Genomic DNA, 57,313 nt, shown 5'->3' with positions numbered 1-57,313 from the left:
GATCGCTACCGGGCTCGCGTTCGACGGGATCGGGATGCTCGCCGGCCTCGGGGCGGCGGTGTGCTTCTCGGTCTACTTCCTCGTCGGCGAGTACGGCGTGCACGACTCCGACCCGGTCCGCGTGATGCTGTGGGCGTTCGTGTTCGCGGGGCTCGCGATGAACCTCGTCGCGCCCGTGTGGAACCTCTCCGGCGTCGGGCTCGGCGCCGACGCCGACCTGCTCGGCGCGCTGTCCGGGATCACGGTGCCGCTGTGGGCCGTGCTCGCCTGGATCGTCGTGCTCGGGTCGCTGACGCCGTTCTTCCTCGAGCTCGCGGCGCTGCAGCACCTCCCGGCGACCGTGGTCACGATGGTCGCGACGCTCGAGCCCGTGGGAGCAGCGGCGCTCGGGTGGGTGTGGTTCGGGGAGTCGCTCGATGCGCTCCAGGTGTTCGGTGGTCTGCTGGTGATCGTCGGCATCCTGATCGCGCAGACCGCACGACCCGCGCCGACCCCCGCCGTACCCGAGGTCGGCGGCTGATCGCGACCTGCTTGGATGGTGCGCATGAGGTTCGTGCTCGCCTGGCTCTGCAACGCCGTCGCGATCGCCGTCGCGGCCTGGATCTTCAGCGGGATCCGGATCGGCACCAACGCCCAGGACGGGTGGGAGAAGACGGGCGCGCTGCTCATCGTCGCCGCCGTGTTCACCGCCGTGAACCTGACCGTGGGCCGCATCCTCAAGCTCGTCTCGATCCCGTTCATCGTGCTCACCCTCGGGATCCTGCTCGTCGTCATCAACGCGCTGCTGCTGCTCTTCACCGCGTGGATCACCGAGGCGCTGCCGGTCGAGTTCATCGTGAACGGCTTCTGGGTCGCGCTCTGGGGCTCGATCGTCATCTCGCTCGTGAACATGGCTCTGAAGCTCTTCGTCGACGTGGACTGAGCGGTCCGCACCGCCACCGAAGGCGGACGTGAGTCTCGACGTCTCGGTGGATCTCGACATTGCCGTGGCTGGAGCGACGGGAATGTCGAGACACGCGGGAATGTCGAGAGGCTCGTCAGCCCCACACCACCGCGCCCGCTCATGCGGTACGACCGCACCCAGACCCTGCCGTACGACGCGCGCCGGGACCCCGAACGGTCCGGTCCGCACGCGACCGCCCCGTACGGTGATCGCATGACGACGACCGACGGGCCGCTGCGGATCGCTCTGATCTGCCTCGGCAACATCTGCCGATCCCCCATGGCCGACGTGGTGCTCGAGGCGAAGCTCGCGGACGCCGGTCTCGCCGACGCGGTCGAGGTCGGATCCGGCGGCACCGGCGACTGGCACGTCGGCGAGCCGATGGACGAACGTGCCGCGCGGGAGCTCAGCGCCCACGGGTACGACCCGAGCCGCCACCGCGCTCGTACGATCCGGCCCGACTGGTTCCAGGACCACGACCTGATCCTGACCATGGACCGGAGCAACTACGACGACGTCGTGGCCCTGGCACCGACGGACGCGGACCGTACGAAGGTGCGGATGTTCCGCTCGTTCGACCCGGACGCGGGACCGACCGACGACGAGGTGCCCGATCCCTGGTACGGCGGTCCGGCCGGCTTCGAGCAGGTGCTCCGGATGGTCGAGCGCACGACGGACGCGATCGTGGAGTCGACCGCCGCGCTGCGCGACGAACGCCGCGGCTGACCACGTCGGCGCGATCCGCGGGCGTACCGCCGCGACGCCCGAGCGGGCCGCCGCGATCCTGTGTAACGTCGCCCCATGGCACGGATGGCGGGGATCGCGGCGAAGGCCGAGGCGCTGCTCGACGCCAGCGTCGTCGCCACCACACCGGTCGCGGGCGGCGACACCAACACGGCGACCCGCCTGCGCCTGACCGACGGCCGCAGTGCCGTGATGAAGACCCGCCCGAACCCGCCGGCCGGCTTCTACGCCTTCGAGGCGGACGGCCTCCGCTGGCTGTCCGTGCCCGGTGGGGCGGCCGTCCCTGAGGTCCTGGGGGTCTCCGAGGACTGCATCATCGTGACCTGGGCGGAGCCCGGCAAGGCCACGCAGGACTCCGCCGAGGCGTTCGGGCGCGCGCTCGCCGTCACCCACGCCGCCGGCGCCGAGTCGTTCGGTCACACCGGTGACGGATGGATCGGCCTCGCGCCGCTGCCTGCGGGCACCGCCGACACGTGGCCCGAGTTCTATGCGACGCGGCGCGTCCTCCCGTACCTCAAGGTCGCGGTCGACCGCGGGGCCGTCACGCCCGAGCAGGCCCGCCCGATCGAGGACGTCGCCGCGTCGATCACCGACCTGGCCGGCCCTGCGGAGCCGCCGGCACGGATCCACGGTGACCTCTGGTCGGGCAACGTGGTGTGGGGCACCGACGACACGGTCCACCTGATCGACCCGGCCGCCCAGGGCGGTCACCGCGAGACCGACCTCGCGATGCTCGCGCTGTTCGGCGTGCAGCACCTCCAGCGGATCCTCGACGCCTACGACGAGGCGGCGCCGCTCGCCGACGGGTGGCAGGACCGGGTCGCGCTCCACCAGCTGCACCCGCTGCTGGTGCACGCGGCACTGTTCGGCGGAGGGTACGGCGCCCGGGCCGCGATGGCCGCCGAGCAGCTGCTGTCCGGGCCCGCCGCCGCTGCATCCTGAGGCGATCCGTGGGAGATCTTCAGGTTCTTGTCAGCCCGTTGCTGGCAGGCTAGGCCCATGCGCATCCTCGTGGTGGACGACGACCGGGCCGTACGCGACTCGCTGCGGCGGTCCCTGGAGTTCAACGGCTACTCCGTCGACGTCGCCGCCGACGGTGCCGAGGCCCTCGCCCGGGTCCCGCTGGTGGATCCCGACGCGGTCGTGATGGACGTCATGATGCCGCGCCTGGACGGCCTCGAGGCGACGCGCGCGCTGCGCGCCGCCGGCAACCAGGTCCCGATCCTCGTCCTCACCGCCCGCGACGCCGTCGGCGACCGCGTCGACGGACTCGATGCCGGCGCGGACGACTACGTCACCAAGCCGTTCGCGCTCGAGGAGCTGCTCGCCCGGCTGCGCGCCCTCCTGCGCCGTGCCGAGCGCAGCCGGCGGCTCGAGGACGACGAGGAGGTCGTCCTCACCTTCGCCGACCTGACGATGAACACCGCGACCCGCGAGGTCACCCGGGGCGACCGCTCGATCTCGCTGACCCGGACCGAGTTCGCTCTGCTCGAGCTGTTCATGGAGCGTCCGAAGCGCGTCCTCGAACGCTCGTTCATCCTCGAGGAGGTCTGGGGATTCGATTTCCCCACCACCGCGAACTCCCTCGAGGTCTACGTCGGGTACGTCCGCCGCAAGCTCGAGTCCGAGGGCGAGCCGCGTCTGCTGCACACCGTGCGCGGTGTCGGCTACGTGCTGCGTGAGTCGGCGCCGTGACGCAGTCGACGGCACCCGAGACCGGTGTCGCGGAGCCGCGTGACCCCGTGACGCCGAAGCCGAAGGTGCCGTTGCACCGCCGGCTCTCGCTCGCGGCCCGGATCTCGCTGCTGACGACCGTCGCCGTCGGCGTCGTGCTGGCCTTCGTGAGCGCGATCGTGTTCGTCAGCGTCCGAGCGGAGTTCGAGTCGAGCCTCGACGAGAACCTCCTGCGGCGCGCCGGGTCGGCGGTCGAGGCCGGGATCGCGACCGAGCTGGTCATCCGCGGGCTGCCGCCGTCGGCGCTCGTCGCCGCCGACGTCAAGCTCGCCGTCATCCAGAACGGCCGCGTCTACCCCGAGCCGGTCGCATTCGTCGGGCCGGCGGAGCAGGCCGTCGCCCAGGGAGCCGGCTCGTCCTCGTTCCGGACGGTCGAGCTCGACGGCACCCCGTACCGCGTGGTCAGCGTGAGCGCCGGCGCCGACTCCGCCCTGGTCATCGCGCAGTCGATGTCGAGCATGCAGTCCGCGCTCGACCGGCTCCAGGCGATCCTGTGGGGCGTGAGCATCTTCGGCGTGCTCGTCGCCGGTCTGCTCGGCTCGGTCGTCGCCTCGAGCGGCCTGCGGCCCGTCCGACGGCTCACGTACGCGGTCGAGCAGGTGGCGGTGACCGAGCAGCTCAGGCCGATCGAGGTCCGCGGCAGCGACGACCTGGCCCGACTCACGATCGCGTACAACCAGATGATGGCCGCGCTCAGCGCCTCCCAGGACCGGCAGCGGCAGCTCGTCGCCGACGCCGGCCACGAGCTGCGGACCCCGCTGACCAGCCTCAAGACCAACATCGAGCTGCTCGGGCAGGCCGAGACGCGTGGCGGGATGGCGCCGGAGGCGCGGCGCGAGCTGATCGACGACGTACGCGCCCAGCTCGACGAGCTGACCACCCTCGTCGGCGACCTCGTCGAGCTCGCCCGCGACAGCGCGCCGCCGTCGGCCGAGCCGCTCGACCTCGCCGAGGTCGTCGCGACGGCGGTGGAGCGCGTCCAGCGGCGTGCGCCCGGCCTGGAGTTCGACGTGCGGACCGAGCCCTGGACCATGGTCGGGGAGTGGGGCTCCATCGAGCGCGCGGTGACGAACCTGCTCGACAACGCCGCCAAGTGGTCGCCGCCGCTCGACGTCGTCACGGTCCGCCTGCACGACGGCGTGCTGACCGTCGCGGACAACGGGCCCGGGATCAGCGACGAGGACCTTCCGCACGTCTTCGACCGGTTCTACCGCTCCCGCGAGGCCCGCCGGATGCCCGGCTCGGGCCTGGGACTCGCGATCGTGGCGCAGGCCGCCACCCGCCACCACGGCGAGGTGAGCGCGGCTCGCGGGTCGTCGGGCGGCACCGTGATGCGGCTCCGCCTGCCCGGAAGGCTCGGCGCTCCCGACGAGATCGAGGACGCCGACGCGTCGGCGTGACCGCTGCAGCATCTGCGCGAGCTCCTAGCGAGGTCTCAGCGACCTCTCAGAGCTGCGCGGCATGCTAGCACCTATGAGCGACGATCCCACCACCCCTGATCCGCACGACCCGGCGGGTGCCGACCCGCAGCCGCCGGCACCCGCGGAGGACGTGACCGCGGAGCAGCCCGCTGCCTCCGCCGAGCCCGACGCACCCGAGCAGTCGGCCGCACCCGAGGCACCCGAGCAGCCCGCCGCACCCGCGTCCGGATCCGGGTCGTCCTCCTCCACGCCGACCGACGCGTACGACCGGGACGCGGGCTACGCCCAGCACGACCCGTACGCCTCCCAGTCCGGCTACGGGCAGTCCGGCTACGGGCAGTCCGGCTATGGGCAGTCCGGCTACGGCCAGTCCCCCTACGACCAGTCCGGCTACGGGTCGCAGTCGGGCTACGGGCAGGCGGACCCGTACGGGCAGGCGTACCCTTACGGGTCGCAGGCCCAGCACGGGTCGTACTACGGCCAGCAGCACGACCCGTACGGACAGCAGCCCGGATACGGCCAGCACGACCCGTACGGCGGCCAGAGCCACGCGTACGGCACCTCGTCGCAGCACGGCTCGACCCAGACCGCCACCGCGGTCGCGGAGCCCGGCCCGTACACCCACCAGTACGGCGAGAGCCCGCGCAACGGCGAGGCGACGCAGGCGCTCCCCTTCGGACAGCCGACCGCGACGAAATCCTCGAAGTCGCGCAAGGGCGTCGGCGCCCTGGTCCTCACCGGCGCCCTCGTCGTGGGGCTGGTCGGCGGGGTCGGCGGCGCTGCGGTGTACGACGCGGTCGCCGACGACGCGAGCGCGAGCTCGGTCTCGTCCCTCGACGCGTCACCCGCCTCGAGCGCGGAGATCCCCGACAGCGCCGTCGAAGCGGTCTCGCAGAAGGTGCTGCCGTCGACCGTGCAGCTCAACGTGCGCGGCTCGGCCGAGAGCGGCTCGGGGACCGGCATCATCATCTCGAGCGACGGCGAGATCCTCACGAACAACCACGTCGTCGAGGCGGCAGCCGACGGCGGCGACATCACGATCTCGTTCAGCGACGGCTCCATCGCCCGCGCCGAGATCGTCGGCCGCGACCCGGTCACCGACCTCGCCGTGGTCAAGGCCGAGGGCAAGTCCGGCCTCCAGCCCGCCACGCTGGGCAGCTCGTCGGACCTCAAGGTCGGTCAGCAGGTCGTGGCCATCGGGTCCCCGTACGGGCTGGAGTCGACGGTGACGACCGGGATCGTGTCCGCACTGAACCGGCCGGTCCAGGCCGGCGACACCGCCGAGACGAGTAACATCTTCCCGGCGATCCAGACCGACGCCGCGATCAACCCCGGCAACTCCGGCGGCCCGCTGGTCGATCTCAACGGGTCCGTGATCGGGATCAACTCCGCGATCCGGACGAGCAACTCGGGCGAGTCGGGTTCGATCGGCCTCGGGTTCGCGATCCCGGTCGACCTGGCGAAGAACGTCGCCTCGCAGCTCGTCACCGGCGAGACCGTCGAGCACGCCCGGATCGGCGTGTCTGTCAGTGACGCGGTCGAGTCCGACGGCATCACCACGATCGGCGCCGAGGTCAAGGAGGTCACCCCGGACAGCGCCGCCGCCGCGGCCGGCCTGGAAGCGGGCGACATCATCATCCGCGTCGACGACCAGGCGATCGCCTCGTCGGACGCCCTGGTCGCGACGGTCCGCGGCTACCAGCCCGGCGACGAGGTGACGCTGACCTACACCCGCAACGGCGAGCAGGCGGAGACGACCGTCACGCTCGACTCCGACGGCGGTTCGCTCGGCTCCTGAGCCTCCGCGCGGCCCCTCCCACCCGACCGTGGTGCGGGCAGCTCGGGAAGGAATCCACCCCCGGTTCCGACTCGAGCTGCCCCCATCGCGGTCGCGGTGCGTCAGGGGTCCGGAGCAGCCGGCCGACCTCAGCCCAGGAGGTCGGCGACGAGGTCACCGATGATGCGGTCCCCGTGCTGGGTGAGGATCGACTCCGCGTGGAACTGGATCCCCCGGTAGCCCGGCCCTGCCAGCGTGTGCACGTCACCGGTCGCGGAGTCGGTCTCGACGCTCACGCCCGGCGGCAGACCACCGTCCGGCACCCGCGCCACGAACGTGTTGTAGAAGCCGACCGTCTCCGTCGCCCCGAGCAGCGGGAGCACGCTCTGCGTCCCCTGGAACACGATGTCCTTGTACGCGAGGTCGAGCCCGACCCGGCCGGCGAGCACCTGGTGACCGAGGCAGACCGCGAGGAAGGGGCGCTGCTCCTCCAGCAGGTCGTCCACCACGCGCCGTACGGTCGCGATCTTCGCGTCGCCGAGGTCGCGCGGGTCGCCGGGTCCGGGACCGACGAGGACGAGGTCGTAGCCGGCGAACGCGGCCGGCCCCTCGTAGTCGCCCCAGCGCAGCACGTCCGAGGCGATCCCGAGCACCCCGAGGACGTGCGCCACCATGTTGACGAAGTCGTCGGCGTTGTCGACGATCAGCGCACGCTTCCCGGCGAGCGAGGCCCGCGGCGCGGTCCCCGCCTGGTCGGACAGCCAGAACTGGCTCAGCCGCTGGTTGCGCGAGCCGAGCGCGATCAGCACCTCGTCGTCGTGCGCGAACGCGTCGAAGCCGTCGGCGGCGGGCGGTGCCGCGTCGACCAGCCCGAACGCGCTCAGGATGCCCGCCGCCTTCGCGTGCGTCTCCTGCGTCTCGGAGTCGGGGTCGGAGTCGCGCACCAGGGTCGCCCCGGCGGTGACCGAGAGGGTGCCGTCGAGGTCGATGTCGGCGGTGCGGATCAGGATCGGCGAGTCCGCCGTCGGGCGACCCTCGGCGTCGCGTCCAAGCATCGCGGCCGCCGCCGCGTAGTAGCCGCGGCCCCGGGTCTCGTACTTCTCGATCAGCCGGCACGCGTTCTCCACCGGGCTGCCGGTGACGGTCGCCGCGAACATCGAGTCGCGCAGCACCTCCCGTACGTCGCGGTGCGTCCGCCCGGCGAGGAGGTACTCGGTGTGGACGAGGTGCGTCATCGGCTTGAGGTACGGACCGAGCACGAGCCCGCCCTCGTGGCAGATGTCGCACATCATCTTGAGCTCCTCGTCGACGACCATGAAGAGCTCGTAGATCTCCTTCTCGTCGTCGAGGAACCGCAGCAGCTCGCGCTTGCGGTCGGCCTGCGTCTCCAGGCCGCGCAGCCGGAAGGTCCCGGAGATCGGGTTCATCCGGACCTGCCCGGCGTCGACGCTCACGTGCCGCTCCGGGCTCGCGCCGATCAGGTAGCGGTCGCCGGTGAAGACCAGGAACGTCCAGTGCGCGCCGCGCTCGCGCTCGAGCAGTCGTCGCAGCACGGTCAGGGCCTTCGCCGCGCCCCAGTCGGCCACCTTCGCCCGGTACGTCCGACCGATCACGAGGTTCGCGCCCTCGCCCTGCCCGATCTCGCCGTCGATCACGGTGCGAACCAGGTCGGCGTACGTCGCGTCGTCGGTCTCGAACCCGCCACGGTCGGTGAAGGCGACCTCGTCGTCCGGAAGGATCTCCAGCAGCTCGTCGAGCCCGATCTCGACCGACGTCTGCGCCTCGATCACCGACAGCGGGGTGCCGTCGTCGTGCGCCGCGAAACCGCGCTCGCGGACCTGGCGGAACGGCACGAGGACCAGGCTGTCGATCACGGGGCCTTCGGGCACGCCGTCGGCCAGCGGCACGTCGAGCAGCGACTCCAGGTCGGTCCGTGTCCCACCGATCAGGCGGACGCGGTCGGAGTCGCGCACGCGGACGAGCGCGTACGCCGGGTGGGCCAGGAGGTCGTCCAGAACGGTCATCGTCGTCCTTCTCGTCGGTGCGGCCGACGACGGGACCTCCCGGACGCGGCCGATGCAGGCGGGTCCGGGGTCAGCACGAGACGCCACCTAGCGGTGGCGCCACCAGAGGTCGCGGCGTGCTGTCATGGCGGTGATCGTAACGCACCGGGGCGAGTGAGAGATCCATCGCATTCTGGTATCACTCTCGGTATCATCGATCCCCTGCCGATGACACTGCGACTGAGCGACGAGGACATGCAGCGCCTCCGCGCGCGTGCGGAAGCAGAGGGGACGTCGATGCAGGACGTCGCGCAGCGCGCGATCGCGCAGTTCCTCGACGGAGCAACCCGTGCATCGCTGATCGAGGCTGCGCTCGCCGACACGCTCGAGCGCTACCCCGAGACGCTGCGACGGCTCGGCGAGTGACCGTCTTCCTCACCGTCGAGGAGGCGCTGGCGGTCGCCCGCTCGGTGATCGGCGCACCGCCCGAGGTGCGCGACCTCGGGCTGGTCGAGTCCGCGGTCGCGCGGCCACGCGCCTCAGCATTCGGCGCCGACGCCTATGCGACGCTCGACGAGAAGGCAGCCGCGCTCCTCCAGTCGATCGTCCGGGACCGCCCGCTGGTCGACGGCAACGAGCGGATGGGCTTCGGCTGCACGGCTGTCTTCCTCCACATCAACGGACACCCGCTCGAGCTCGACCAGGACACCGCGTACGACCTCGTGATCGCCGTCGCGACGGGGGGACTGGCGGAGGTCGCCGACATCGCCGCCGCGCTGCGCGGGTGGCGGACCGGTGAGCCGTCGGACTGACGGCGCCGCTCAGCCCGCCGGAGCGGTGAGCGTCGGCTCGCCGAGGTCGAACGCCACGTACTCCTCGACGTCGATCCGCCCACCGGGCTGGAAGTTCACCGGCTGGAGCCCGACCGGCCGACCGTCGCGGAACGTCACCAGCGACGCCTGTGCCGTCCGCCGCAGCTTGCTGCCGAGCGCGAAGGAGAACGCAGCACCGCCCGTGGTGCCGTTGGTGAACGTGACCGTCCTGCGGCCGTTCTCGGCGGTGAGCGTCGTCGGACCCTGCTGCACGTGCATGTGCCCCGCCAGCACGAGATCGACGCACCCCGACTCGGCGACCTGCTGACCAGTCGTCGGGCTGTGCACGACCACGGTGCTCACGTCCGCACCCTCCTCGCACGCGATCTCGACGAGCTCGGCCCCCTGCTCCTCGATCGTGGTCTCGCCCGTCGCGACCTCGGCGGTGTAGCCCGAGCTGCGCGGGTCGTTGAACCCGAGGAACCGGATCCCGGCGACCTCTTCGGGCTCCCCGTCGAGCACCGTGAAGCCCTCGTCGGCGAGCTGGGCGGCGACGAACGGGCCGTGGTCGTGGTTGCCCGCGACGGCGACCTTGTCGTAGTCGCGGAACTGGTTCGCGAGCGAGCGGACGCTGAAGCTCTCCCAGTCGCCGCCGCTGGAGGTGTCGTCGCCGGCATCGATCAGCAGCGTCGCGCCCACTTCGTCCCCGAGCGCCCGCACCACCGGGTCCATCCCGACGTTGTCGTGCCGGTCGGTGACGAACACCGCGACCGTCTCGCCCTCCTCCGGCTGCCTGAGCGCCGGCGCGATCTCGGCGACGGTGTCCTCGAGCTCGCCGTAGAACGTCACCGACTTGTCGTACGTGGTGATCGCCGACTGCACGATCGCCTGGCTCGCGTCGGTCGCACTGCCGGTCGTGATCTCGATGTCCTCGAGTCCGAGGTCGTCGGGGATGTCGGGATAGACCTCGGTGATCGAACGCCAGCGCGGTGTCGCGGTGGTCTCCTCGTCGGGCTCGGGCCAGGTCAGCAGGACCACGGCGAGCGCGATGGCCAGCGCGAACGCCACCGTCGTGCGCAACGGACCGTGCCCGACGCGGTGGCGCCTCCCGGCCCGCCGGGCCCGTGCGAGGATCTCGCGTCGACGGCGCTGACCGACGACCACCCACAGTGCCGCCACGACGATCGCTGCGAGCACACCGGCGCCCAGCCCACGCAGCGCCGACGAGATCGCCATGTCGCGCACCTCGACCGCGATCCGCTCGATCTCGGCGTCCGGCTGCGACGCGATCACGGCGTCACGGGCGACGAGCTGGTTCAGGCTGTCGGCGTCGGTGTCGCCGACGTCGAGGTTGACGCCCAGGCCGAACGGCTGGTCCACGGGCATCCGCAGGCTCGGCAGGACGGACCCGAAGTCGACCGTCGCGTGCTCGTCGAACGTCGGCGTCACGACGGCGGTGTGCGCGCCGACCACGACCGTACGGCTGGCGCCGGTGAAGGTCATCAGCGCGACCGGGACGGCGACCGCGAGCGTGATCGCGACCAGGACCAGGACCTGCCACGGGCGTGGCCTGCGAGCGCGCGGCGGCTCGGGCGCCGCATCGGGGGTGGTGGTGGGCACCCCTCCAGTGTGGCGCGGTGGTCCGACCATCGCGGATCGCCACACGGTGTGACGCGCCGTGCAAATACTGGTCACACGTCCAAGACATCTGCCAAAGTGGTCTGGATCACAGACCGTCTCGGGACGCCGACCCGGAGGACACGATGATCCGACCGCACCGGACAACCCGGCCGCACGCCACCACCGCGCCACCCCGTACGCCCCGATCGCGCCGTCGCGCGACCCGCCGCGGGCTGAGCGCGCTCGGCCTCCTCGCGGCAGCCCTGCTCGTCGTGGCGGGCCTGGGCGCGCCCGCAGGTGCAGCAGGAGCGTGGTGGGAGCCGACCGACCCGCAGACGCCGGACTCCGAGGTGAACGCCACCGGCGCGCCCTTCACGGGCACGATCGAGGACGGCTCGGTGCGCGGGTTCATCGACGCGCACACCCACATGTTCTCGAACGAGGGCTTCGGCGGGAACGTCGTCTGCGGAGCGCCGTTCAGCGACGCCGGGATCGCCGACGCGATGTCGGACTGCCCGCACCACCGGATCTCCCTGATCGAGAACCTCACCAACCCCGCCATGGGCGGCGACGTCCTCGCGACGCACGACACGACCGGCTGGCCGACCTTCGGCGACTGGCCGACGTTCCAGTCGTTCACCCACCAGCAGATGTACTACCGCTGGGTCGAGCGGGCCTGGCGCGGCGGTCAGCGGATCATGGTCAACGACCTCGTCTCCAACACCGGCCTGTGCAAGATCCAGGGCCTGGTCGGCGGCGCGAACTCCGCGCCCTGCGACGACATGGACGCCGTTCGGCGCGAGGCCGCCGCGACGTACGCGATGCAGGACTTCGTCGACGCCCGCTACGGCGGCGAAGGGAAGGGCTGGTTCCGGGTCGTCACCACGCCGGGGCAGGCGCGCGACGTCGTCGAGCAGGGCAAGCTCGCGGTGGTGCTCGGCGTCGAGGTGTCCGAGCCGTTCGGCTGCAAGCAGGTGCTCGGGGTCGCGCAGTGCTCGAGGGCCGACATCGACCGTGGCCTCGACGAGCTGGCGTCCCTCGGCGTCAGCAGCATGTTCCTCTGCCACAAGTTCGACAACGCCCTGTGCGGCGTGCGCTACGACGAGGGCACGACCGGCGTGATCGTGAACCTCGGGCAGTTCATCACGACCGGCACCTGGTGGAACCCGAAGACCTGCAAGCCCGGCCAGGTCCCGGACAACCTCGTCGCCGGCGGCGTCCTGCCCGCCGAGCTGTCGTTCCCCGGACTGCCGTCGGTCCTTCCGGTCTACCCGACCGGTCCGCACTGCAACCCCCAAGGCCTGAGCGCGCTCGGTGAGTACGCACTGCGCGGCATGATGAAGCGCAACATGATGGTCGAGGTCGACCACATGAGCGCCAAGGCCGCCGGCCGCGCGCTCGACATCATGGACGCGGCCGGGTATCCGGGCGTGCTGTCCAGCCACAGCTGGTTGGACGACGCCTTCATGGACCGGCTGTACGGCCTGGGCGGTTTCGCGACGCAGTACGGGCACGGCGCGACGCAGTTCGTCTCCGACTGGCAGGCGACGCGCGACGTCCGCGACGCCTACGACGTCGGCTACGGGTTCGGGATGGACATGAACGGGTTCGGCGGGACTCCTCCTCCGCCGGCGGACGCGGCGCGGATCTCGTACCCGTTCACGTCGTTCGACGGCGGCACGGTGCTCGACCGCCAGGTCACCGGTGAGCGCGTGTGGGACTACAACGGCGAGGGCGTCTCCCACTACGGCCAGGTCCCCGACTGGGTCGAGAGCCTGCGGATCCTCGGCGGCGACGAGCTGATCGACGACCTCGCGGCCGGCGCCGAGTCGTACCTGCGGACCTGGGGCGCCACGGCCGACTACGCGCCCGGCGCGAACCTGGCGCTGCGGGCCCCGGCGAGCGCGAGCTCGTACGAGTGGTCGCTGTTCACCAGCTACAAGCCGGGGCGCGCGGTCGACGGCGACACCGACACCCGGTGGGCGAGCCGGTGGAGCGACGACCAGTGGCTCGCGGTCGACCTCGGCGGGCCGCGCTCGGTCGCGAAGGTGACGATCGCGTGGGAGGACGCCTACGCCTCGCGGTACGCGGTGCAGGTCTCCCAGGACGGGTCGAGCTGGACGACGATGAAGACGGTCGACGGTGACGGCGGGCTCGACACGGTGTCGTTCCCCGCGACCTCGGCACGCTTCGTGCGGATGAAGGGGATCGACCGAGGGACCGGGTACGGCTACTCGATCCGGGAGCTCGGCGTCTTCTCCTGAGTGGGAGCCGCGCGAGGCTGCGCGGGGTGGCGGTCTTCCCAGCCAACTGGGGAGACCGTCACCTGGCTCCGATGGTTTCCCGCGCCCGGTGCAGGCCTTCCCAGCCGGCTACGGAGACTGACAGCGCGCGGTCCGGAGTCAGTCGGTGAGCCGGTCGAGCCAGCGGCGGCTGGACCCCACGGTCAGCAGGAGCTGGGTCGCGCGGGTCAGCACGACGTACAGCGTCCGCCAGCCCGCCGGCGACTCCTCGACGATCTGGTCCGGCTCGACGACGAGGACGGCATCGAACTCCAGACCCTTCGTGTCGAGTCCGTCCAGCACCCGCAGGCGTCCCAGGTCCTCGCGCTCCTCGGCCAGCCACGCCGCGACCTCGTCACGGCGGTCCGCCGGCACGACCACCGCGATCGACCCCTCGACCCGGTCGGCGAGGTCGCGCACCCCGCTGCGCACGGCTCCGGCGACGCCGTCGGCCGGGACCTCCTCGTGGACCGGCTCGACACCCGTGCGACGGACCGCGTCGGGTGTGTCCGCGTCGGGGATCATCGCGCTCGCGACCTCGGCCGCGAAGTCGTAGATCTCTGCGGAGTTGCGGTAGTTCGTCGACAGCCGGAACGTGTGCTCGGGCTTGCCGTCGAGCGCCTTCGCGCGCGCCTGCGCAGCCTCGTCGGCGTGCGGCCAGGACGACTGCGCCGGGTCGCCGACGATGGTCCAGCTCGCGTACTTCCCGCGCCGCCCGAGCATCCGCCACTGCATCGGCGAGAGGTCCTGCGCCTCGTCGACGAGCACGTGGGCGTACGAGTCGTCCTCGATGGAGGTGGTCGCACGCACCTTGCGCCTCTCCGACTCCTCCCGCTCGAACGACATCAGCTGCTTCACGTCGTACGGGTCGTCGTCGCCGTCGTCCTCGGGCACCTCGCCGAGCAGGTAGCGCAGCTCGTCGATCAGCGGAACGTCCTCGACGCTCGGGATCCCGGCGTCGGCGCCGTGCCACGACGCGAGCAGCGCGTCGATCTCCTCGGCCGACAGGAGGTCCCCGGCGTACGCACTCAGCACGGCGGGATCGGCGAGCGACTCCCAGACCGCGACCGGGTCGAGCGGCGGCCACCACGCGGCGGCGAAGTCGAGGAACCGATCGTCGTTCGTGAGCACCTTGTCGAACTCGTCGCGCGACTTCTCCAGCGCTCGATCACCCGAGACCTGCGACCACAGCGTGTCGAGGAGCGCCTCCTCGACCCTGCCGTACGCACGGTTGCGCGGCTGCCCGCTCAGCAGGCGGCGCCGCAGCGCGTCGAGCGCCGCGCCGTCGAGGCGGAGGACGTCGTCGCGGTAGAAGTAGCGCAGCTCGCGCGGCTCACCGGGCTGCGCGGCCCGCGCGGCCCGCGACAGCAGCGTGGCCATCCGAGCCGAGCCCTTGACCGCCGCGGCGGCCGGAGCGTCGTGGCGGTCGGCGGACACGCCGTCGACGACCTCACCGAGCGAGCGCAGCGTCACCGAGGTCTCGCCGAGGCTCGGGAGCACCCGCTCGATGTAGCCCATGAACACCCCGGACGGTCCGACGACGAGCACGCCGCCGGACTCGAAGCGGCGGCGGTCGACGTACAGCAGGTAGGCGGCGCGGTGCAGCGCGACGACGGTCTTGCCGGTGCCGGGGCCGCCGCCGATGATCGTGGCCCCGCGCATCGGGGCGCGGATCGCCTCGTCCTGCTCCTTCTGGATCGTCGCGACGACGGAGTGCATCGACGCGTCGCGGGCCCGGCTGAGGCTGGCCAGCAGCGCACCTTCGCCGACGACGACCATGTCCTCGGGGGCCTGGTCGGGATCGAGCAGCTCGTCCTCGACCCCGGTCACGGTCACGCCGCGGCTGCGCAGCACACGGCGGCGCACCACGCCGACCGGATCCTGCGCCGTGGCCTGGTAGAACAGCGACGCCGCGGGCGCGCGCCAGTCGACCAGCAGGACCTCGCGCTCGGCATCACGCACGCCGATCCGGCCGACGTACCGCTTCTCGCCCCCGGCCAGGTCGAGCCGACCGAAGACCAGTCCCTCGTGCGCGGCGTTCAGGGCGGCGAGCCGCTTGGAGGCCTGGTAGACCATCGCGTCGCGCTCGACCAGGCCGCCCTCGTGGCCCACGTGCCCACGCGCGTACCCCTCGCGCGCCAGCGACTGCGCCGCCTTCGTCGACTCCTCGAGCCGGTCGTAGACGACGTCGACGTACGCCTGTTCGTCGGCGAGCTCGCGCTGCTCGACCGACGGCGACGTGCTTGGTTCCAACCCTGGCTCCTCGAATCCGAGACTTCGAACAGAACTCCCAAGTCTATCCGGGGTCCCCCGCATTCCCACGCGCAGTGGCACTCGGGATTCGCGCGCGTGCCATCCTCGGCGCATGGCGATCCTCACCGACACCGAGCTGCTCGCCGGCCTGCGCGCCCGCGACGCCGTCCGCTGGATGCGCGACGCGGCCCTCGCCCACCACCGCGGCGAGCTCGTCGGCCCGCCCCGCGTCTCGGCTCCGCTCGGCGACGGCGCCCTCGTCGTGACCGCCGGGGCCCTGCGCGGCCGGTGGTACGGCTACCGCAGCCGTGCGGGCCTCGCGCCGGGCGGCGACGAGATCACGGTCGTGCAGGAGCACGGTTCCGGTCGGGTGCTCGCCCTCGCCGCGGGACGCGAGCTCGGACCCCGCCGTACGGGCGCGATCGGCGGTGCCGCGGCCGACGCACTCGCGCGTCCCGACGCCTCCGTCCTCGCGCTGGTCGGAGCGGGCACGCAGGCGTGGACGCAGCTGTGGGCGGTCGCGGCCGTACGCGACCTGCGCGAGGTGCGGGTGCACGTACGGACGCCCGAGCGGCGGGATGCGTTCGCGCGGCGGGCGCGGGAGGTGCTCGGGATCGAGGTGACGGGGTTCGCCGACGCGCGTACCGCGGTGGACGGTGCGGACCTGGTCGTGTGCGCGACGACGAGCACGACCCCGGTCGTCGAGCGCGACTGGCTCGCCCCCGGCGCGTACCTCGCGACGCTCGGGCCCAAGCAGCCGGGCGCCGCGGAGGTGGAGGTGGGGACCCTCGCGGCCTGCGACGCCGTCGTCACCGACTCACCGGCGCAGCTGCTGGACGGTTCGCCGACCAGCAACGTCGTCGGTACGGAGGTGGCCGGTGCGGTCGTCGCGCTCGGGGCCGTGATCGCGGGCGACGCCCAGGCCCGCCGCACGGACGCCGACGTGGTCGCGTTCTCCTCGGTCGGTCTCGCCGGCACCGAGCCGTACCTGCTCGCGCGCTACGCCGGCGTCGCCTGAGCCAGACCCGCTCGCGAGTCGTCCCTGGCGGGGTCGCGAGTCGTCCCTGGTGGGGTCGCGAGTCGTCCCTGGCGGGGTCGCGAGTCGCGGGGGGCTGCCGACGCGGCCGTGGAAACGATTCGATCACGGTTGCTGTCACCATCTATCCGGGGAAACAGACCATTGAGTACGGTCACGGTCCCTGCTGAGTCGCCCCGCGACCCGACCCCCGAGGAACCTGTGCTTCGTGCGTTCATCCCTGCCCTGGCGCTCGCGCTCGTGCCGTTGACAGCAGCCGTCCCACCGGCTGCCGCTGCCGACGAACCCGAGACGATCGTCGTGACCCCTGGCGCGACCGAGGTGTCGTTCACCTTCACGGTGGAGGAGGTGCCCGAGGAAGCGATCCTGGTCGTCCACGGCACCGGCGGCTTCGTCGTCCAGCGTCCGCTCACCGATCTCGTCGTCGGCGAGAACACCGTCGTGTGGGACGCCTCCGGCACGCCGGACGGCGACTACCGCGCGAACCTGCTGATCGACAGCGAGCCGGTGTCCACCGAGCCGCTCGACGCGATGGTGCGCGTGAACCTCGTCGGCCCCACCGTCACGGCACCGCGCCTCTCGCGGACGTCGATCTTCCCTGCCCGTGACGGCTACCGCGACAAGGTGGTGATCCGCTCCTCCTGGCCGACCAGCGAGACGCCGCTCACCACCGACCGGGTCGAGGTGCTCAACCGCTACGGCACCGTCGTCTGGCGCTCGACGTCGCGCCCCGCGACCTGGTCGGGTCGCGGGACCGGCGGCCGTACGCTGACGCCCGGCACCTTCCGCGTGCGCGCCGTGGCCGTCGACGCCGACGGTCTGCGTACGGTCAGCGCGGCCCGCAGGATCACGCTGTCGCCGAAGAAGCTGGTGACGGTGCGCGTGGCGCAGAAGGTGAAGCCCAGGCGCTTCATGCTGAAGAACACCTTCACCGGCAAGTGCGGCAAGGTCATCACGCCCGCGCGTCGCGGCAAGGTGTGGCGCGGATCGGTCAGCCTGTCGAGCAACCACAAGTGCACGCGTCGCGGAGCCAAGTCGGTCGTGGAGACCGACTACGGCATCACCTACGGCGACGCCGTCCTCACGCGCCTCGTCTTCAAGGTTCACAGCAAGGGCCATCGCAAGCGGAGCGACCGCGCTGTTGCGTTCACCCTGCGCGACAAGAACGGCTCGATCACCGGCACGCACTACCGCCGGCTCGGGTCCGCGAAGAAGTGGCGCACGATCGCGAGGCTCGAGGGAAGCGGACTGAAGCGCCACGTCATCGGCAAGAGCTACTACTGGGGTGTCGGCACGCTGGACGGTGCTCGCCACGACGTGCGGCGGTTCAAGGTGGTGTCGTACCAGAAGGTGCTGATCGACCCGCGCAAGCGGTCGTTCCCGTCGGCAGGAACGCCCGCCCGTACGGCCTCCGTGGGCGGCGCCTCGGTCCTGCGCTGACCGACCCCCGTACGGCCCGGGGTCAGCGGACGTCGACGTCGTCCGGGACCTCGGGCCAGCGCGGGGTGCGCTTCGGCAGGTCGGCCGGGACGCGACCCGGGTACTGCGCGGGACGCTTCTCGAGGAACGACGCGACACCCTCGGCGACGTCCGGGCCGCCGGCGAGCGTCCACACGGCCTCGGTGTCGATCGCGTGGGCGTACCACGGGCTCGACGCACCGGACATCGTCCACAGCAGCGCACGCGACGTCGCGACGGCGACCGGGGCGGTGTTCGCGACGATCTCGCGTGCGATGTCGAGGGCCGTCTCGAGCACCGCGGCGTCGTCGACGACGTGGTTGAGCAGACCGGCCTGGTGCGCCTCGTCCGCGCCGAACAGCCGGCCGGTGGCGATCCACTCCATCGCCTTCGGAACCCCGACGATCCGCGGCAGGAACCACGACGAGGCCGCCTCGGTCGGCAACCCGCGTCGCGCGAAGACCAGCCCGAACCGCGCGCTGCGTCCAGCCACCCGGATGTCCGCCGGCAGCGTCATCGTCACACCGACGCCGACCGCACTCCCGTTGAACGCGACGATCACCGGCTTCGTCGAGCGGGCCATGCGCAACGCGACGTAGCCGCCGCCGTCGCGCGGTACGCCGTCGACGGTGCCGATCCGGTCGAGGTACTCCTGCGTCGCCGGCGAGGGGTCGGAGGTGTCGAAACCCTCGTCCAGATCGGCCCCGGCGCAGAACACCTCGCCCTCCCCGGTGACGACGACCGCCCGTACCGCGTCGTCGGCGTCGGACTCGTCGAATGCCGCGGCGAGCTCGAGGCACATCCGCTGGGAGAAGCTGTTGCGCTTCTGGGGTCGCGTGAACGTGATCGTCGCGATGCCGCCGGCGGCGTCGTAGCGCAACGTGCTGAACTCCGGCACGGGACTTCCTTCCCTCGGCTGACGTGACCGTACCGGCTCGCCTTCTGACAGCGACCCCGGGCCTCGCTACATTGACGAATCTCGCCGACCCCGCGGCGAGACACCCCCGAGGAGTCGAACCAGCATGGCCAAGACCGCTCGCAAGGCATCGACCCGCCAGGTCGTGACCGTGATCGTCGTCGTGTGGCTGGTGATCGGAGCACTCGCGGCCGCCCAGCGCGGCTACTTCAAGGGCTCGGACGCGAACTGCGCCAAGATCAGCACGATCGCCGTGACCGTCATCGCCGGCCCCCTCAACTACGTCGGCGCGAACCCGAAGATCGACTGCAACATCGAGCCCAGCCAGTAGTCGAGCCCAGCCAGTAGTCGCCGGCAGCGGCGACGGCCGCGTCGCTCCCCGCGTCCGACCGGTCGCGGGGAGCGACGCCGATCAGCCGCGCTTCTTGCGCTCGAGGAACGCCAGCATCGCTGCGCGGGCCTCGTCGGAGGAGAACAGCACCGCCGACTGCTCCGCGACCGTCTCCCCGAGGCGGTCGATCCGGTCGACCAGGTCGGCGTTGAGCAATGCCTTGGTCTCGCGCAGACCCTGCGGGTACGCCTGGCGAAGGCCGGTCAGCACCGTCTCGACGGCACCGTCGAGCGCGTCCGGAGCGACCGCCTCGGTCACCAGCCCGTACGCGACCGCCGCGTCGGCGTCGAACGTCTCGCCGGTGAGGAACGTCCGCGATGCGGCGCGCGCGTTCATCCGCGGCACGGTCGTCAGGGAGATCACCGCCGGTGCGAGCGCGAGCCGGACCTCGGTGAACGCGAAGGTCACCGTGTCCGCGGCGACCACCACGTCCGCGGCCCCGACGAGACCGAGCCCGCCGGCGCGGACCGGTCCGTGCAGCCGGACCACGACCGGCTTCGGCAGCGTCGCGATCAGGCGCTGGAGCGCGACCAGGCCGCGCGCACCCTCGACCATGCCGCCCCCGGCCGCCTCCGACAGGTCGGCGCCCGAGCAGAACACCGGCCCGGCGGCGGCGAGCACGACCGCGAGCACGTCGGGGTCGGCCGCAGCGTCCTCCAAGCGCGCGGTCAGCTCGGTCACCAGCTGCGCCGACAGCGCGTTGCGGTTGTGCTGGCTGTCGAGCGTGATCGTCGCGATCTGGTCCGCGACGTCGAGATGGACGAGGTCAGTCATGCGGTCGGTCCTTCCGGGTGACGGCCCCGTCCCCGATTCGTCGAGTTGCGGCGCGAATGCCGCGTCGGGATCTCTCCGGAACTCGACAAATCGTGGACGGGACGGGTGGGTCAGTACGACTTGGGGAGGCCGAGCGAGAACTGGGCGATGAAGTTCAGCACCATCTCCCGGCTCACCGGCGCGATCCGCGACAACCGTGACCCGGCGAGCATCTGCACCAGCCCGTACTCCTCCGCGAGCCCGTTCCCGCCGTGGGTCTGGATCGCACGGTCGACCGCGTCGCAGGCGACCTCGCCCGCCGCGTACTTCGCCATGTTGGCGGCCTCGCCGGCCGCCATGTGGTCTCCCGCGGCATACAGCGCAGCGGCCTTCTGCGTCATCAGACGCGCCATCTCGATCTCGATGTGCGTCTGCGCCAGCGGGTGCGCGATCGCCTGGTGCGCCCCGATCGGCGCCTTCCAGACCTGCCGGGTCTTCGCGTACTCGACCGCCGTCTCGAGCGCGAGCCGCGCCGTCCCGGTCGCGAACGACGCCGCCATGATCCGCTCCGGGTTCAGGCCCGCGAACAGCTGCTCGATCCCGGCGTCCTCCGACCCGACCAGCGCGTCGGACGGCAGCGTCACGTCGTCGAAGAACAGCGTGAACTGCTTCTCCGGGCTGACGATGCCCATCGGGATCTCGCGGTACGTGAAGCCCTCGGTGTCGGTCGGCACGAGGAACAGCGCCGGCTTCAGGCTGCCGGTCCGGTGATCCTCGGTCCGCGCGACGACGAGCACATGGCTGGCCTCGTCGACGCCGGAGATGTACGTCTTCTGCCCCGACAGGCGCCAGTCGCCGGACTCGGTGCGGTACGCGGTGGTCACGATCTTGTGCGAGTTCGACCCGGCGTCGGGCTCGGTGATCGAGAACGCGAACGTGCTCGACCCGTCCGCGAGCCCGGGCAGCCAGCGCTGCTTCTGCTCGTCGGTCCCGTACTGCGCGATGATCGTGCCGACGATCGCCGGCGAGACCACCATCAGCAGGAGCGGGCAGCCGGCCGCGGCCAGCTCCTCGCACACCGCCGCGAGGTCGCCGATCTCGCCCCCGCCGCCGCCGTACTCCTCAGGAATCGCCACTCCGAGGTAGCCGAGCTTGCCGGCCTCGGCCCACAGCTCGGTCGTCTTGCGACCCTCGCGATGCGCCTCGAGGAAGTAGTCGCGGCCGTACTTGCGGCCGAGGTCGGCCACGGCCTTGCGCAGCTCGCGCCGCTCCTCGGACTCGCTGAACGCGGTCGTGGTCTGACTCATGCGTCGTCTCCTTCGTCGGCATCGGGCTGGTCGGTGGCGGGCTCGGTGTCGGGTTCGGTGTCGGGCTCGGTGATCACGGCGAGGACCGCCCCGGACTCGACCTGGGAGCCCGCGGTCGCTGCGAGCTCGGACACGACACCGTCGGTCGGTGCCGTGATCGTGTGCTGCATCTTCATCGCCTCGAGGACGACCACGACCTCACCTGCGGCGATCCGCTGCCCCGCCTCGACGGCGACCGAGACGACCGCGGCCGGCATCGGTGCGAGCAGCGAGCCCGCAGCCACCTGGTCGGCCGGGTCGACGAACCGGGGCACGACCTGCAGGCTGAGGCTCCCCGCGGGCCCGTCCACATCGACCGTCTCGGCGCCGGCCGTGGCGCCGCTCCGGACCACGCCGTACGCCGTCGCGACGCCGTCACGCACCAGCACGACGCGGTCGGGCGCGACCGTCTCCGCGACCAGGCCACCGTCGGCGGGACGGAGCCGACCTCGCTCGGACACGTACGCGACCGTGAGCTCGTCGTCATCCACACCGAACGTCACCGTGTGCGGCTGCGAGGCGACGTTGCGGTAGCCCGCGGGGATCCGCGCGAGCACCGGGGCCTGCGCGGCGACGGCGGCCGCGCGTGCGAGCGCGGCCGCCGTCGCGTACGCGACCCGCGACTCGGAGGCGATGCGGGGCGCCGCCCAGTCGTCGAGCCGGTCGCCGAGCAGGAGGGTGCTCAGCGACACCGGGTCGGCGAACGCAGGTGCGCCGAGGATGCCGTCGAGCAGGTCGAGGTTGGTGGTGACGCCGTGCAGGCGGCTGCGCCGCAACGCACCGCGCAGCATCCGGATCGCGGCGTTGCGGTCGGGCGCCCAGGCGACGACCTTCGCGAGCATCGCGTCGTAGTGGATCCCGACGTCGGTGCCGGCCTCGACACCGGAGTCGAGCCTGAGGCCGTACGCATCCAGCGAGCCGAACCGCGCCCGTACGCCGGGCACCTCGAACGCCCGGACCGTGCCGGTCTGCGGCGCGAAGTCGTCGGCGGGGTCCTCGGCGTACAGCCGGACCTCGATCGCGTGACCGCGCGGCGCCGGAGGTTCGGCGACCCCGGCGGCGTCGGCGAGCGTACGGCCCTCCGCGACCGCGATCTGGAGCGCGACCAGGTCCAGCCCGGTGACGGCCTCGGTGACCGGGTGCTCGACCTGGAGCCGGGTGTTCATCTCGAGGAAGGAGATCCGCGCACCGGCGTCGCCGCCCTTCTCGCTCTGCCGCTCCTCGCTGTGCCGTTGGTCCACGAGGAACTCGACCGTGCCCGCGCCGGTGTAGCCGACCTGCTTGACGATCCCGCGCGCCGCGTCGTGCAGCGCGGTCCGGGTCGCGTCCGACAGACCGGGCGCGGGCGCTTCCTCGACGACCTTCTGGTGGCGCCGCTGCAACGAGCAGTCGCGGTCGCCGACCACCCAGCACGTGCCGTGCTCGTCGGCGACCACCTGCACCTCGACGTGCCGCGCGTGCTCGAGGTAGTGCTCGACGAACACGGTGGCGTCCCCGAACGCGGACGCCGCTTCCGACCCGGCCTGCTCGAGCGCGCCCGGCAGGTCTGCGAGGTCGCGGACGACGCGCATCCCGCGTCCACCGCCTCCCGACGACGCCTTCACGACGACGGGCAGGTCGTCCGCAGTCACGTCCGCCGGGTCGAGCATCCCGCCGACCGGGCCGCCGGCCGCGGCCATCAGCTCCTTCGCGCGGACCTTCGAGCCCATCGCCTCGATCGCGTCCGGGCTCGGCCCGATCCACGTGAGCCCGGCGTCACGGACCGCGGCGGCGAACGACGCGTTCTCGGACAGGAACCCGTACCCGGGGTGGATCGCGTCCGCGCCCGCGGTCCGCGCGGCGGCGATCACGAGGTCGGCCCGCAGGTACGTGTCGGCGGGCGCCGCGCCCGGCAGCCGGACGGAGGTGTCGGCGTCGCGGACGAACGGCGCGTCCGCGTCGGCGTCGGAGTGCACCGCGACCGTCGCGATCCCCAGCGCGCGGCACGTCGCGAACACGCGCCGGGCGATCTCCCCTCGGTTCGCGACCAGCACCGTCCCGATCATCCTGCGCTCCTCTCTCGTCGTCCGTCCCGCCCCGTGCGCCCGCGATTCGACGGGTTTCCCACCGAATCGGGGTGCGCAATGCGTGGAGGACGCGTCGAATCGGGGGCGCGATGAGCGGTCACAGCCGGAACACCCCGTAGCCCTGGGCGCCCTCGATCGGAGCGGTGGCGATCGCGGACAGGCAGATCCCGAGCACCGTGCGGGTGTCGCGCGGGTCGATCACGCCGTCGTCGTAGAGCATCCCGGAGGTGAAGTACGCGAGCGACTGCTCCTCGATCTGCTTCTCCACGAACGCCCGCATCTGCGCGTCACCGTCCTCGTCGTACGGCTGTCCCTTCGCCTCCGCCGCCCCGCGCGCGACGATCGAGATCACGCCCGCGAGCTGCGCCGGGCCCATCACCGCCGACTTCGCGTTCGGCCAGCTGAACATGAACCGCGGGTCGTACGCCCGCCCGCTCATGCCGTAGTGGCCCGCGCCGTACGACGCGCCCATCACGACGCTGATGTGCGGCACGGTCGAGTTGGAGACCGCGTTGATCATCTGCGCGCCGTGCTTGATGATCCCGCCCTGCTCGTACTCCGCTCCGACCATGTAGCCGGTCGTGTTGTGCAGGAAGAGCAGCGGGGTGTCGATCTGGTTCGCGAGCTGGATGAACTGCGTCGCCTTCTGCGACTCCTCGCTGAACAGCACGCCCTGCGCGTTCGCGAGGATCCCGACCGGGTAGCCGTGCAGCTGGGCGAAGCCGGTCACCAGCGACGTGCCGTACAGCGGCTTGAACTCGTCGAACTCCGACCCGTCGGTGATCCGCGCGATCACCTCGCGCGGGTCGAACGGCGTCTTCAGGTCCGTCGGCACGATGTCGAGCAGGTCCTCGACGTCGGCCGTCGGCTCGTCGTACGCCGCGGCGGGGGCGGGTCCGTGCTTGCGCCAGTTGAGCCGGCGCGCGATCTGGCGGCCGAGGCGGATCGCGTCGCGCTCGTCGACCGCGAGGTAGTCCGCGAGGCCGGACGTGCGCGCATGCATCTCGGCGCCGCCGAGCGACTCGTCGTCGGACTCCTCGCCGGTCGCCATCTTGACCAGCGGCGGCCCGCCGAGGAAGACCTTCGCGCCCTCCTTGACCATCACGACGTAGTCGCTCATGCCGGGGACGTACGCTCCGCCGGCGGTCGAGTTGCCGAAGACCAGCGCAACGGTCGGGACGCGCGCGGCCGAGGCGCGGGTGATGTTGCGGAACGTCGCGCCGCCGGGGATGAAGATGTCCTTCTGGGTCGGCAGGTCGGCTCCGCCGGACTCGACGAGGTTGATCGTGGGGAGGCGGTTCTCGGCGGCGATCTGCGCGGCCCGCAGACCTTTCTTGACCGTCAGCGGGTTGGACGAGCCGCCCTTCACGGTGGGGTCGTTCGCGACGATCATGCACTCGACGCCCTCGACGACGCCGATCCCGGTGACGATCGAGCCACCCACCGGGAAGTCCGTGCCCCAGGCCGCGAGCGTCGACAGCTCGAGGAACGGGGCGCCCTCGTCGAGGAGGAGCTCGATCCGCTCCCGCGCGAGCAGCTTGCCGCGAGCATGGTGGCGCGCGACGTACTTCTCGCCGCCGCCGGCGAGCGCCTTGGCGTGCTGCTCGGCGAGGTCGTCGATCTTCGTCAGCATCGCTTCGCGATGAGTCGGCGGAGCGTCGCGATGAGTCGGCGCCCCGCCGGTCTCGGTGGCCGTGTCGGTCATCAGAATCCCATCACCTTCGCGATCAGGTCGTTCATCACTTCGGTCGCGCCGCCGCCGATGCCGAGGATCCGGGCGTCGCGGTAGTGCCGCTCGACCTCGGACTCGCGCATGTAGCCGATGCCGCCGTGGATCTGCACGGCCTCGTCGACGACGAAGTCGCAGGCGGCGACCGCGTCGTTCTTCGCGAGGGCAGCGTCGGCGGCGAGCCGGATCGGGTCGAGCGACGCACCGGCCTGGAGCGCGGCGGCACGCTCGACGACGCCGCGCGTGTACGTACGGGCGGTCTCGGTCGCGCGGTGCATCTCGACCAGCTTGTGCCGGATCACCTGCCGGCTCGCGAGCGGACGGCCGAACGTCTCCCGCTCCCGCGCGTACGCCACGGCGAGGTCGAGGCAGCGCTGCGCGGTGGCGTACGCCTGGACGGCGAGGCTGATCCGTTCGCTCACGAACTGCTGCATGATCAGCACGAAACCGGAGCCCTCGTCGCCGACGAGGTTCGCGGCCGGCACCCGGACGCCGTCGAACGCGAGCTCGGCGGTGTCGGAGCAGTGCCAGCCCATCTTGCGCAGCGGCCTCTGCACCGCGAACCCGGGCAGGCCCTTGTCGATCACGAGCAGGGAGATCCCGCCGTGGCCGTCGGCGCCGGTGCGGACGGCCGTCGTCACGAAGTCCGCGCGGACTCCGGAGGTGATGAAGGTCTTGCCCCCCGTCACGACGTACGCGTCGCCGTCGCGGACCGCGCGGGTCGACAGGCCCGCGACGTCGGACCCGCCGCCGGGCTCGGTGACGCCGAGCGAGCCGATCGTCTCCCCGGCCAGGGTCGGACGCACGTACCGGTCGATCAGCGCCGCGCTCCGCTCGGTCGGCGCAGCCGTGTGGGCGGCGACCAGGTGCGGCAGCGCGATCCCGTGGGTGAACAGGGCCGCGATCAGCCCGGACGAGCCGCCGGCGGTGATGACCGCCTCGGTCAGCACGGACACGTCGACGACGTCGCCGCCCTGGCCGCCGACGGACTCGGGGAACCCGACGCCGAGCAGCCCGGCCCCGGCCGTACGGCGGTGGAGGTCGCGCGGCACCTCGCCGGCGTCCTCCCAGGCGGCGAGATGCGGGACGATCTCCGCTCGGGTGAAGCGGGTCGCGGCGTCACGCAGCGCCGTACGCTCCGGGGTGGCCCACGCGTCGTAGGGAGCGGACACGGACGGTCCGTCGGTCGCGGACGGGGGTGCGGTCGCGGTCATGGCAGCAGTCCTTCCGGGATCAGGACATGGCGGGCACGCAGCCACTCGCCGAGCGCCTTGGCCTGCGGGTCGAAGCGGGTGGACGCGGCGACGCCCTCGCCCAGGAAGCCGTGCAGCACGATGTTGACCGCGCGCAGGTTCGGCAGCGGATGGATGTCGATCTCGAGCTTCGCCGCCTCGGGCAGGAGCGCGCGGACCACCACGTCGTCGAGCGCGTCGAGCAGCCACGCGTACGCGCCGTCGGGGTCGGGCACGTCGCTGCGGACCCAGACTCCGACGTTCGCGTCGCCACCCTTGTCGCCGCTGCGGGCGTACGCGAGGTCGCCGAGCGGGCGGGAGGTACGGGCCGGGTCTCGATCACTCGCTGCGCTCGCGCCTCGACCATCGGGTGGAACCGCGCCCTGCCCGGCGTCGGTATCGACCTCGCCCTTCCCGTCGTCGGTCGAGGCCGAACGGAGCGAGGATCGAGACCCGGAGCGGGCTCCCACGGGTGGGAGGGGCTCGGTCACGGTCGGGGGCGGGACGTCGATCGTCGACCCGTCGGTCAGCACGACGCGGTGCGGGACCAGGCTCTGCGGCACGAAGCCTGCGGTGTAGACGCCGTACGGGCTCGCGGCGCCGGGCGGGCGGGTGGCGGTGAACCCGGGGTACGAGGCGAGCGCGACCTCGACGGCCGCTCCGGAGAACGCACGGCCCACGGGGTCGGGCGAGGGCGCGCTCACGTGGCAGCGCAGCAGCGACGTCGCACGAGCCTGCGTGTCCGGGTCGGCGACGTCGGTCCGGTCGAGCTGCCACTCGACCGTCTCCGGCATCCCGGCCGGCGACGCGGCGAGCGCCGCCTCGATCTGCGCTCGCACGAGGGCGGCCTTCGCGTCGACGTCGAGGCCGGTCAGGACGAGCTCCACGGAGTTGCGGAACCCGCCGAAGGAGTTGAGGCAGACCTTGACGTCCGGCGGCGGAGGCGTGCCGCGGACCCCGCTGATCCCCACGCGGTCCGGGCCCTGCTGCTCGAGCTGCACGGTGTCGAGCCAGCTCACGACGTCCGGGCCGGCGTACGGGGCACCCGCGATCTCGTAGGTCAGCTGCGCGGTGACCGTGTCGACGGTGACCGCTCCCCCGGTGCCGTCGTGCTTCGTGATCACGCTCGAGCCGTCCGCAGCGACCTCGGCGATCGGGAATCCCGGGTGCAGCAGAGCGGCGGGATCGAGCGACGTGAACCCGGCGAAGTTGCCGCCCGTGGCCTGCGCGCCGCACTCGATCACGTGCCCCGCCACCACGGCGCCGGCGAGCGCGTCGTGGTCCTCGCGCGCCCACCCGTACGCATGGGCGGCGGGGCCGACGACCAGCGACGCGTCCGTGACCCGTCCGGTGACGACGATGTCGGCCCCCGCGTCGAGGGCGGCGGCGATGCCGAACGCGCCGAGGTAGGCGTTCGCGGTCAGCGGTGCGCTGCCGGAGCGACCGGCGAGGCCGAGCTCGTCGGCGCGCGCGCGAAGGTCGTCGCCCTCGACGTGCGCGACCGCGAGGTCCAGGCCCTGCTCGCCGACCAGCTCGCGCAGCCGGTCGGCGAGCCCGGCCGGGTTGAGCCCGCCGGCGTTCGCCACGATCCGCACCCCGCGCTCCTGCGCGAGCGCGAGGTTGGCGGACATCTGCTTCACGAAGGTCTTGGCGTAGCCGAGCGACGGGTCCTTCATCCGGTCGCGGCCGAGGATCAGCATCGTCAGCTCGGCCAGGTAGTCGCCGGTGAGGAAGTCGAGCTCGCCGTCGCTCAACATCTCCTCGACGGCCGAGAGCCGGTCGCCGTAGAAGCCCGAGGCGTTGCCGATCCGGATCACGAGACACCTCCGGCGGGGTCTCGATCCTCGCTCCGCTCGGCCTCGACCGACGGGGAGAAAGGCTCGGCCTCGACCGACGGCGAGAGGGGCACGGCGTCGACCCGCCCGGAGCGCGGCTTCGGGTCGGGGCCGGGCAGCCCCGCGAACGCCTGGACGATGTCGAGCCACTCGTCGGCAGCCGCGCCGTGCGCAGCCACGTCCACGTCGTCGCGGGTCCGGCGACGTGTCGCGAGCAGCGCGAAGTCGTACCCGTCGCCCGTGACCCGGTCCGGCGCGTCCTCGGGCCCCCAGGCCCAACGCTCCCCGCCGGGCCCGTGCAGCTCGACCCGTACGGGCGCGTCCGGCATCTCGCGGCCGCGCACGAGGTAGGCGAAGGCGCGCGTCCGGAAGCCGAGGTAGGCGACGTGCTCGGCGCGACGGTCGCGCGGGAGCTCGACGCCGAGCGCCTCGGCCACGTCGCGTCCGTGCGCCCAGGTCTCCATCAGCCGGGCTGTCGCCATCGACGCGGCACTCATCGGCGGGCCGAACCACGCGATCTTCGTCCCACGGGGGACGGCGCGCAGCGCGTCGGAGAGCCGGGCCCGCCCGTCGCGCCACGCGGACAGCAGCTCCTCGGCCGATCCGGCGGCGATGCGCTCGGCCTCGGCGTCGACGAACCCGGTCGGGTCGGAGGCGGCGCGCTTCATCAGGTCGCCGAACGCCTCTCCGCCCTCGATCGCGGCCAGGGAGGCCTCGTCGGTCCAGTGCAGGTGCGCGACCTGGTGGGCGACCGTCCATCCCGGCGCAGGAGTCGGGGACGACCACCCGGCGTCGTCGAGGCCGGCGACGACCGCGTCGAGCTGCTCACCCTCCGCGGCGAGGTCGGCGAGCAGGGGGGTCAGCACGTCGGGGTCGGTGGCGGCGTCGGTCATCAGCGCTCCAGCTCCTCGTCGAGGGTGATCGCCCACGTGTCCAGGATCGCGGTCCGTCGGGCGGTGTCGTCGGACAGCGACGCGGCCAGGCCGAGGCCGCGCATGAGGTCGAGCGTGGCCTGCACGAGGCGGCGGTTCGAGCCGCGGGACTCGTCGATGCGCAGCAGGTCCACGGCGTACGCGTGGGTCTCGCGCCCGACCCGGCGCTCCAGGGGCGCGACTGCGGCATGCAGGTCCTCGTCGGTCCGCGCAGCCACCCACAGCTCGAGGGCGGCGAAGAAGACCGGCGAGACGAACTGCGCGGCGAGGACGTCGAGCACCGCCCGGGTCCGGCCCTGCTCGGGCAGCTCGGCCACCGCGGCGGACAGGTCGTCACGGCGCCGCTCGGTCAGGTGCTCGACGGCCGCGACGACGAGGTCCTGCTTGCTCGGGAAGTGGTGGAGCTGCGCACCGCGCGACACACCGGCGCGCTGGGAGACGACGGTCGTGCTCGTCCCGGCCCAGCCGAGCTCGACCAGGCAGGACACCGTCGCCTCCATCAGGCGCAGCCGCATCGCCCGGGTCCGCTCGCCCTGCGGTGTGCGTGTGGTCGCAGTCACGTGGCCAGCATCGCAGTCCCCCAACAAACAGTCAACCCTGTTTCTTTCTGCGAGGATCAGGCCCGGAACCCCGGCCGTGAATCGGAGTGCAACTCCATGTGGAATGTCGGGAACGCGCAGACCCCTCGATGCGTTTCAATGGAGTGTCGGGTGTCCGTCGGGTGATCGGGGGTACCGACGGCAACCCGCCCGGCCGGCGGGTGGGTGCGCACCCCTCCACCAGCGCGCTCGCCCGTCCGGGCCGGACCCCGCCCCCGACCGGCGCGTCGCTGCGCGCGCTCGACACCGTCCAGTCGATACCCTCACGCGGTGAGCGAGCGTGAGATCACCGGCGACGTCGCCCTCTGCCGCCCGAACGGCCGGCTCGACCCACGCGCGGTCGGGTGGTCGCGCCGACCCGTGCACCAGGCGAACCTCAAGGGCTGGGGACGCTGCAAGCGCTGGGAGTACTGGGGGATCGTCTCCCCCACCCACGTGATCGGCGTGGTCGTGTCCAGCCTCGACTACGCCGGCGTCCACGGCCTGTACGTGCTCCACCGCGCATCGGGGGCGGAGTGGCGGCGCGATGCCGTGGTGCCGCTCGCCCGCAACGTCGTCCTGCCCGACCGCGCGGGCCAAGGGCGGGTCGCCGCGATCGCGGGCGACCTCACGATCGACATCGACCAGCAGCCGCACCACACCACGCTCCGTGCCACGACCGAGCGGATCGCGCTCACGCTGCGCATCGACGCGCCGGAGCACCACGAGTCGCTCGGCGTGGTCGTCGGGTGGAGCAAGCGGCGATTCCAGTACACCGTCAAAGACCTCGCACGACCGGCGGTCGGGACGCTGGTGCTCGACGGGCACGAGCAGCCGATCACCGACGCGTACGCCGTGCTCGACCACGGCCGCGGGATCTGGCCGTACCGCGCGACCTGGAACTGGGGCGCCGGCAGCGGTCCCGGCGGCAACGCGGTGCAGGTCGGCGGGACGTGGACCGACGGCACGGGCAGCACCGAGAACGCGCTGCTGATCGAGGGCACGCTGCACAAGATCAGCACGGACCTCGACTGGGCGTACGACCGCGACGACTTCTCCGCGCCGTGGCGGGTCACCGGCGGCGGGGTCGACGCGACCTTCCACCCCGAGCACGTCCGGGTCGACCGCACCGAGCTCGGGCTCCTCGGCAACCGGACGCACCAGGCGTTCGGGACGTGGTCCGGCACCGCGACCGCGGACGACGGCGCGACGCTCGCTCTCGACGGGCTCGTCGGCTGGGCCGAGGAGGCTCGCCAACGCTGGTGACGGCGGCGCTGGCGACGGCGGTGCCGGTGACGGCTGGTGCTGGCGGCGAGAGGCGCCCGCCGACAGCGCCCGCTCAGCCGCGGTCGGAGAAGCGCAGCAGGGCGAGCGACTCGAACGCCGCCACCACCGCGTAGATCAGGATCGACGCGCCGGTGACGACGACGATGCTGGCCCACAGCTGGTCGTAGGCGTAGGCGGGGATGGCACGAATCATGCTGGTCCCGAGCCCCTCGCCGCTCGCCAGCCACTCGGCGACGAGCGCACCGATCAGCGCCGCCGGCACCGACAGCCGCGCTGCCGCGAAGATCGACGGCACGGCCGACGGCACGGCGACCATGCGCAGCGCGGTCCAGCGCGAACCGCCGTACGCGACCACCACCTCGAGCGCCTGCGCGGAGGCGGAGCGCAGCCCCAGCACGATCGTCACCAGCGCCGGGAAGAACACCACGATCCCACCGATCACCGCGACGCCGACCTGGCCGCGCCCGAAGACGAGCGCGAGCACCGGTGTCATCGCGACGAGCGGCACGGACCGCAGCAGCATCGCGACCGGCATCGTCGCCTGCTCGACCACCGGGAGCAGCACGTACATCGCCGCGGCGACCATCGCGCCGAGCATGCCGGCGACGAAGCCCCAGGCGGCGTCACGCAACGTGATCGCCAGGTCGCCGAACACGAGCTCGCGGTGCTCGGCCGCCTCCGGCCCGCTGAACAGGTAGGCCCAGATGTCCGCCGGGGTCTTGCCGACCCGTGGCCCGATCTCGGGGAACGCAGCGAGGAACAGCCACCACAGCAGGAGCACGACGCCCGCGGCGATCGCGATCGGCACGAGCGTCCGGACCAGGCCGAGCAGCGCCGACAGCACGTACGACGCCGGCCGCACGGCGCTCTCCCCCGCGGGCGGGCGGGTCGTCGTCGCGGTCGCGCTCATCGCACGCCCCCTGCCGTACGAGGCGCCGCGGTCGCCCACGGCGTCACCGCCCTCCCGATCAACGACACGATCAGGTAGCCGAGTCCGGCGAGCAGCCCGGCCCCGATCGCGAAGCCCCAGGTCCGCGGGATGTTCGAGTTCTGCTGCGCAGCGGTCAGCGCGACCCCGACGCCGGTGTCGATGCCGCCGAGGTACTCGCCGAGGATCGTGCCGAGCACAGCGGCCGGCGCCGCGATCTTCAGCGACGCGAACACACCGGGCAGGGCGGCGATCCACTGGACCCGCCGGAACTGCTGCCACCGGCCTCCGCCGTACGCCCGGACGAGGTCGAGCGAGGCGCGCTCGGCCGACCGGAACCCGCTCAGCGTCCCCACCATCGTCGTGAAGAACACCGAGATCGCCGCGAGGAAGACCGACGGCGCCCGGCCGCCGAAGAGGACGAGGACGATCGGGCCGAGCGCGAGGATCGGCGTGCAGTACGAGATGATCGCCAGCTGGGTCGCGACCGGCTCGATCGGCGGGATCAGCACCACCAGCACCGCGAGGCCGATCGCGAGGACGTTGCCCCAGAGGAACCCCTCCAGCGCGCTCCGGGCCGTGACCGTGAAGTTCGGGCCGTACACGTCCCAGCCGTCGGTGACCATCGACTGCAGCACGGTCCACGGGGTCGGGATCGCGCCGCCGGCGAGACCGAGGACCCCGGCGAGCGTCCACAGTCCGAGGACGACGGCGATCCCGATCGCGCCGGTGACGGGCGCGGGCAGTCGGCGCATCAGCCCTCCTGCCCCTCGGCCCCGAACAGCAGGGCCGAGAGCCGGTCGGTGTACGCGTGGAACTCCGGTGAGCGCAGCAGGTCCGGGGTCCGCGGCCGGGGCAGGTCGATCGGCACGAGCTCCACGATCCGACCCGGACGCGGGCTCATCACCGCGACCACGTCCGACAGGAACACCGCCTCGGCGATCCCGTGGGTCACCATCAGCGTGGTCGCCGGCTTCTCCGTCCAGATCCGCAGGAGCTCGATGTTGAGACGCTGGCGCGTCATGTCGTCGAGTGCCCCGAAGGGCTCGTCGAGCAGCAGGACCGACGGCTTCACCACCAGCGCGCGAGCGATCGAGACCCGTTGCCGCATGCCGCCGGACAGCTGACCGGGCCGCGCCTTCTCGAACCCGTCCAGCCCGACGAGCCGGATCAGGTCCGCGACCAGCTCGTCGTCGGGCTTGATGCCCGCGACCTGGAGGGGGAGGCGGATGTTCGCGGCCACCGAGCGCCAGGGCAGCAGCGCGGCGTCCTGGAACGCGATCCCGAGCTCGTGCTCGCGCACCAGCTCGCGCGGTGACCGTCCGTTGACCAACGCCGTCCCCTCGCTCGGCGTCTCGAGCCCGGCGAGGATCCGCAGGATCGTCGACTTCCCGCACCCCGACGGTCCCAGGACGGACAGGAACTGCCCGTCGTCGGTCTTGAGGTCGACGTCGGACAGCGCCGTGACGGTGCGCCTGCCCATCCGGAACGTCTTGCTCAGACCCTGGAGGTTGACGCCGGTCCCGAGGGCGGGCGAGGTGCTGGTGGTGGCCGTCGACATGGCCGCTCCTGAGGGTCGAAGGAAGGCGTACGGATGCGTGCGGTCGTCAGATCAGGTCCGGGTTCTCCTCGTAGACCTCCGTGATCAGCGACATGTCGAACAGGTCCTCGGCGGCGATCTCGATGTCGGCGGTCGCGAGCGCCTCGATGTTCTGGGCGATCTTCTCGTCGCTGATCGTGAGGATGCCGTTCTCGGCGGTCTCGTCGCTCTGGATCAGCTTCGACTGCGCGGTGTTGTAGTCGATCTGGTTCTGCAGGTCGAGGTTGAGGTCCTTGCCGTACTTCTCGACCGCGAGCTTCGCTGCGCCCTCGTGGTCGGAGATCGCGTCCTTCCAGCCCTTGATCAGGCCGAGCAGGTAGCCCTTGACCAGGTCACGCTCCTCGTCGATCGCCTGCTGGCTGATCAGGATCGACTCGCCGACGAGCGGCAGGCCGTTGTCGGCGAACAGCATCGTGGTGTTCGGGAAGCCGTTGGCGGCGAGCGACAGCGGCTCGTTCGTCACGTACGAGACCCAGCCGTCGACCTCGCCCTTGGACAGCGGGGTCGGGTCGAACTGCACGGAGACGATCTCCATGTCGTCGCGGGTCAGGCCGTTCGAGGCGAGCAGCGCGTCGAACACCAGCGTGTTCGTGTCCTGCACGCCGATCTTCTTGCCGACCATGTCCTGCGGCGTGCTGATCGGGTTGTCCACGCCGGAGGTGATGCAGAACGGGCTGCGCTGGTACGTCGCCGCGATCGTCTTCGCCTCGAGACCCTGGAGGATCGCGGGGGCTGCGAAGTCCGGGGTCGAGGTGCCGACCCAGACCTTCCCGGTGTCGAGCCCGGCCTCCGTCCCGGTGCCGGCGGCGCCGCCCGCGATCAGCTCGACCTCGAGGCCGGCATCGGCCCAGTAGCCGTTCTCGATCGCGAAGTACTCTCCGGCGAACTCGACGTTCTTGATCCACGACAGCTGCATCGCGACCTGCTTGGTGCCGTCGGCGCTGGCCTCGGAGTCGTCGCTGCCGCAGGCCGAGAGGATCGGGGCGGCTCCGACGGCGAGGCCGGCGAGGCCCGTGAGCTGGAGGAAGCGGCGCCGGCCCATCGGGGCGGCAGCGGTCGTGAGGGGGCGACGGTTCATGAAGGCTCCTGGCGGTTCTCGGGGAATCGCCGGTGAGCCTAGGCAGCCGACGTTTCGCCGGTGTCACCGTCGACGCGCGCCAGGTATCGCCGCCGTTAACTCATGACTTCACACACCGCGAGTCGGAGGCCTCAGGCGTCCGCGCTGATGTCGGCGCGGGTCGCGTCGAGTGCCGACGCCAGCGCATCGGCGTCGACCGTCAGGCCCACGCCGTGGCCGCCTCCTCCGATCGAGATCGGGCCGGCGATCGCCCCGTCCATCACGACCGGCCAGGCCGTCGTGCTCCCCAGCGGCGTGATCGTCCCGCGCTCGTACCCCGTGACCTCGCGCGCCCGGTCCGCGTCGGGCATCGAGACCCGGCTCACGTCGAGCAGCTCGCGCAGCTTCGGCCAGGAGAACCCGCGGTCCCCGGGCACCATGACGAAGCGGTAGTCGCCCTCGCGGACCCGGACCACGAGCGTCTTCACCAGCGCCCGCGGCTCGATCCCGCGTGCGGCGGCGGCCTCCTCCAGCGATCCGACGCGGCCGTGCCGGGTCACCTCGTACGCGAGGCCGAGCGACTCGGCGGCCGCGATCGCGCGGTCCGAGCGGTCGGCGTGGTCGGTGGATGCGTCGGGTGCCATCGCTCCATCGAACCACGCGACCGGCGAGCGATGTTCGGCGAATCACGAGCCGGCGGGGCTCGGCGCTTCTAGCATCGGCTCATGGACCGCGCACTCCGGAGACCGGCGGCGGTGCTGCTGGCCGCCGGCTGCGCGGTCTGGGCCGCCGTCCTCCTCCGGGATGCGCCCACCGGAGTCCTCGTGCTGGTCCCGACCCTGTTCGCGACCGGCCTTCTCGCCGCTCAGCGCCGACCGCTCGTCGGCGCCCTCGTCGTCGGCGCAGGGCAGGCGGTCGGGCTGGTGCTCGGCGCGCCGGAGGACAACGCGTCCGGCCTGGCGGCGGGGCTCGCCGCGCTGTTCCTGCTGGGTCGGCGCGCGCGCCCGGTCGCCGGACTGCCGGCCCTCGTGCTCTTCTGCGCCATCATCGTCGCGACCGACCTGCCGACCGGTCGGCACCTGCTCGGGATCGGGCTCTTCGCGGCGACCTGGGCGCTCGGCACCGCGACGCGGCGTGCGTTCCGCGCGTCCGAGGACGCACGGCAACGGGCGCTGCGCGCCGAGGAGCGCGACGTCGCGGCCACGGCGCGGCACCTGGTGGAGGAGCAGACCCAACGGCACGCCGTCGCGGCCGTGCTCGGGAGCGAGACCGCCCTGCTGCGGATGCGCGCGGAGCTGGGCGAGCAGGCGGGCCCGCTGTCGGCGGATCGTCTCGCGGGGATCGAGAGCATCGCGCGCGAGGCGGTCGAGGAGCTGCGCTCGGTGCTCCGTACCCTGCGCCGACCGAGCGCAGCGAACCGTGACGGCGCAGCGGCACCGGCGCCGGGCGGCGCCCGCCCGAGCCTGCGAGGCCGCGACGTGGCTCGTGCGGTCGCGGTCGTCGGCCTCGTGCTCCTCGAGCACGCCGTGGTCGGCGAACGGGTGGCTCCCGCGCTCGCGGTGGCGATCGCGCTCGCGCTCGGAGCAGCCGCGCTGCTCGTGCGGACCGCACCGGTCCAGGCGTGCGCCGCGGCCGCGGCCGTCCCGGTCGTCGGGCTGGCGACGGGCGCGACGCTGCCGACGAGCGCCGTCGAGATCGCGGTCCTGATCGTCGTGGCCTGGTCCGCCGCGCCGCACTGGCGCCGCGGCTGGCCGGTGCTGGTGGTCCTGCTCGTGTCCTCGGGGCTGGCCGAGCGGAGTGCTGCCTCGCACGTGGCGGTGGTCGCGGCCAGCGCACTCCTCGGCTGTGTGGCCGGGCTGGCGTGGAGCGTCGCCGCGCGCGAGCGTACGTCGTGGCAGGTTCGCGAGGACGCCCACCGCGAGGCCGTCAAGGTGTCCGCCGACCGCGGGACCGCCGCGGAACGCCTCCGGCTGGCGCGCGACCTGCACGACGTGGTCAGCCACTCCCTCGCGGTCGCGACCCTCCAGGCGGCGGCCGCCGCGCGGCAGCTCGCGGCAGGGGTGGACCGCACCGCGACGACCCGGACCGAGCTGTGCGCCGTCGTGGACCAGGCGCTGGTCGACCTCGCCTCGCTCGCCGCGGTGGTCGCGCCCGACCCCCTCGTACGCGTCGCGCCGGATCACGTCGTCGCCGACCTGCGGCGCCGTGCCGAGGCCCTGGGGATCGACGTCGACTGGCGGGTCGACCTCGTCCCCGGTCCCGCCGCGACCCCGGCCGGCGCAGCCTCCCCGCCGAGTGCCGCCCCGCCGAGTGCCGGCTGGCCGCAGCCGGCCGCGTCCACGGTGTCGCTGATCGTGCGTGAGGCGCTGACCAACGCCGCACGGCACGCCCCGGGGACCCGGGTCCGCGTCGTGCTCGCGGCCCGCGACGACCAGGTCGCCGTCGACGTCGACAACCCCAGCGGGGACGCCACCGCCGCGTACCCCGGGACGGGGCACGGGCTCGACGGACTGGCCGAGCGCGTCAGCGCGCTCGGGGGACGGATGCGGGCCGTCGTCGACGACGGTTCCTTCCGGCTCGTCGCCGAGGTCCCGCTGGCGCCGCCCGGCGGCGCGTCCACGCCGGGGACGCCGCGCGACGCGGCATCCGCGCCAGGGTCCGCGGTGGGTCCCCGATGATCCGCGTGGTCGTGGCGGACGACCACCCGCTCGCCCGCACCGGACTGGCGGCCCTGCTCGCGGCCGAGCCGGACATGACCGTGGTCGCGCAGGCCGAGGACGGACGCGACGCCGCGGCGGCGGCGCGCGAGCACGAGGCCGACGTGGTCCTCCTCGACCTCGAGATGCCCGGCACCGGCGGCGTCGACGGGACACGCATGGTCGCGCAGGCCCGACCGCAGGCCCGGGTGCTGGTGGTGACGACCTTCGACCTCGACGAGTACGTCGTGGCGGCGCTGCGTGCAGGTGCGAGCGGGTTCCTCCTGAAGACCGCACCGGCCGACCAGATCGCGCTCGCGGTCCGCCAGGTGCACGCGGGAGCGATGCTGTTCGACCCCGGCATCACGCACCGCCTGGTCGAGACCTACCTCGGCGCGGCCGAACGCCGGGACCGCTCCGACGACGTCCTGGCGCCGCTGACCGCGCGGGAGCGCGACGTCTTCGACCTGCTGGCGCGAGGACGCTCGAACGCCGAGATCGCCGAGACGCTGGTGCTCGGCGAGCCGACCGTGAAGACGCACGTCACCCGGGTCCTCGACAAGCTCGGTGTCCGCGACCGGGTCCAGGTCGTGGTGCTCGCCTACGAGTCCGGCTACCTGGCGCCGCCCCCGGGGCGGTGAGGTCGGGTCGCCCTCAGACCATCCGCCGCACGAGACCCAGCGGTGCGTGCCGGAGCACGAACGAGAGCGGACGCCACGGCCACGGCGGCACGATCGCCTCGGGCTTCTCGGCGTCGATCGCGGCGACCAGGGCTCGCGAGCCGGTCTCGGTGTCGACCATGCCCTTCGGCTTCTGCTCGACCTGCGCGTTCATCTCCGAGGCGATGTAGCCGGGGTAGACGGTGGTGACCGCGATGTCGTGGCCCTTGCGGTTCACCAGGTCCGAGCGGATCCCCTCGGCGAGGTGAGCGAGCCCGGCCTTGGTGGCCGCGTAGGTCGTCATCGAGCCCGGCATCCCCCGCATCGCCGAGACCGAGGACACGACGACGAGGTGGCCGGAGCGTCGCTCGTAGAAGTGCGCCATGGCCGCCTCGCACTGCGCGAGCGCGGCGACGAAGTTCGTCTCGGCCGTCTGCCGGTTGGCCTCGAACCTGCCCGTACCGATCCGCCCTCCCTTCCCCAGACCGGCGTTGACGACGACGCGGTCGAGCCCACCGAGCTCGGCGCCGGCCTTCTGCACGACCTCGAAGACCCGGTCGGCGTCGGTCACGTCGAGCGCGTGGACGACGACGCGGATGCCGGGGTGGGCCGCGGTGAGCTCGGCCTGGAGCGCCTCGAGCCGGTCCAGGCGGCGGGCGGTGAGGGCGAGGTTGTGACCCTTCTCCGCCCAGACCCGGGCCATGCCCTCGCCGATCCCCGACGAGGCTCCGGTGATCAGGATGTTCGTACGCACGGGTGTCCTCCGTCAGCGGTAGGTGAGCAGATCCGTCGGCAGGTGGGTGTGCTCGTTGAACGCGAGCAGCGTACGGCCGGACGCGCCGGTCACGACCGTGGTCACGCCGGCGTTGATCGCGACCGTGTTCAGGCGGGGCCAGAGCATGTGCGCGTCGGCGCTCCAGGTCGCGGCGTCACCGGCGAGCAGGTGGGCGGCCACCACGGCGAGCGGTCCGCCGGAGGTGAACACGACGGCCGTCTCGCCCTTGCCGAGCGCCGAGGTCACACGGTCGAAGGCGGCGAGGACCCGGGACGTGAACGACGCGTACGACTCGGGGTAGTCCGCATCGTGCTCGCCGGAGGCCCACCGCGCGACCGCGGCGACGAAGGTCGCCTGGAAGGCGCGCGCGTCGGTCGTCGCGTACCCCGGGGCGTACGCCTCGACGACCGACTCGTGCGGGAACTCGTCCCACCCGCCGTCGACGTCGTAGCCGTCCGACGGTCCGGCGGCGTCGAGCGCGGCGATCGCGGTCTGGGCGTGCCGCTTCATCGACCCGGCGTACGCCTGGGTGGGCAGGAAGCCCGAGGCTTCCCACGCCTGGCCGAGCGCCGTCGCCTGGGCGCGCCCACGATCGGACAGCCGGTCGTAGTCGTCGGTGCCGAACGACGCCTGACCGTGGCGTACGAGGTAGACGGCGCTCACCCGACGACCTTCGCCCCGTCGGTCCGCGCGCCGGTGGCGCTCTGCTCCTCGGCGGCGGCCTTGGTGGCGGCCCGACGCATCGCGGCGCGGTAGAGCGCCGGCAGGAAGCGCTTGGCGAGGTAGGCGAGCCGCGCGTCGCGGTCGGGCAGCACGAGGTGTCGGCCCGCGTCGAGCTGACGCAGGGTCTCACCGGCGACGTCCGCGGCGCTGCGTGACGACCCCTCGATCAGCGCGCGGGCCGAGTCGGCGGCCGAGGGGTCGGGCCCGTGGATCGAGTCGGCCAGGTTGGTCCGGAAGAACGACGGACAGACGACGGCGACCCCCACGCCGTACGGCTCGAGCTCCCAGCGCAGCGTCTCGCTCAGCGCGACGACGCCGGCCTTGACCGCGTTGTACTCGCTCATGCGCGGCGGGTGCACGAGGCCGGCGGCCGAGGCGACGTTGACGATCAGGCCTGCGCGCCTCTTCTTCATCAGCGGTGCGACCGTCCGGCACCCGCGAGCGACGCCGAGCAGGTTGATCCCGGTGATCCGGTCCCAGCCGTCCTCGGTCGTGGCGTCGATCGGGCCGCCGGCGGCGACCCCGGCGTTGTTCACCAGGACGTCGAGGCCGCTCCAGCGCTGCTCGGCGTCGTCCAGCGCGGCCGCCCAGTCGGCCTCGCTGGTGACGTCGAGGCGCCGGTACGCGAGGGTGCCACCGGCTCCCGCCCCGAGCGCGTCGAGCGTGGGCGGGGTGGGCGCGTGGACGTCCGTCGCGAGGACCCGGCACCCCCGATCCAGCAGCGCGGTGGTGAGCGCGAGGCCGAAGCCCGAGGCCGCTCCGGTCACGAGGACACGGTCGCCCGTACGTACGGTCATGGCCGCGACCTTATCGACGCGGCCCCCGTCCGTACGCCCGCGGCCTTCAGATCACGGTTGGGTAACAGACTTGGGAGCGCTCCCAATCTGGGGTTGACCTGGCCCTGTGACTCACGCCACAGTGCATGGGAGCGCTCCCACCGTGGGGGCGGCGGAGGAGAGATTCCAAGTGACTACACGTCGTTCGCGCTGGCTGGCCTCAGCAGCCGCGCTCGTCGCGATGACCGCGTTCGCAACAGCGTGCGGCAGCGACGACAGTGCATCCGGTTCCGACGACGAGGAGATCACCCTGCGGGTGAACCTCTTCGGCAAGTTCGGCTACGCAGACCTCTACAAGCAGTACGAGGACGAGAACCCCAACATCACCATCGTGGAGACCGCCGAGGGCGACCTGGGCGCGTACAACACGCAGCTCCAGCAGCGGATCGCGGCCGGCACCGGCGCCGGCGACATCGTCGCGATCGAGGAGGGACAGGCCGTCAACTTCCTGCAGGCCGCCGACCAGTTCGTGAACCTGCAGGACCACGGCGCCAACGACCTGAAGGACCAGTTCCTGCCCTGGAAGTTCGAGGGTGCGACGACGGCCGACGGCTCGACCACCATCGGCCTCGGGACCGACGTCGGCGGCATGGCGATGTGCTACCGCCGCGACCTCTTCGAGGAGGCCGGGCTCCCGACCGACCGCGAGCAGGTGGCCGCGCTGTGGCCCACGTGGGACGACTACATCGCCACCGGCGAGAAGTACAAGGCCGCGATGGGCGACGAGTCGGCGTTCATGGACAGCTCCACGAACACCTACAACTCGATCCTCATGCAGAACGCGGAGTACACGTACTTCGACCGTGACGACACCCTCGTGATCGACTCCAACCCGGCCGTCAAGGACGCCTGGGACACCGCCGTGGCGATCTCCGACGACGGTCTGACCGCAAAGCTCAAGGCGTTCTCGCCGGAGTGGAACGCCGGCTTCAAGAACGGCGACTTCGCGACGATCGCGTGCCCCGCGTGGATGACCGGCTACATCAAGGACCAGTCCGGTGAGGAGAACGCCGGCAACTGGGACATCACGACGGTCCCCGGCGGCTCCGGCAACTGGGGCGGCTCCTGGCTCGCGGTCCCGACCCAGTCGGAGCACCAGGAGGAGGCGATCGAGCTGATCAAGTTCCTCACCAGCGCCGACGGCCAGCTCGCCGCGTTCGAGGCCGAGGGCAACCTCCCCTCGAACCCGACCCTGTACGACGACCCGGCCCTCCAGGGTGCGACGAACGAGTACTTCAGCGACGCCCCGGTCGGCCAGATCTTCGTCGAGGGCGCCGCCGCGCTCGAGCCGGTCTACCTCGGCGCGCAGAACCAGCCGGTCCGCGACGCCGTGGAGAACGCGCTTCGCAGCGTGGAGAACGGGCAGCGCAGCTCGGAGGAGGCCTGGGACACCGCGGTCAGCGACGCCGAGAAGGCAGCGCAGTCCTGACCCACCAGACGCGTGGCGCTCGCACCGCAGCCCCCTGCGGCGGTGCGGGCGCCACGTCACCAGGGGTCCGCCCGGACCCTCGACCAAGAAGGTGAGACATGACGCTGCGCGACCGGCTCGCACGCCTCGACATCGCCGGAGCCCCGTACCTGTTCATCGCCCCGTTCTTCATCCTGTTCGGGATCTTCGGGCTCTTCCCGCTCGGCTACACGCTGTGGGTGTCCCTGCACGACTGGAGCCTGCTGGCCGGTGACCAGGGCTTCGTCGGGCTCGCGAACTACTCCGAGCTCCTCGGCGACGACTACTTCTGGAACAGCCTGCTCAACACGTTCGCGATCTTCCTGATCGCGACGATCCCGCAGATCCTCATGGCCCTCGGCCTGGCCCAGGTGCTCAACACCAGCCTGCGGGCGATCACGTTCTGGCGGATGGGGGTCGTGCTCCCGATCGTCACGTCGGTCGCTGCCGTCGGGATCATCTTCTCGATGATCTTCGCCCGCGACTTCGGGCTCGCGAACTGGCTGCTCAGCCTGGTCGGTGTCGACCCGATCGCGTGGAACCAGGAGCGGCTGCCGTCGTGGATCGCGATCGCGACGATGGTGGACTGGCGCTGGACCGGCTACAACGCGCTGATCCTGCTCGCGGCGCTCCAGGCCGTACCGAAGGAGCTGTACGAGTCGGCGCGGCTCGACGGCGCCGGCGCGGTCCGTCAGTGGTGGTCGATCACGATCCCGATGCTGCGGCCGACGCTCGTGTTCGTGGTCACCGTCGCGACGATCGGCGGCATCCAGCTCTTCACCGAGCCGCTGCTGTTCAACCCCGGGGCCAACGCCATCACCGGCGGCGAGCTGCGCCAGTTCCAGACCAGCACGATGTACCTCGTCGAGGAGGCGTTCACCGGGCAGCGGTTCGGCTACGCGTCCACGATCGCGTGGGCCCTCTTCATCGTCATCGTGCTCGTCTCCCTCATCAACTCCGTCATCGTCCGGCGGATCCGTTCCGTGGACTGAGGAGCGCCATGACCATTCGACCCGACGCCCCGCCGTCCGACCCCGCCGCGACCTCGACCGGCCGGCTGATCCCGATCCCGCACGACCCCGAGCTGCCGACACCGGTCAAGCGGCGCCGCCGCAGCCTGCGCAGCGCGTCGCCGATGACCTACCTCGTGCTGACGTTCGTCGTGCTGATCTCGGCCGGCCCGCTCTACTACATGGTCGTGATGGCCTCGCGCCCCAACAGCGACATCACGTCCGTGCCGCCGCCGCTCACGCCTGGCGGCGAGCTCGGAACGAACGCCGACCGGGTCCTCAACAGCCCGGACGTCGCCTTCGTCCAGGCGCTGATCAACTCGTTCCTCGTCTCGGCGGTCGCGACCATCACGGTGGTCACGCTCTCGTCGCTCGCCGGGTTCGCGTTCGCGAAGCTGCGCTTCAAGGGCCGCAACATCTTCCTGCTCGCGGTGATCGGCACGATGATGGTGCCGGTCCAGCTCGCCCTGGTCCCGCTCTACATGCTGATGGGCTGGCTCGGTCTGGCCGGCAGCCTGTGGTCCGCGGTGCTGCCGTTCCTCGTCACCGGGTTCGGCGTGTTCTTCATGCGCCAGTACATCGTGACCGCGATCCCCGACGAGCTGATCGAGGCCGCGCGCGTGGACGGGGCCTCGACGCTGCGGATCTTCTGGCAGGTGATCTTCCCTGCCCTGCGTCCCGCCGCCGCCGTGCTCGGCCTGCTCACGTTCATGGAGCGGTGGAACGACTTCATGTGGCCCTACCTCACCCTCTCGCCCGAGAACCCGACCGTGCAGGTGGCCCTGCAGCGGCTCTCGAGCGGCTACTACACCGACCAGGCCCTCGTGATGGCCGGCACGCTTCTCGGGACCATCCCGCTGGTGCTCGTGTTCGTGGTCTTCGGTCGCCAGATCGTCAGCGGAATCATGGAAGGCGGCGTCAAGGCATGAGCCCGAACCCGACCCACGACAGCACCCCCACCAACGGCCTCGCCGGCTCGTTCCCGGCGGACTTCACCTTCGGCGTCGCGACGTCGTCGTTCCAGATCGAGGGGGCCGTCGACGCCGACGGCAAGACCCCGTCCATCTGGGACAGCTTCTGCGCGGAGCCGGGCCGCGTGATCGACGGCGACACCGGCGAGGTCGCGGTCGACCACTACCGCCGGATGCCCGGCGACGTCGAGCTGATGCGCGAGCTCGGGATGGGGGCGTACCGCTTCTCGATCTCCTGGCCGCGCGTCCAGCCGCACGGCACCGGGCCTGGCAACGCGGCCGGGATCGGCTTCTACGACCGACTCGTCGACGAGCTGCTCGCCGCCGGGATCACGCCGTGGGCGACGCTCTACCACTGGGACCTTCCGGTCGAGCTCGAGCAGGCCGGCGGGTGGCCGGTGCGCGAGACCGCCGAGCGGTTCGCGGAGTACGCCGGGATCGTCGCCGAGGCGCTCGGCGACCGGCTCCGCCACCTGATCACGCTGAACGAACCGTGGTGCTCGGCGTTCCTCGGCTACGCCTCCGGCATCCACGCCCCCGGACGTCGAGACCCCGCCGCCGCCCTCGCGGCCTCGCACCACCTGCTGCTCGGGCACGGCATGGCGGTCGAGGCCATCCGTGCGGCCGCACCGGACGCCCAGGTCGGCATCACCCTGAACCTGTATCCGACCGACCCCGCGGGCGAGGGCGAGGGGTACGCCGACGCGGTCCGGCGGATCGACGGGCTGTCGAACCGCTGGTTCCTCGACCCGGTCTTCGGCCGCGGCTACCCCGCCGACGTCGTCGCCGACGTCGCGCACGTCACCGACCTCGCGTTCGTCCACGACGGCGACACCGACCGGATCGCCGCGCCCCTGGACTTCCTCGGCGTGAACTACTACACCCGTCACGTGGTCGCGCCGTCCGCGTACCCGGGCACGAACGCCGTCGACTTCCGCTTCCGCGGCTACCCGACGACCGCGACCGGGTGGGAGATCGACCCGGACGGGCTGTACGACGTGGTCTCGCGGGTGCGTGACGACTACCCGTCGATCCCGATCGTCCTGACCGAGAACGGCGCCGCGTTCGACGACGAGGTCGCCGACGACGGCTCGGTGCACGATCCCGACCGGGTGGCGTTCCTGCGGGAGCACCTCCAGGCCGCGGCTCGGCTGCTGAAGGACGGTGTCGATCTGCGCGGCTACTTCGCGTGGTCCCTGATGGACAACTTCGAGTGGGCCGAGGGCTATGCGAAGCGGTTCGGCATCGTCCACGTCGACTACGCGACGCAGCGCCGTACCCCCAAGTCCAGCGCCCTGTGGTACGCGGCGCTGCTGCGCGAGCACGCGGGCGGGATACTGGGGACATGAGCGACGAGTCTCCGGTGCGACCGGGCGCACCGAGACCCACGCTCGAGCAGGTCGCCGCCCGCGCCGGAGTCGGTCGCGGCACAGCGTCGCGGGTGATCAACGGCTCGCCGAGCGTGTCCGCGCGCACCCGCGAGGCCGTGATGCAGGCGGTCGACGAGCTCGGGTACGTGCCGAACCAGGCTGCCCGCTCGCTCGTGACCCGACGCACCGGTGCGATCGCGCTGGTGATCGCGGAGCCGGAGGAGCGGTTGTTCAGCGAACCGTTCTTCGCCGGCGTGGTCCGCGGCATCTCCGAGGCCGCCGACGAGGCCGGTCGGCAGCTCGTGCTGGTGCTCGCCCGCGGATCCGGTCGTACGGCCGAGCCCGCGACGTACCTCAGTCCGCAGCACGTCGACGGCGTCCTGCTGCTGTCCCAGCACGCCGGCGACCCGCTCCCGGGGGTGCTCCGCGAGCGGGGTCTCGAGCTCGTGCTCGGCGGTCGGCCCGCGGACCCGGACGGGCTGCCGTACGTCGACGTCGACAACACCGGTGGGGCCCGGACCGCCGTCGAGCACCTGCTCCAGCGCGGTCGCCGCCGGATCGTCACGGTCGCGGGGCCGCAGGACATGACCGCAGCCGAGGACCGCCTCGCCGGCTACCGCACCACTCTGGCCGACGCCGGACTGCAGGTGCACGACTCCGACGTCGCCGAGGGCGACTTCACCGAGCAGGGGGGCCTGGTCGCGACGCGGCGCCTGCTGGAGCAGGTCCCGGACCTCGACGCGGTCTTCGCGGCCTCCGACCCGATGGCGGTCGGGGCGATCCGCGCGCTCCGCGAGGCCGGGCGCAGAGTCCCCCAGGACGTGGCGGTGATCGGGTTCGACGACTCGACGATGGCGGCGATGACCGACCCGCCGCTCACGACGATCGCGCAGCCGGTCGACCGGATCGGGCACGAGCTCGTCGCGATGCTGCTGTCGCGGATCGCACCCGGCGACGCAACGCCCGCCCCGATGGTCGAGCTCCCCACGACACTGGTGATCCGCGAGTCCACCTGAGTCGTCGGCGCGGCCTCCCGCCGTGGCGGACTCCCCAGGCGGCCTCCTGCCGTGGCGGACTCCCCAGCCAACTCGCCTTGGCGGACTCCCCAGCCAACTGGGGAACCCGGCACCTGGCGCCGATGGTTTCCCGCGCCAGCTGCGGGTCTCCCCAGTTGGCTGGGGAGTCTGCCGACGCCGCTCAGGCCCGGGCGGCGCGCAGGGTTCGTGCGATCGCGTCGTACCCGCGCGCCTGCGCGTGCTCGAGCGCCGTCACGCCGTCGTGATCGGCGATCGTGACGTCGACACCCGCGTCGACGAGGATCTGCACGATCCGCTGGTACGGGCGGGTGCCGTCGCCCAGGATCACCGCCTCCAGCAGCGCCGTCCACCCCAGGTCGTTCACGTGGTCGAGATCCACCGCGGTCCGTACGACCCGGCGTACGTAGTCGACGTGCCCGCGCTCGGAGGCGGGGATCGGCGACAGCCCACCGAACCGGTTGCGGATCGACAGGTCCGGGTCCGCCGGCAGCAGGATCTCGAGCATGGCGACGCTGCCGGTCACGCCCGTGACCAGCCACGGGGTGTCGTGGCGGTCGTCGAGCGCGTCCGGATCCGCGCCGAGGTGGACGAGCAGGCGGGCGACCGCGGTCCGGTCCGCGGCAGCGGCACGCAGCAGCGGGGTCCGCCCGGCCTCGTCGCGGACCTCGAGCCGGGCACCGTCGCGCAGAGCGAGGGCCGCAGCGTCGGCATCGCCTTCCTCCGCCGCGCGCAGCAGCCGCCGGCCGGCGATCTGCCGATCGACCTCCGGGCGGTCCGCGGCACGTCGCAGCAGGCTCGCCTGGCGCTCGAGCCCACGCGTACGAGCGTGAGCGAGCGGGCTGACGCCGTCGCGCTGCGACGCGAGCGTGACGTCGGCACCCGCCGCGACCAGCACTCGCACGGTGTCGACGTAGCGGTGGTCGTCGGCGTCGGCGAAGACCAACGCTTCGTGGAGCGCCGTCCATCCGAGGTTGTTCACGTGGTCGACGTCGACGCCGGCCTGCACGAGGCGCCCGGCGACGTCGGCGTGACCGCGCTCGGCCGCGCGGATCAGTCCGATGCCGTCGAAGGAGTCGAGACTGGTCACCTTGCCTCCGTTCTTCAGCGTCAGATCGAGCAGGCGCAGGTAGCCCTCGCTGGTGGTGATGAGGTAGGCGCTCTGCTCCGTCTCGTCCTTCGCGTTCACGTCGGCGCCCTCGGCGATGAGCCGTCGGGCACGGGCGACGTCGTCGTCCCATGCCGCGGCCCGCAGGCGTCGGTCGAGCTGGGCCTGGCTCAGCGATCGACGAGGCGTGCGCGGCGTGGCCGTCTGCGGCGACACGGTCGGACTCGCGTCCGCCGAGGGACTCGGGGTCGGCGAGGGCGCGGTGCTCGAGGCCGTGCTCGCGGGATCGGAGCCGGCTCCGCGGTCGCCGTCGTCCGTACGGTCGGGAGCGCACCCGGCGAGCAGCACCGCGATCCCCGCCGCCAGGGCGGTCGCCCACGAACGTCCGGACCGGAGAGCCGACACAGTCATGATTTAACGGTATACCGCTAATTCAAGCGGTCGAGCCCGTCATCGCCGGGGCAGCGCCACGACCCCGACCGGCACGTGTCCGGCGATCCGGGCCGCGGTGGACCCGAGGAAGACCCGCTCGACCGGGCCCTCGTGGCTCGAGCCGAGCACCAGGAGGTCACCTTCCTCCCACCGGAACCGCTCAGCGACCCGCCGCCACGAGTCCGCGACGGCGACGACCTGCTCCCCGACCTCGACACCGGCCGCTGCGATCCGCTCGGCGGCCTCGGCATGGACGCGCTCGACGTCCTCGCGCCACACCGCGAACACCTCCGCGTCCGCCCGGCGCCCGCCGCCGAACGGGAGCGCCGGGAGCCGCCGTACACCGAATGTGACGAGCGCGATCGATGCGCCGAGCCAGCGAGCGAGCGCCAGCGCGCCCTCGACGGCACCCTCGTCCGACGGTTCGGCGTCCAGGCCCAGGACCAGTCGCTCGACCCGGTCCCCCGCGTCGGACCAGAACGAGCGCGGCGCGACGCCGATCGGGAGCGGCGAGCTGTGGACGAGCCGGTTCGCGATCGCACCGAAGGCGACCTGCCCGCGGTGCGCGTCGTCGCTCGATCCGAGGACGATCCCCCGTGCTTCGACCTCCTGCGCGATCGACAGGATGGAGCGCGGGACGGAGCGGCCGACCCGGATCACGGTCCTGCTCTCGATCTCGGCGGGGACGACCGCGACCGCGTCCCGCAGCGCCTGCACGGCGAGGCCCTCGAGGTACTGGCGCCACTCCGCGTCGGTGCCGTGCGCGATCGTCCGGCCGCCCCACGCGTCGGGGACCACGCAGCACAGCACCACGTCGTCGGACGCCGTCGCGGCGACCCGGCCGGCGAGGTGGGCCGCACTCAGCCCACGCCCGTCCGGGCCGATCGCCGCGAGGATCGTCACGGCAGGACCTCCTCGTCGGCCGGTGGGTTCCGCCCGATCCGCGAGTGCCGGTAGCCGTAGAAGCGGTAGTAGATCAGCACGATCGCGACCCAGACGAGGAAGACCACGTACGTGTACCAGTGCAGGCCGATCAGCACGTAGATGCAGGCGGCGATCGAGAGGATCGGCAGCACGGGGTAGAACGGCACCTTGAAGGACCGCTCGAGATCGGGAGCGCGCCGCCGCAGGATGATCACCCCGGCCGACACCGTCATGAAGGCGACCAGCGTGCCGATGCTGACGGTGTCGAGCAGCCAGTTCAGCGGGACGAACCCGGCGACGATCGCGACCACGGTCGACACGATGATCGTGTTCGGGATCGGGGTGAGGGTGCGGGGATTCACCTTCGAGAACACCGGCGGGATCATCCCGTCGCGGGACATCGTGAAGAGGATCCGGGTCTGGCCGTAGATCACCACGAGCGTGATCGAGAAGATCGAGATCACCGCGCCGGCCGCGAGCACCGTGCTCGGCCACGTGGAGCCGGTGACGTTCTCGAGGATCTGGGCGAGACCGGCCTCCTGACCCTCGAAGTCCTCCCACGGCTGCGCCGCGACCGCGGTGAGGGCGACGAGCACGTACAGCGTGGAGACGATGATCAGCGCCATGATGATCGCGCGCGGCATCGTCTTCTCCGGGTCCTTCACCTCGTCACCCGCCGTCGAGACCGCGTCGAGCCCGATGTAGGAGAAGAAGATCGTCGCCGACGCGGCCTGGATTCCCGCGACTCCGAACGGCGCGAACTCGGCGAGGTTGTCGGAGTTCCAGCCGGTCGCGGCGATCGCGATGAACATCACGAGGACGCCGACCTTGATCAGCACCATGATCGCGTTGATCGTCGCGGACTCGCTGGCGCCCCTGATCAGCAGCAGCGCGCACATCGCGACCAGGATCATCGAGGGAAGGTTCACGACACCGCCGGCTTCGGGCGCCGCCGCGAGGGCCTTCGGGATCTCCCAGCCGAACAGGTTGTCGAGCAGCTGGTTGAGGTACTCCGACCAGCCGACCGCGACCGCCGACGCCGACACGCCGTACTCCAGCAGCAAGCAGGCCGCGACCCCCATCGCGACCACCTCGCCCATCGTCGCGTACGCGTAGGAGTAGGACGACCCCGAGACCGGGACGCTGCCGGCGAGCTCCGCGTAGCAGAGCGCGGTCAGACCGGCGGTGACCGCGGCGATGACGAACGAGATCACCACGGCGGGCCCGGCCTCCGGGGCGGCCTCGGTGAGGACGAAGAAGATGCCGGTGCCGACGGTGGCGCCGACACCGAAGGCGGTCAGCTGCCACAGTCCGATCGTGCGCTTCAGCCCCTCTTCCTCGTGGGGCTCTCGACCCACCGGCATGCGACGGAAGACGGACGTGCTCGCTTCAGGAGCCATGAACCATCCAACGCACCGCTTGCGCGGACCCGCAACCCGAGTTCAGGGGTGCACGTTTCCGTTGCCGGCAACGGAAACGCGAACCGGGCACCGCGGAATCACGTGATTCTGCGGTGCCCGGATCCGGGTTGCGTTGCCGGCAACGAGGACCGGCGGCCCGTACGGCGTGGTCTCGACCGGCCCGACCAGCCGTACGGGGTGGTCCGTCAGGCCGTGAACGGCTCGTTCTTCGATGCCGCCTCGAGCAGCGACGCCGGCGGGGTGAAGCGCTCGCCGTACACCTTGGCCAGCTCGTGCGCGCGGTCGACGAACGCCTGCACGCCGATCACGCCCTGCTCGGACTCGTAGCCGTTGATGTACTGGATCACGCCACCGGTGTGCGGCGGGAAGCCGATCCCGAAGATCGAGCCGATGTTCGCGTCGGCGACGGTGCGCAGGACGCCCTCGTCGAAGCACTTGACGGTCTCGAGGCTCATCACGAAGGTGAGCCGCTCCTTGAGGTCCGCGAACGGCGCCTCGGTCTCGGACGTCGGGAAGGTCTCGCCGAGGCCCTCCCACAGACCGGTCCGCTTGCCGTCGGCGTACTCGTAGAAGCCCGCGCCCTTGAGCCGGCCCGAGCGATCCGCGGCGATCATCGTGTCGATGACGGCCTCGGCCGGGTGCGGCACGTACGTCTGGCCGGCGGCCTCGATCGCGGCCTTCGTCTCGTTGCGGATCTTCGACATCAGCTCGAGGTTGAGCTCGTCGGACAGCTGCAGGACCGGGGCCGGGAAGCCGGCCTGGGTGGTCGCGCGCTCGATCGTGACCGGGTGGACGCCCTCGGCGAGCATCGCCAGGCCCTCGTTCACGAACGTGCCGATCACCCGGCTGGTGAAGAAGCCGCGGCTGTCGTTCACGACGATCGGGGTCTTCTTGATCTGCTGGGTGTAGTCGATCGCGCGGGCGAGCGCCTCGTCGGAGGTCTTCTCGCCGACGATCAGCTCGACCAGCGGCATCTTGTCGACCGGGCTGAAGAAGTGGACGCCCACGAAGTCCTCGGGACGCGTGACGCCCTCGGCCAGCGTGGTGATCGGCAGGGTGGAGGTGTTGGAGCCGAGCAGCGCGTCGGCGTTCACGACCTTCTCCAGGTCACCGAAGACCTGCTTCTTCAGGTCGACGGACTCGAAGACGGCCTCGACCACGAAGTCGCAGCCCTCGAGGACGGCGTAGTCGTCGGTGGGGGTGATGAGGGCGAGGACCTCGTCCCGCTTCTCGGGCGTCATGCGGCCCTTGTCGACCTGCTTGTCGAGGAGCTTCTGGCTGTAGGCCTTGCCCTTCTCGGCCGCCTCGAGCGAGACGTCCTTGAGCACGACCTCGATCCCCGCGCGCGCCGAGACGTACGCGATGCCGGCGCCCATCATGCCCGCGCCGAGCACGGCGAGCTTCGTCGCCCTGGTCTTCTCGACGCCGTCCGGACGCGACCCGCCGGCGTTGATCGCGCCGAGGTCGAAGAAGAAGGCCTGCGTCATGTTCTTGAACTGCTGGCCCGTGACCAGGTCCACGAAGTAGCGCGACTCGATCCGCGACGCGGTGTCGACGTCGACCTGCGCGCCCTCGACGGCCGCGGACATGATGTTGCGCGGCGCCTTCATCGGCGCACCCTTGAGCTGCTTGCGCAGGTTCGAGGGGAACGCCGGCAGGAACTGCGCGAGCTTCGGCGAGCTCGGCGTGCCGCCGGGCATCCGGTAGCCCTTGCGGTCCCACGGCTGGGTCGCAGCATCGGCGTCGTCCTTGTGCGCCTCGATCCAGGCCTTCGCTGCCGGCACGAGCTCCTCGCGGGTCGCGACGACCTCGTCGACGAGGCCCGCCTCGAGCGCCGCGGCCGGCTTGCGCCGCTGGCCCTGGAGCAGGATCTCCATCAGGGCCTTCTGGAGGCCGAACATCCGGACCGTACGGGTGACGCCGCCGCCCGCCGGCAGCAGACCGAGGGTGACCTCGGGCAGACCGATCTCGTAGCGGCCGTCGACCGCCACGCGGTGGTGGCAGGCGAGGGCGATCTCGAGACCGCCGCCGAGCGCAGCGCCGTTGATCGCGGCGACGACCGGCTTGCCGATCGTCTCGAGCCGGCGCAGGACCGCCTTCATCGACTCGACGCCCGCGAAGACCTCCTCGGCGTCCTGCGGCTTCATCTGCGTCATCAGCTTGAGGTCGCCGCCGGCGAAGAACGTGCTCTTCGCGCTGGTGACGACGACGCCGACGACGTCGTCCTTCTCGGCCTCGAGCCGCTCGACGGCCTTGGCCATCGACGCCTGGTAGGCCTCGTTCATCGTGTTCGCGGACTGGGTCGGGTCGTCGAGGACCAGGGTGACGATGCCGTCCTCGCCGCGCTCGTACCGCACGGCCTCAGCCGTCGTGTTCTCCGTCATGGGTGTTCTGCTCCGTGGAAGTGAGAGGTGAGTCGGGGGCGAGGTCAGATGCGCTCGACGACGGTCGCGATGCCCATGCCGCCGCCGACGCACAGGGTGGCGACGCCGTAGCGCTGGTCGCGACGCTCGAGCTCGTCGACGAGGGTGCCGAGGATCATCGCGCCGGTCGCGCCGAGCGGGTGGCCCAGGGCGATCGCGCCGCCGTTGACGTTCACGATGTCGTGCGGGACGGACATGTCCTTCATGAACCGCAGGACGACGGCGGCGAACGCCTCGTTCATCTCGTACAGGTCGATGTCGCTCGCCTCGAGGCCCGCCTTGGCGAGCGCCTTGCGGGTCGCCGGCGCGGGGCCGGTCAGCATGATGGTCGGCTCGGAGCCGGACACCGCGGTGGCGAGGATGCGCGCCCGCGGGGTGAGGCCGTTGGCCGCGCCGGCGGCCTCGGAGCCGATCGCGACGATCGCGGCGCCGTCGACGATGCCCGAGGAGTTGCCCGCGTGGTGGACGTGGTCGATCCGCTCGACCGTGCGGTACTTCTCCAGCGCGACCGAGTCGAAGCCGCCGAAGTCGCCGATCCCGGCGAACGACGGGGGGAGGCTCGCCAGGGACTCGGCGGTGGTGCCGGGCCGGACGAACTCGTCGTGGTCGAGCACGGTCAGGCCGTTGCGGTCCTGGACCGGGATCACGGACTTGGTGAAGTAGCCGTTCGCGATCGCCTTCGCGGCGCGCGCCTGGGACTCCGCGGCGTACGTGTCGACGTCGGTGCGGGAGAAGCCCTCGACGGTCGCGATCAGGTCGGCGCCGATGCCCTGCGGGACGAAGTCGGTGTCGAAGGCGGTCTGCGGGTCGAGGACCATCGCACCGCCGTCGCTGCCCATCGGGACGCGGCTCATCGACTCGACCCCGCCGGCGAGGATGAGGTCCTCCCAGCCGGAGCGGATGCGCTGCGCCGCCTGGTTGACCGCCTCGAGGCCGGAGGCGCAGAAGCGGTTGAGCTGGACGCCGGCGACCGTGTCGGGCAGCCCGGCGGCGAGGGCGGCGGTCTTCGCGATGTCGGCGCCCTGGTCGCCGATCGGCGAGACGCAGCCGAGGACGACGTCCTCGATGGTCGCGGGGTCGAGGCCCGGGTTGCGCTCGAGCACCTCGCGCATCAGCCCGGTCACGAGGCTGATCGGCTTGACCTCGTGCAGGGATCCGGACTTCTTGCCGCGGCCGCGCGGGGTGCGGATCGCGTCGTAGATGAATGCCTCAGACATGGCGTTCCTTCGTTCGTGTGACAGCGACGTGGAAGAGACTCGCTCGACCCTCAAAAAGTTACTTGCGAGTAACGGCAGTGTCAATGGTAACGCGCACCACTATGACAGCAACACTGTCATTGTTTCAATTCAGGCCGCCGGGCCCGTCACACGCCGCGTGGCGGCTCGTCCTCAGGTACGGCGGCGAGCCGGCGGAGCAGCTGCCACTGTCCGAGCAGGGTCTGCATCGCCGCGATCAGGGCGACCGGCTGGTCGATCATCACGTGGTGCCCGGCGTCCGGGATCACGGTCACCGGGGCAGCGCCGCCGAGCCGCTCGGCCACGGTCGCCGTGATGTCGCTCGTCGCCAGACCGCGCTCACCGCGGACCAGCGCCACGGGGCACGTCGCCGCGGCGATCTCCTCGGGCTCCATCCGGGCGCTGAAGAAGACCTGCGGGTCGAACTTCCACGTCCAGCCGCCCTCGACCTCCCGTACGGAGGTGGCCGCGATGTGCCGGCGGACGTACGGCGGGCCGGCGTCGTCCGCCGGGATCGTACGGAACCGAGCGAGGGCGTCGTCGCGCGTCGGGTAGATCTTGTTGCCCGGAAGCCGCCGGTTCTCGGCCTGCCACGCACGGGCCTCCGGAGACGGCTGCCGCACCGGCGAGTCGATGGCGCACACGCCGGCGAGCCGCGCACCGTACTCCCGTGCCGCCGTCAGCGCGACGAATCCGCCCATGCTGTGACCCACGATCGCGGGCCGCCGCACGCTCTCGGCATCGGCGACCGCCATCACCTCCGCGGCGAAGGTCGTGAGCCCGTAGGCATCACGCCACGACGAGTCGCCATGACCCGACAGGTCGAGCGCGGCGACCCGGTGGTCGGCCGCCAGGTGCGGACCGACGTGGTCCCACCAGCCGGCGTGGGCGGCACCGCCGTGCACGAGCACGACCAGCGGGGCGTCGGGCCGGCCCCAGACCCGGTACGTGATCGTGGCGCCGCCCGACTCCACCGTGTGGTGCTCGGGCTGGTGGCCGATCGCCTCAGTGAACCACCGGGGGGTCTCCACGACCTTCACCTCACGTGCCGACAGTGCTGACGGTTTCCGTCCGCATCCTATGCGCGGGTCCGTCGCACGCCTCACGGCACGTCGACGACCACGCTGCCCAGCTTGGTGCCGGTGTCGACGTAGCGGTACGCCTCGACGATCTCCTCCAGGCCGAACCGGTGGGGATCGATCAGCGGCACCAGGTCCCCGGCGGCGAGCGCGGCGTGGAGCGTACGGCGGGTCGCCGCGTCCTCGCTCGGGAGCGGGAACACGACATGACGCCTCCGCCGGACCAGCGGACCGATCGCGGCGAGCGCGAAGTTGACCCCACCACGCCCCGGCTCGGACGAGGAGTACGCACCACCGGGGCGGAGCAGCCGCCGGCACGACGCGAACGACGCCTTGCCGACCGCGTCGAGGACCACGTCGTACGGACCGGTGAGCGCGTCGAGGCCGCGCGCGCGGTCCACGACCTCCCCAGCACCGAGGCGTGCGACGACGTCGGCGTGCTCCGCGTCGCACAGCGCCGTCACGCGCGCTCCGCGGTGCGCCGCGAGCTGGACGCACGCCGACCCGATCGCACCGGTCGCGCCGATCACGAGCACGGACTGACCCGGCCGTACGTGCGTGCGCACCAGGAATGCGAGGGCGTAGTGCGGACCTTCGGTCGCCGCGACCGCGTCCGCGTGGGTCAGGCCGTCGGGGACGGGCTCGAGCCACCCGTCCTCGGGCACGGCGACGAGCTCCGCGTGCGCCCCGAACCGGCCCTCGACGTATCCGTAGACCCGGTCGCCGACCGCGAACACCGACACCTCCTCGCCGACACCGACGACGTCACCGGCGAGCTCGCACCCGAGCACCTTCGCCTTCGGACGCGGCCAGCCGTACACGGCTCGTGCCGGCCTGGGCAACCCGGCCCGGTAGGCCGCGTCGGTCCTGTTCACGGTGGTGGCGCGAACGCGGACGAGCACCTCCCTCGGGCCGGGCACGGGATCGGGAACGTCGACGACCCGGACCACCTCCGGCCCGCCGTACCCGTCCCGCACCGCTGCGCGCATCCCGGCCCCCTCAGGTCCGACGGCGCACGATGGCGCGCTTGGTCTCGTCCACCGCGGACTCGTACGCCGTGACCAGCGCCTGGACCGTGAGCGGCTTGAACTGCTCGACCATCGCGGTCATCGCCTCGGGGCGCTCCCCGCTCTCGCGGTAGTGCGGCCAGACCTGGTCGCGGAACACCTCGGTCAGCTCCTCGGCGATCTGGCGCGCGTGGGTCTCGAAGACCCGCTCGGCCGCGACGGCGGCGTCGAGCGGCAGCCCCAGGTCGACCAGCGCGACACCCACGGACAGGTGGGCCGGAGCCACCCTGAAGACGTCCTCGTCGGGCGTCGGCTCGACCACGCGGAGCGCGACGAGCACCTCGAGGTCGTCGTCGGAGAGCGTGCGCCCCGTGCGGCTCTCCAGATCGGCGCGCGACACCGTCTCCGGCAGGTCGGGCAGCCACGGTGCGAGCATCGTCCGCTGGAGGGCGACGTCCTGCGGCGTCGCGTCGGCCGGGAGACGTTCGAGATAGCCCTCGATCGCCGACAGGGTGAACCCGTGCGCCTGGAGCTCGCGCACCAGCTCCAGCCGGGCGAGGTGGTCGAGGCCGTAGTAGCCGTTGCGGCCCTCGCGCACCGGGGGCGGGATCAGACCCCGGCCCGCGTAGAACCGGATCGTGCGGACGGTCATCCCGACGCGCTCCGCGAGCTGCTCCACCGACATCCGGTCGGACCCGTTCGCCATGCCCGCACGATAGACCGCGGCGACGTGCGCGCGCATCGCGCAGTCACCCGCGTTCCGTGCCAAGGTGACGAGGTGACGCCGATCGACGAGAAGACCCTCGCCGTCCTGCTGTCGGCGCTGCCCGGGACGCCGCGGCTCGTGGCGTCCGGCAACTTCGCCACGCCGTACACCCTCCTGGAGCTCGCGGACGCCCAGATCGAGAGCTTCGCACTGCACATGCTGAACGCGCAGGCGCCGATCCCGGACCGCGACGGCATCGTGCTCGAGACGGCGTTCGTGGGTCCGGGCATGCGCAACAGCCCCCGGCTCCGCTACTTCCCGTGCCGGCTCTCCGTGGTGCCCGACCTGCTCCAGCGGACGCTTCCGCCGGACGTCGTGCTGCTGCACACCTCGACGCCGCGGCGCGGTGCTGTCTCCCTCGGGATCGAGGTGAACATCCTGCCCGCGGCGATCGAGGCCGTACGCCGTCGCGGCGGCATCGTGATCGCGCAGATGAACCCGCGGATGCCGTTCACCTTCGGCGACGCCGTGGTCCCGCTCGACGTGATCGACTACGGGTTCGAGGTCGACGCGCGGCTGCCCTCGCCCGACCCGGTCCGTCCGTCGCCGGCTGCCGCCGCGATCGGCGAGCGCGTCGCGCACCGGGTCAGCGACGGGGCGACGCTCCAGGCAGGGATCGGCGCGATCCCCGACGCGGTCATCGCGGGGCTGCGCGACCGCCGCG

At 72.1% G+C, this 57,313-nt stretch carries 50 protein-coding genes (2 of these 50 cut by a window edge); 22 read left to right on the top strand and 28 right to left on the bottom strand.

The features are described from left to right. The 7 genes from CLV56_RS10730 to CLV56_RS10695 all read left to right on the top strand — a co-directional run. Positions 1-520, top strand: partial view of an EamA family transporter gene (locus CLV56_RS10730; RefSeq protein ID WP_039346923.1) — the 3' portion only. It extends 440 nt beyond the left edge of the window; 520 of the gene's 960 nt are visible here — the last part of the coding sequence; the start codon falls outside the window, past its left edge; its stop codon occupies positions 518-520. Between the two features lie 24 nt (positions 521-544). Further along, on the top strand, positions 545-922 hold the full coding sequence (locus tag CLV56_RS10725; protein ID WP_039346946.1) for a phage holin family protein: 378 nt from the start codon (positions 545-547) through the stop codon (positions 920-922). 234 nt (positions 923-1,156) lie between these two features. Further along, positions 1,157-1,669 (top strand): low molecular weight protein-tyrosine-phosphatase, encoded by a 513-nt coding sequence (locus CLV56_RS10720; RefSeq protein WP_039346948.1) that lies wholly within the window; start codon positions 1,157-1,159, stop codon positions 1,667-1,669. A 75-nt stretch (positions 1,670-1,744) separates the two neighbouring features. Further along, positions 1,745-2,629, top strand: coding sequence for a fructosamine kinase family protein (locus CLV56_RS10715; RefSeq protein WP_039346924.1), 885 nt, complete (start codon positions 1,745-1,747; stop codon positions 2,627-2,629). 57 nt (positions 2,630-2,686) lie between these two features. Beyond that, on the top strand, positions 2,687-3,382 hold the full coding sequence (locus CLV56_RS10710; protein WP_039346925.1) for a response regulator transcription factor: 696 nt from the start codon (positions 2,687-2,689) through the stop codon (positions 3,380-3,382). Then, positions 3,379-4,821, top strand: a complete 1,443-nt coding sequence (locus tag CLV56_RS10705) for a sensor histidine kinase (RefSeq protein ID WP_245857754.1) — start codon at positions 3,379-3,381, stop codon at positions 4,819-4,821. Before CLV56_RS10710 ends, CLV56_RS10705 begins: the two co-directional genes overlap by 4 nt. A gap of 73 nt (positions 4,822-4,894) precedes the next feature. After that, positions 4,895-6,640 (top strand): trypsin-like peptidase domain-containing protein, encoded by a 1,746-nt coding sequence (locus tag CLV56_RS10695; protein WP_211288041.1) that lies wholly within the window; start codon positions 4,895-4,897, stop codon positions 6,638-6,640. A 128-nt stretch (positions 6,641-6,768) separates the two neighbouring features. Here the strand turns inward: CLV56_RS10695 and CLV56_RS10690 are convergent, their stop codons facing one another. Beyond that, on the bottom strand, positions 6,769-8,643 hold the full coding sequence (locus CLV56_RS10690) for an anthranilate synthase family protein (protein ID WP_039346926.1): 1,875 nt from the start codon (positions 8,641-8,643) through the stop codon (positions 6,769-6,771). Between the two features lie 207 nt (positions 8,644-8,850). On the opposite strand from CLV56_RS10690, the gene CLV56_RS10685 reads away from it, so the two are divergent. Beyond that, the gene (locus CLV56_RS10685; RefSeq protein ID WP_039346927.1) at positions 8,851-9,048 is read left to right on the top strand and encodes a ribbon-helix-helix protein, CopG family; all 198 of its coding nucleotides are present in this window, start codon (positions 8,851-8,853) and stop codon (positions 9,046-9,048) included. Then, on the top strand, positions 9,045-9,434 hold the full coding sequence (locus CLV56_RS10680; protein ID WP_039346928.1) for a type II toxin-antitoxin system death-on-curing family toxin: 390 nt from the start codon (positions 9,045-9,047) through the stop codon (positions 9,432-9,434). The genes CLV56_RS10685 and CLV56_RS10680 overlap by 4 nt, the downstream gene beginning before the upstream one ends. 9 nt (positions 9,435-9,443) lie before the next feature. Here the strand turns inward: CLV56_RS10680 and CLV56_RS10675 are convergent, their stop codons facing one another. Next, complete coding sequence (locus CLV56_RS10675; RefSeq protein ID WP_100414804.1) at positions 9,444-11,054, bottom strand: metallophosphoesterase family protein; 1,611 nt, start codon at positions 11,052-11,054, stop codon at positions 9,444-9,446. 143 nt (positions 11,055-11,197) lie between these two features. Between CLV56_RS10675 and CLV56_RS10670 the strand changes: the two genes are divergently transcribed. Then, a complete protein-coding gene (locus CLV56_RS10670; protein WP_100414803.1) occupies positions 11,198-13,318 on the top strand; it encodes a discoidin domain-containing protein in 2,121 nt (706 codons plus the stop codon). A gap of 138 nt (positions 13,319-13,456) precedes the next feature. Here CLV56_RS10670 and CLV56_RS10665 read toward each other — a convergent pair whose 3' ends face one another. Beyond that, on the bottom strand, positions 13,457-15,589 hold the full coding sequence (locus tag CLV56_RS10665) for a HelD family protein (RefSeq protein WP_039363723.1): 2,133 nt from the start codon (positions 15,587-15,589) through the stop codon (positions 13,457-13,459). Positions 15,590-15,701: 112 nt separating this feature from the next. Here CLV56_RS10665 and CLV56_RS10660 point away from each other — a divergent pair, with 112 nt between their 5' ends. Continuing rightward, positions 15,702-16,607, top strand: a complete 906-nt coding sequence (locus CLV56_RS10660; protein WP_039363720.1) for a hypothetical protein — start codon at positions 15,702-15,704, stop codon at positions 16,605-16,607. 219 nt (positions 16,608-16,826) lie between these two features. Next, complete coding sequence (locus CLV56_RS10655) at positions 16,827-18,065, top strand: hypothetical protein (protein WP_039363718.1); 1,239 nt, start codon at positions 16,827-16,829, stop codon at positions 18,063-18,065. A gap of 22 nt (positions 18,066-18,087) precedes the next feature. Here the strand turns inward: CLV56_RS10655 and CLV56_RS10650 are convergent, their stop codons facing one another. Beyond that, a complete protein-coding gene (locus tag CLV56_RS10650) occupies positions 18,088-18,981 on the bottom strand; it encodes an enoyl-CoA hydratase-related protein (RefSeq protein ID WP_039363715.1) in 894 nt (297 codons plus the stop codon). 124 nt (positions 18,982-19,105) lie between these two features. Here CLV56_RS10650 and CLV56_RS10645 point away from each other — a divergent pair, with 124 nt between their 5' ends. Then, a complete protein-coding gene (locus tag CLV56_RS10645) occupies positions 19,106-19,330 on the top strand; it encodes a hypothetical protein (protein ID WP_039363711.1) in 225 nt (74 codons plus the stop codon). A gap of 81 nt (positions 19,331-19,411) precedes the next feature. Here the strand turns inward: CLV56_RS10645 and CLV56_RS10640 are convergent, their stop codons facing one another. From CLV56_RS10640 to CLV56_RS10605, 8 genes are all read right to left on the bottom strand, one after another. After that, a complete protein-coding gene (locus CLV56_RS10640; protein ID WP_039363709.1) occupies positions 19,412-20,164 on the bottom strand; it encodes an enoyl-CoA hydratase family protein in 753 nt (250 codons plus the stop codon). Positions 20,165-20,274: 110 nt separating this feature from the next. Next, positions 20,275-21,450, bottom strand: coding sequence for an acyl-CoA dehydrogenase family protein (locus tag CLV56_RS10635; RefSeq protein WP_039363706.1), 1,176 nt, complete (start codon positions 21,448-21,450; stop codon positions 20,275-20,277). Next, positions 21,447-23,534, bottom strand: coding sequence for an ATP-binding protein (locus CLV56_RS10630; protein WP_039363703.1), 2,088 nt, complete (start codon positions 23,532-23,534; stop codon positions 21,447-21,449). Before CLV56_RS10630 ends, CLV56_RS10635 begins: the two co-directional genes overlap by 4 nt. A 118-nt stretch (positions 23,535-23,652) precedes the next feature. Continuing rightward, positions 23,653-25,260: an acyl-CoA carboxylase subunit beta gene (locus tag CLV56_RS10625; protein ID WP_039363700.1), complete on the bottom strand. Its 1,608-nt coding sequence runs from the start codon at positions 25,258-25,260 to the stop codon at positions 23,653-23,655. Beyond that, positions 25,260-26,498: an acyl-CoA dehydrogenase family protein gene (locus tag CLV56_RS10620; protein WP_039363697.1), complete on the bottom strand. Its 1,239-nt coding sequence runs from the start codon at positions 26,496-26,498 to the stop codon at positions 25,260-25,262. Before CLV56_RS10620 ends, CLV56_RS10625 begins: the two co-directional genes overlap by 1 nt. Then, the gene (locus tag CLV56_RS10615; RefSeq protein WP_039363693.1) at positions 26,495-28,333 is read right to left on the bottom strand and encodes an acyclic terpene utilization AtuA family protein; all 1,839 of its coding nucleotides are present in this window, start codon (positions 28,331-28,333) and stop codon (positions 26,495-26,497) included. The genes CLV56_RS10620 and CLV56_RS10615 overlap by 4 nt, the downstream gene beginning before the upstream one ends. Next, positions 28,330-29,244, bottom strand: a complete 915-nt coding sequence (locus CLV56_RS10610; protein WP_100414801.1) for a TIGR03084 family metal-binding protein — start codon at positions 29,242-29,244, stop codon at positions 28,330-28,332. The genes CLV56_RS10615 and CLV56_RS10610 overlap by 4 nt, the downstream gene beginning before the upstream one ends. Beyond that, positions 29,244-29,843, bottom strand: coding sequence for a TetR/AcrR family transcriptional regulator (locus CLV56_RS10605; RefSeq protein ID WP_039363690.1), 600 nt, complete (start codon positions 29,841-29,843; stop codon positions 29,244-29,246). Before CLV56_RS10605 ends, CLV56_RS10610 begins: the two co-directional genes overlap by 1 nt. A 309-nt stretch (positions 29,844-30,152) precedes the next feature. Between CLV56_RS10605 and CLV56_RS10600 the strand changes: the two genes are divergently transcribed. Further along, on the top strand, positions 30,153-31,127 hold the full coding sequence (locus tag CLV56_RS10600) for a DUF2804 domain-containing protein (RefSeq protein WP_039363687.1): 975 nt from the start codon (positions 30,153-30,155) through the stop codon (positions 31,125-31,127). Between the two features lie 73 nt (positions 31,128-31,200). On the opposite strand, the gene CLV56_RS10595 is transcribed toward CLV56_RS10600, so the two are convergent. The 5 genes from CLV56_RS10595 to CLV56_RS10575 all read right to left on the bottom strand — a co-directional run bounded on the left by CLV56_RS10595 (position 31,201) and on the right by CLV56_RS10575 (position 35,377). Beyond that, complete coding sequence (locus CLV56_RS10595) at positions 31,201-32,058, bottom strand: ABC transporter permease (protein WP_211288040.1); 858 nt, start codon at positions 32,056-32,058, stop codon at positions 31,201-31,203. Continuing rightward, positions 32,055-32,831, bottom strand: a complete 777-nt coding sequence (locus tag CLV56_RS10590) for an ABC transporter permease (protein WP_039363684.1) — start codon at positions 32,829-32,831, stop codon at positions 32,055-32,057. The genes CLV56_RS10595 and CLV56_RS10590 overlap by 4 nt, the downstream gene beginning before the upstream one ends. Beyond that, a complete protein-coding gene (locus tag CLV56_RS10585; RefSeq protein WP_039363680.1) occupies positions 32,831-33,637 on the bottom strand; it encodes an ABC transporter ATP-binding protein in 807 nt (268 codons plus the stop codon). Before CLV56_RS10585 ends, CLV56_RS10590 begins: the two co-directional genes overlap by 1 nt. Positions 33,638-33,683: 46 nt before the next feature. After that, entirely contained in the window at positions 33,684-34,754 is a 1,071-nt protein-coding gene (locus CLV56_RS10580) for an ABC transporter substrate-binding protein (protein ID WP_039363676.1), read from the bottom strand. Positions 34,755-34,885: 131 nt separating this feature from the next. After that, positions 34,886-35,377: an aminoacyl-tRNA deacylase gene (locus tag CLV56_RS10575; RefSeq protein WP_100414799.1), complete on the bottom strand. Its 492-nt coding sequence runs from the start codon at positions 35,375-35,377 to the stop codon at positions 34,886-34,888. Between the two features lie 81 nt (positions 35,378-35,458). On the opposite strand from CLV56_RS10575, the gene CLV56_RS10570 reads away from it, so the two are divergent. Both CLV56_RS10570 and CLV56_RS10565 read left to right on the top strand, forming a co-directional pair. Next, positions 35,459-37,411: a histidine kinase gene (locus tag CLV56_RS10570; RefSeq protein ID WP_039363673.1), complete on the top strand. Its 1,953-nt coding sequence runs from the start codon at positions 35,459-35,461 to the stop codon at positions 37,409-37,411. After that, positions 37,408-38,070: a response regulator gene (locus CLV56_RS10565; RefSeq protein ID WP_039363670.1), complete on the top strand. Its 663-nt coding sequence runs from the start codon at positions 37,408-37,410 to the stop codon at positions 38,068-38,070. Before CLV56_RS10570 ends, CLV56_RS10565 begins: the two co-directional genes overlap by 4 nt. A 13-nt stretch (positions 38,071-38,083) precedes the next feature. Here CLV56_RS10565 and CLV56_RS10560 read toward each other — a convergent pair whose 3' ends face one another. From CLV56_RS10560 to CLV56_RS10550, 3 genes are read right to left on the bottom strand one after another with little or no spacing between them, the layout of a single operon-like run. Further along, entirely contained in the window at positions 38,084-38,842 is a 759-nt protein-coding gene (locus tag CLV56_RS10560) for an SDR family oxidoreductase (RefSeq protein WP_039363667.1), read from the bottom strand. A 12-nt stretch (positions 38,843-38,854) separates the two neighbouring features. Beyond that, positions 38,855-39,526 (bottom strand): histidine phosphatase family protein, encoded by a 672-nt coding sequence (locus CLV56_RS10555; RefSeq protein WP_039363663.1) that lies wholly within the window; start codon positions 39,524-39,526, stop codon positions 38,855-38,857. Further along, on the bottom strand, positions 39,523-40,383 hold the full coding sequence (locus CLV56_RS10550) for an SDR family NAD(P)-dependent oxidoreductase (protein WP_100414798.1): 861 nt from the start codon (positions 40,381-40,383) through the stop codon (positions 39,523-39,525). The genes CLV56_RS10555 and CLV56_RS10550 overlap by 4 nt, the downstream gene beginning before the upstream one ends. Positions 40,384-40,552: 169 nt before the next feature. Between CLV56_RS10550 and CLV56_RS10545 the strand changes: the two genes are divergently transcribed. The 5 genes from CLV56_RS10545 (at position 40,553) to CLV56_RS10525 (ending at position 46,236) form a co-directional block, all read left to right on the top strand. Continuing rightward, positions 40,553-41,851, top strand: a complete 1,299-nt coding sequence (locus CLV56_RS10545) for an ABC transporter substrate-binding protein (RefSeq protein WP_039363660.1) — start codon at positions 40,553-40,555, stop codon at positions 41,849-41,851. 98 nt (positions 41,852-41,949) lie between these two features. After that, positions 41,950-42,861 (top strand): carbohydrate ABC transporter permease, encoded by a 912-nt coding sequence (locus tag CLV56_RS10540; protein ID WP_100414796.1) that lies wholly within the window; start codon positions 41,950-41,952, stop codon positions 42,859-42,861. An 8-nt stretch (positions 42,862-42,869) separates the two neighbouring features. Next, the gene (locus CLV56_RS10535) at positions 42,870-43,808 is read left to right on the top strand and encodes a carbohydrate ABC transporter permease (RefSeq protein WP_100414795.1); all 939 of its coding nucleotides are present in this window, start codon (positions 42,870-42,872) and stop codon (positions 43,806-43,808) included. Beyond that, the gene (locus tag CLV56_RS10530) at positions 43,805-45,199 is read left to right on the top strand and encodes a GH1 family beta-glucosidase (protein ID WP_100414794.1); all 1,395 of its coding nucleotides are present in this window, start codon (positions 43,805-43,807) and stop codon (positions 45,197-45,199) included. Before CLV56_RS10535 ends, CLV56_RS10530 begins: the two co-directional genes overlap by 4 nt. Next, positions 45,196-46,236: a LacI family DNA-binding transcriptional regulator gene (locus tag CLV56_RS10525; protein ID WP_039363657.1), complete on the top strand. Its 1,041-nt coding sequence runs from the start codon at positions 45,196-45,198 to the stop codon at positions 46,234-46,236. Before CLV56_RS10530 ends, CLV56_RS10525 begins: the two co-directional genes overlap by 4 nt. 181 nt (positions 46,237-46,417) lie before the next feature. Here the strand turns inward: CLV56_RS10525 and CLV56_RS10520 are convergent, their stop codons facing one another. The 8 genes from CLV56_RS10520 to CLV56_RS10485 all read right to left on the bottom strand — a co-directional run bounded on the left by CLV56_RS10520 (position 46,418) and on the right by CLV56_RS10485 (position 56,589). Beyond that, on the bottom strand, positions 46,418-47,773 hold the full coding sequence (locus CLV56_RS10520; RefSeq protein WP_100414793.1) for an ankyrin repeat domain-containing protein: 1,356 nt from the start codon (positions 47,771-47,773) through the stop codon (positions 46,418-46,420). 39 nt (positions 47,774-47,812) lie between these two features. Beyond that, positions 47,813-48,697, bottom strand: a complete 885-nt coding sequence (locus CLV56_RS10515; protein ID WP_039363655.1) for a universal stress protein — start codon at positions 48,695-48,697, stop codon at positions 47,813-47,815. After that, complete coding sequence (locus CLV56_RS10510) at positions 48,694-50,118, bottom strand: APC family permease (protein ID WP_039363653.1); 1,425 nt, start codon at positions 50,116-50,118, stop codon at positions 48,694-48,696. The genes CLV56_RS10515 and CLV56_RS10510 overlap by 4 nt, the downstream gene beginning before the upstream one ends. A 206-nt stretch (positions 50,119-50,324) precedes the next feature. Beyond that, positions 50,325-52,523 carry a 3-hydroxyacyl-CoA dehydrogenase NAD-binding domain-containing protein gene (locus tag CLV56_RS10505; RefSeq protein ID WP_039363650.1) on the bottom strand — a complete coding sequence of 733 codons (2,199 nt, stop codon included), beginning with the start codon at positions 52,521-52,523 and terminating at the stop codon, positions 50,325-50,327. A gap of 44 nt (positions 52,524-52,567) precedes the next feature. Beyond that, the gene (locus CLV56_RS10500; protein ID WP_039363648.1) at positions 52,568-53,779 is read right to left on the bottom strand and encodes an acetyl-CoA C-acetyltransferase; all 1,212 of its coding nucleotides are present in this window, start codon (positions 53,777-53,779) and stop codon (positions 52,568-52,570) included. A 146-nt stretch (positions 53,780-53,925) separates the two neighbouring features. Continuing rightward, positions 53,926-54,828 carry an alpha/beta fold hydrolase gene (locus CLV56_RS10495; protein WP_039363976.1) on the bottom strand — a complete coding sequence of 301 codons (903 nt, stop codon included), beginning with the start codon at positions 54,826-54,828 and terminating at the stop codon, positions 53,926-53,928. Between the two features lie 71 nt (positions 54,829-54,899). Further along, complete coding sequence (locus tag CLV56_RS10490; protein WP_039363645.1) at positions 54,900-55,865, bottom strand: NAD(P)-dependent alcohol dehydrogenase; 966 nt, start codon at positions 55,863-55,865, stop codon at positions 54,900-54,902. Between the two features lie 10 nt (positions 55,866-55,875). Next, positions 55,876-56,589 (bottom strand): MerR family transcriptional regulator, encoded by a 714-nt coding sequence (locus CLV56_RS10485; protein WP_039363974.1) that lies wholly within the window; start codon positions 56,587-56,589, stop codon positions 55,876-55,878. A gap of 81 nt (positions 56,590-56,670) precedes the next feature. On the opposite strand from CLV56_RS10485, the gene CLV56_RS10480 reads away from it, so the two are divergent. Further along, on the top strand, positions 56,671-57,313 hold the 5' portion of the coding sequence (locus CLV56_RS10480; protein WP_245857892.1) for an acetyl-CoA hydrolase/transferase family protein. Its footprint extends 575 nt past the window's final position; the window shows 643 of its 1,218 coding nt (coding positions 1-643); it begins with the start codon at positions 56,671-56,673; the stop codon falls past the right edge of the window.

The sequence above is a fragment of the Mumia flava genome (assembly GCF_002797495.1).
Lineage (GTDB): Bacteria > Actinomycetota > Actinomycetes > Propionibacteriales > Nocardioidaceae > Mumia > Mumia flava.
Note: the sequence above shows the minus strand (reverse complement) of the source record. Positions and strands in the feature narration are given on the sequence as shown.

Excerpts from the sequence above, each read along its gene's own strand:
- CLV56_RS10685 (WP_039346927.1), top strand. The coding sequence starts at position 8,851 with ATGACACTGCGACTGAGCGACGAGGACATGCAGCGCCTCCGCGCGCGT.
- CLV56_RS10710 (WP_039346925.1), top strand. The coding sequence starts at position 2,687 with ATGCGCATCCTCGTGGTGGACGACGACCGGGCCGTACGCGACTCGCTG.
- CLV56_RS10505 (WP_039363650.1), bottom strand. The coding sequence starts at position 52,523 with ATGACGGAGAACACGACGGCTGAGGCCGTGCGGTACGAGCGCGGCGAG.
- CLV56_RS10640 (WP_039363709.1), bottom strand. The coding sequence starts at position 20,164 with ATGACTGACCTCGTCCATCTCGACGTCGCGGACCAGATCGCGACGATC.
- CLV56_RS10575 (WP_100414799.1), bottom strand. The coding sequence starts at position 35,377 with ATGGCACCCGACGCATCCACCGACCACGCCGACCGCTCGGACCGCGCG.
- CLV56_RS10585 (WP_039363680.1), bottom strand. The coding sequence starts at position 33,637 with ATGTCGACGGCCACCACCAGCACCTCGCCCGCCCTCGGGACCGGCGTC.
- CLV56_RS10720 (WP_039346948.1), top strand. The coding sequence starts at position 1,157 with ATGACGACGACCGACGGGCCGCTGCGGATCGCTCTGATCTGCCTCGGC.
- CLV56_RS10690 (WP_039346926.1), bottom strand. The coding sequence starts at position 8,643 with ATGACCGTTCTGGACGACCTCCTGGCCCACCCGGCGTACGCGCTCGTC.
- CLV56_RS10590 (WP_039363684.1), bottom strand. The coding sequence starts at position 32,831 with ATGCGCCGACTGCCCGCGCCCGTCACCGGCGCGATCGGGATCGCCGTC.
- CLV56_RS10695 (WP_211288041.1), top strand. The coding sequence starts at position 4,895 with ATGAGCGACGATCCCACCACCCCTGATCCGCACGACCCGGCGGGTGCC.
- CLV56_RS10540 (WP_100414796.1), top strand. The coding sequence starts at position 41,950 with ATGACGCTGCGCGACCGGCTCGCACGCCTCGACATCGCCGGAGCCCCG.
- CLV56_RS10535 (WP_100414795.1), top strand. The coding sequence starts at position 42,870 with ATGACCATTCGACCCGACGCCCCGCCGTCCGACCCCGCCGCGACCTCG.
- CLV56_RS10520 (WP_100414793.1), bottom strand. The coding sequence starts at position 47,773 with ATGACTGTGTCGGCTCTCCGGTCCGGACGTTCGTGGGCGACCGCCCTG.
- CLV56_RS10670 (WP_100414803.1), top strand. The coding sequence starts at position 11,198 with ATGATCCGACCGCACCGGACAACCCGGCCGCACGCCACCACCGCGCCA.
- CLV56_RS10500 (WP_039363648.1), bottom strand. The coding sequence starts at position 53,779 with ATGTCTGAGGCATTCATCTACGACGCGATCCGCACCCCGCGCGGCCGC.
- CLV56_RS10580 (WP_039363676.1), bottom strand. The coding sequence starts at position 34,754 with ATGAACCGTCGCCCCCTCACGACCGCTGCCGCCCCGATGGGCCGGCGC.
- CLV56_RS10715 (WP_039346924.1), top strand. The coding sequence starts at position 1,745 with ATGGCACGGATGGCGGGGATCGCGGCGAAGGCCGAGGCGCTGCTCGAC.
- CLV56_RS10570 (WP_039363673.1), top strand. The coding sequence starts at position 35,459 with ATGGACCGCGCACTCCGGAGACCGGCGGCGGTGCTGCTGGCCGCCGGC.
- CLV56_RS10635 (WP_039363706.1), bottom strand. The coding sequence starts at position 21,450 with ATGAGTCAGACCACGACCGCGTTCAGCGAGTCCGAGGAGCGGCGCGAG.
- CLV56_RS10565 (WP_039363670.1), top strand. The coding sequence starts at position 37,408 with ATGATCCGCGTGGTCGTGGCGGACGACCACCCGCTCGCCCGCACCGGA.
- CLV56_RS10725 (WP_039346946.1), top strand. The coding sequence starts at position 545 with ATGAGGTTCGTGCTCGCCTGGCTCTGCAACGCCGTCGCGATCGCCGTC.
- CLV56_RS10660 (WP_039363720.1), top strand. The coding sequence starts at position 15,702 with ATGGCGATCCTCACCGACACCGAGCTGCTCGCCGGCCTGCGCGCCCGC.
- CLV56_RS10525 (WP_039363657.1), top strand. The coding sequence starts at position 45,196 with ATGAGCGACGAGTCTCCGGTGCGACCGGGCGCACCGAGACCCACGCTC.
- CLV56_RS10610 (WP_100414801.1), bottom strand. The coding sequence starts at position 29,244 with ATGACCGACGCCGCCACCGACCCCGACGTGCTGACCCCCCTGCTCGCC.
- CLV56_RS10595 (WP_211288040.1), bottom strand. The coding sequence starts at position 32,058 with ATGAGCGCGACCGCGACGACGACCCGCCCGCCCGCGGGGGAGAGCGCC.
- CLV56_RS10645 (WP_039363711.1), top strand. The coding sequence starts at position 19,106 with ATGGCCAAGACCGCTCGCAAGGCATCGACCCGCCAGGTCGTGACCGTG.
- CLV56_RS10550 (WP_100414798.1), bottom strand. The coding sequence starts at position 40,383 with ATGACCGTACGTACGGGCGACCGTGTCCTCGTGACCGGAGCGGCCTCG.
- CLV56_RS10620 (WP_039363697.1), bottom strand. The coding sequence starts at position 26,498 with ATGACCGCGACCGCACCCCCGTCCGCGACCGACGGACCGTCCGTGTCC.
- CLV56_RS10510 (WP_039363653.1), bottom strand. The coding sequence starts at position 50,118 with ATGGCTCCTGAAGCGAGCACGTCCGTCTTCCGTCGCATGCCGGTGGGT.
- CLV56_RS10485 (WP_039363974.1), bottom strand. The coding sequence starts at position 56,589 with ATGGCGAACGGGTCCGACCGGATGTCGGTGGAGCAGCTCGCGGAGCGC.
- CLV56_RS10490 (WP_039363645.1), bottom strand. The coding sequence starts at position 55,865 with ATGCGCGCAGCGGTGCGGGACGGGTACGGCGGGCCGGAGGTGGTCCGG.
- CLV56_RS10625 (WP_039363700.1), bottom strand. The coding sequence starts at position 25,260 with ATGACCGACACGGCCACCGAGACCGGCGGGGCGCCGACTCATCGCGAC.
- CLV56_RS10530 (WP_100414794.1), top strand. The coding sequence starts at position 43,805 with ATGAGCCCGAACCCGACCCACGACAGCACCCCCACCAACGGCCTCGCC.
- CLV56_RS10630 (WP_039363703.1), bottom strand. The coding sequence starts at position 23,534 with ATGATCGGGACGGTGCTGGTCGCGAACCGAGGGGAGATCGCCCGGCGC.